This window comes from Streptomyces sp. NPDC002276 (assembly GCF_053891435.1).
In genome coordinates, this window is sequence record NZ_JBSFCQ010000007.1 from 1 (window position 1) to 57,671 (window position 57,671).

Annotated in this window: 45 protein-coding genes and 1 pseudogene (1 of these 46 running past the window's edge); 15 read left to right on the forward strand and 31 right to left on the reverse strand. The window is 70.0% G+C overall.

Translation table 11 applies throughout. The features are described 5' to 3' along the window. Positions 1 to 140: 140 nt before the first annotated feature. Entirely contained in the window at positions 141 to 1,652 is a 1,512-nt protein-coding gene (eccD, locus tag ACWIHT_RS19105) for a type VII secretion integral membrane protein EccD (RefSeq protein ID WP_456169288.1), read from the reverse strand. Between the two features lie 352 nt (positions 1,653 to 2,004). On the opposite strand from eccD, the gene eccCa reads away from it, so the two are divergent. After that, positions 2,005 to 5,979, forward strand: coding sequence for a type VII secretion protein EccCa (gene eccCa, locus ACWIHT_RS19110; RefSeq protein WP_456169289.1), 3,975 nt, complete (start codon positions 2,005 to 2,007; stop codon positions 5,977 to 5,979). A gap of 11 nt (positions 5,980 to 5,990) precedes the next feature. On the opposite strand, the gene ACWIHT_RS19115 is transcribed toward eccCa, so the two are convergent. From ACWIHT_RS19115 to ACWIHT_RS19155, 9 genes are all read right to left on the reverse strand, one after another. Beyond that, on the reverse strand, positions 5,991 to 8,120 hold the full coding sequence (locus tag ACWIHT_RS19115) for a protein kinase domain-containing protein (protein WP_456169290.1): 2,130 nt from the start codon (positions 8,118 to 8,120) through the stop codon (positions 5,991 to 5,993). A gap of 33 nt (positions 8,121 to 8,153) precedes the next feature. Then, positions 8,154 to 10,331 carry a protein kinase domain-containing protein gene (locus ACWIHT_RS19120; RefSeq protein ID WP_456169291.1) on the reverse strand — a complete coding sequence of 726 codons (2,178 nt, stop codon included), beginning with the start codon at positions 10,329 to 10,331 and terminating at the stop codon, positions 8,154 to 8,156. A gap of 80 nt (positions 10,332 to 10,411) precedes the next feature. After that, a complete protein-coding gene (locus tag ACWIHT_RS19125) occupies positions 10,412 to 11,290 on the reverse strand; it encodes a serine/threonine protein kinase (protein ID WP_456169292.1) in 879 nt (292 codons plus the stop codon). Between the two features lie 159 nt (positions 11,291 to 11,449). Next, positions 11,450 to 11,749 (reverse strand): WXG100 family type VII secretion target, encoded by a 300-nt coding sequence (locus tag ACWIHT_RS19130; RefSeq protein ID WP_043683472.1) that lies wholly within the window; start codon positions 11,747 to 11,749, stop codon positions 11,450 to 11,452. Positions 11,750 to 11,795: 46 nt separating this feature from the next. Further along, positions 11,796 to 12,143 carry a WXG100 family type VII secretion target gene (locus tag ACWIHT_RS19135; RefSeq protein WP_200683897.1) on the reverse strand — a complete coding sequence of 116 codons (348 nt, stop codon included), beginning with the start codon at positions 12,141 to 12,143 and terminating at the stop codon, positions 11,796 to 11,798. Between the two features lie 54 nt (positions 12,144 to 12,197). Continuing rightward, positions 12,198 to 13,448, reverse strand: a complete 1,251-nt coding sequence (locus tag ACWIHT_RS19140; RefSeq protein WP_456169643.1) for a S8 family serine peptidase — start codon at positions 13,446 to 13,448, stop codon at positions 12,198 to 12,200. A gap of 89 nt (positions 13,449 to 13,537) precedes the next feature. Continuing rightward, positions 13,538 to 14,716, reverse strand: coding sequence for a S8 family serine peptidase (locus tag ACWIHT_RS19145; RefSeq protein WP_456169644.1), 1,179 nt, complete (start codon positions 14,714 to 14,716; stop codon positions 13,538 to 13,540). A gap of 135 nt (positions 14,717 to 14,851) precedes the next feature. After that, positions 14,852 to 16,627: a hypothetical protein gene (locus ACWIHT_RS19150; RefSeq protein WP_456169293.1), complete on the reverse strand. Its 1,776-nt coding sequence runs from the start codon at positions 16,625 to 16,627 to the stop codon at positions 14,852 to 14,854. Between the two features lie 2 nt (positions 16,628 to 16,629). After that, positions 16,630 to 17,079 (reverse strand): hypothetical protein, encoded by a 450-nt coding sequence (locus tag ACWIHT_RS19155; RefSeq protein ID WP_456169294.1) that lies wholly within the window; start codon positions 17,077 to 17,079, stop codon positions 16,630 to 16,632. A gap of 636 nt (positions 17,080 to 17,715) precedes the next feature. Here ACWIHT_RS19155 and ACWIHT_RS19160 point away from each other — a divergent pair. From ACWIHT_RS19160 to ACWIHT_RS19185, 6 genes and pseudogenes are all read left to right on the forward strand, one after another. Continuing rightward, positions 17,716 to 18,178, forward strand: a pseudogene (locus ACWIHT_RS19160) (hypothetical protein). Further along, complete coding sequence (locus ACWIHT_RS19165; RefSeq protein WP_456169295.1) at positions 18,178 to 18,726, forward strand: hypothetical protein; 549 nt, start codon at positions 18,178 to 18,180, stop codon at positions 18,724 to 18,726. Before ACWIHT_RS19160 ends, ACWIHT_RS19165 begins: the two are co-directional and overlap by 1 nt. A gap of 237 nt (positions 18,727 to 18,963) precedes the next feature. Then, entirely contained in the window at positions 18,964 to 19,485 is a 522-nt protein-coding gene (locus ACWIHT_RS19170) for a hypothetical protein (protein ID WP_456169296.1), read from the forward strand. 98 nt (positions 19,486 to 19,583) lie between these two features. Then, positions 19,584 to 21,899: a hypothetical protein gene (locus ACWIHT_RS19175; RefSeq protein WP_456169297.1), complete on the forward strand. Its 2,316-nt coding sequence runs from the start codon at positions 19,584 to 19,586 to the stop codon at positions 21,897 to 21,899. A gap of 4 nt (positions 21,900 to 21,903) precedes the next feature. Continuing rightward, positions 21,904 to 22,533, forward strand: a complete 630-nt coding sequence (locus ACWIHT_RS19180; protein WP_456169298.1) for a hypothetical protein — start codon at positions 21,904 to 21,906, stop codon at positions 22,531 to 22,533. Between the two features lie 345 nt (positions 22,534 to 22,878). Further along, a complete protein-coding gene (locus tag ACWIHT_RS19185) occupies positions 22,879 to 23,430 on the forward strand; it encodes a hypothetical protein (protein WP_456169299.1) in 552 nt (183 codons plus the stop codon). Positions 23,431 to 23,475: 45 nt separating this feature from the next. Here the strand turns inward: ACWIHT_RS19185 and mycP are convergent, their stop codons facing one another. Together mycP and eccB are read right to left on the reverse strand one after the other, a co-directional pair. Next, positions 23,476 to 24,738, reverse strand: a complete 1,263-nt coding sequence (gene mycP / locus ACWIHT_RS19190; RefSeq protein ID WP_456169301.1) for a type VII secretion-associated serine protease mycosin — start codon at positions 24,736 to 24,738, stop codon at positions 23,476 to 23,478. A 25-nt stretch (positions 24,739 to 24,763) separates the two neighbouring features. Continuing rightward, positions 24,764 to 26,296, reverse strand: coding sequence for a type VII secretion protein EccB (gene eccB, locus ACWIHT_RS19195; protein ID WP_456169302.1), 1,533 nt, complete (start codon positions 26,294 to 26,296; stop codon positions 24,764 to 24,766). Between the two features lie 205 nt (positions 26,297 to 26,501). Here eccB and eccE point away from each other — a divergent pair, with 205 nt between their 5' ends. The 3 genes from eccE to ACWIHT_RS19210 all read left to right on the forward strand — a co-directional run bounded on the left by eccE (position 26,502) and on the right by ACWIHT_RS19210 (position 31,969). Further along, positions 26,502 to 27,827, forward strand: coding sequence for a type VII secretion protein EccE (eccE, locus tag ACWIHT_RS19200; protein ID WP_456169303.1), 1,326 nt, complete (start codon positions 26,502 to 26,504; stop codon positions 27,825 to 27,827). After that, positions 27,827 to 28,594 (forward strand): hypothetical protein, encoded by a 768-nt coding sequence (locus ACWIHT_RS19205; RefSeq protein ID WP_456169305.1) that lies wholly within the window; start codon positions 27,827 to 27,829, stop codon positions 28,592 to 28,594. The genes eccE and ACWIHT_RS19205 overlap by 1 nt, the downstream gene beginning before the upstream one ends. Before the next feature lie 354 nt (positions 28,595 to 28,948). Then, positions 28,949 to 31,969, forward strand: a complete 3,021-nt coding sequence (locus tag ACWIHT_RS19210) for an SCO5717 family growth-regulating ATPase (RefSeq protein WP_456169306.1) — start codon at positions 28,949 to 28,951, stop codon at positions 31,967 to 31,969. Between the two features lie 80 nt (positions 31,970 to 32,049). On the opposite strand, the gene ACWIHT_RS19215 is transcribed toward ACWIHT_RS19210, so the two are convergent. From ACWIHT_RS19215 to rimP, 9 genes are all read right to left on the reverse strand, one after another. Then, positions 32,050 to 33,000, reverse strand: a complete 951-nt coding sequence (locus ACWIHT_RS19215) for a bifunctional riboflavin kinase/FAD synthetase (protein WP_200714800.1) — start codon at positions 32,998 to 33,000, stop codon at positions 32,050 to 32,052. A 181-nt stretch (positions 33,001 to 33,181) separates the two neighbouring features. Continuing rightward, positions 33,182 to 36,553 carry a trypsin-like peptidase domain-containing protein gene (locus tag ACWIHT_RS19220; RefSeq protein WP_456169307.1) on the reverse strand — a complete coding sequence of 1,124 codons (3,372 nt, stop codon included), beginning with the start codon at positions 36,551 to 36,553 and terminating at the stop codon, positions 33,182 to 33,184. Between the two features lie 404 nt (positions 36,554 to 36,957). Continuing rightward, a complete protein-coding gene (truB, locus tag ACWIHT_RS19225) occupies positions 36,958 to 37,863 on the reverse strand; it encodes a tRNA pseudouridine(55) synthase TruB (protein ID WP_456169308.1) in 906 nt (301 codons plus the stop codon). Continuing rightward, entirely contained in the window at positions 37,860 to 38,309 is a 450-nt protein-coding gene (gene rbfA, locus ACWIHT_RS19230) for a 30S ribosome-binding factor RbfA (protein WP_456169309.1), read from the reverse strand. Before rbfA ends, truB begins: the two co-directional genes overlap by 4 nt. A gap of 38 nt (positions 38,310 to 38,347) precedes the next feature. Next, positions 38,348 to 38,641, reverse strand: coding sequence for a DUF503 domain-containing protein (locus ACWIHT_RS19235; protein ID WP_428951946.1), 294 nt, complete (start codon positions 38,639 to 38,641; stop codon positions 38,348 to 38,350). A gap of 137 nt (positions 38,642 to 38,778) precedes the next feature. Next, positions 38,779 to 41,994 carry a translation initiation factor IF-2 gene (gene infB, locus ACWIHT_RS19240; RefSeq protein ID WP_456169310.1) on the reverse strand — a complete coding sequence of 1,072 codons (3,216 nt, stop codon included), beginning with the start codon at positions 41,992 to 41,994 and terminating at the stop codon, positions 38,779 to 38,781. Between the two features lie 146 nt (positions 41,995 to 42,140). Further along, positions 42,141 to 42,419, reverse strand: coding sequence for a YlxR family protein (locus tag ACWIHT_RS19245; RefSeq protein WP_200714795.1), 279 nt, complete (start codon positions 42,417 to 42,419; stop codon positions 42,141 to 42,143). Positions 42,420 to 42,509: 90 nt separating this feature from the next. Then, on the reverse strand, positions 42,510 to 43,508 hold the full coding sequence (gene nusA / locus ACWIHT_RS19250) for a transcription termination factor NusA (RefSeq protein ID WP_456169311.1): 999 nt from the start codon (positions 43,506 to 43,508) through the stop codon (positions 42,510 to 42,512). Positions 43,509 to 43,510: 2 nt separating this feature from the next. Then, a complete protein-coding gene (gene rimP / locus ACWIHT_RS19255) occupies positions 43,511 to 44,047 on the reverse strand; it encodes a ribosome maturation factor RimP (RefSeq protein ID WP_456169313.1) in 537 nt (178 codons plus the stop codon). A 206-nt stretch (positions 44,048 to 44,253) separates the two neighbouring features. Between rimP and ACWIHT_RS19260 the strand changes: the two genes are divergently transcribed. The 3 genes from ACWIHT_RS19260 to ACWIHT_RS19270 are packed head-to-tail and all read left to right on the forward strand — an operon-like array spanning position 44,254 to position 46,180. Beyond that, complete coding sequence (locus tag ACWIHT_RS19260; protein WP_456169314.1) at positions 44,254 to 44,784, forward strand: hypothetical protein; 531 nt, start codon at positions 44,254 to 44,256, stop codon at positions 44,782 to 44,784. Next, positions 44,781 to 45,245, forward strand: a complete 465-nt coding sequence (locus ACWIHT_RS19265; RefSeq protein ID WP_456169315.1) for a ferritin-like domain-containing protein — start codon at positions 44,781 to 44,783, stop codon at positions 45,243 to 45,245. Before ACWIHT_RS19260 ends, ACWIHT_RS19265 begins: the two co-directional genes overlap by 4 nt. A gap of 44 nt (positions 45,246 to 45,289) precedes the next feature. Continuing rightward, positions 45,290 to 46,180, forward strand: coding sequence for an aminoglycoside phosphotransferase family protein (locus tag ACWIHT_RS19270; RefSeq protein ID WP_456169316.1), 891 nt, complete (start codon positions 45,290 to 45,292; stop codon positions 46,178 to 46,180). Between the two features lie 8 nt (positions 46,181 to 46,188). Here the strand turns inward: ACWIHT_RS19270 and ACWIHT_RS19275 are convergent, their stop codons facing one another. Genes ACWIHT_RS19275 through ACWIHT_RS19290 form a run of 4 tightly spaced genes read right to left on the reverse strand, consistent with a single transcriptional unit; the run spans position 46,189 to position 49,197 of the window. Then, on the reverse strand, positions 46,189 to 46,440 hold the full coding sequence (locus ACWIHT_RS19275; protein WP_456169317.1) for a ferredoxin: 252 nt from the start codon (positions 46,438 to 46,440) through the stop codon (positions 46,189 to 46,191). Between the two features lie 2 nt (positions 46,441 to 46,442). Continuing rightward, complete coding sequence (locus ACWIHT_RS19280) at positions 46,443 to 47,663, reverse strand: NADH-ubiquinone oxidoreductase-F iron-sulfur binding region domain-containing protein (RefSeq protein ID WP_456169318.1); 1,221 nt, start codon at positions 47,661 to 47,663, stop codon at positions 46,443 to 46,445. Continuing rightward, positions 47,660 to 48,241 (reverse strand): ferric reductase-like transmembrane domain-containing protein, encoded by a 582-nt coding sequence (locus ACWIHT_RS19285; protein WP_456169319.1) that lies wholly within the window; start codon positions 48,239 to 48,241, stop codon positions 47,660 to 47,662. Before ACWIHT_RS19285 ends, ACWIHT_RS19280 begins: the two co-directional genes overlap by 4 nt. Further along, positions 48,238 to 49,197 carry an FAD:protein FMN transferase gene (locus ACWIHT_RS19290; protein WP_456169320.1) on the reverse strand — a complete coding sequence of 320 codons (960 nt, stop codon included), beginning with the start codon at positions 49,195 to 49,197 and terminating at the stop codon, positions 48,238 to 48,240. Before ACWIHT_RS19290 ends, ACWIHT_RS19285 begins: the two co-directional genes overlap by 4 nt. Positions 49,198 to 49,221: 24 nt before the next feature. Between ACWIHT_RS19290 and ACWIHT_RS19295 the strand changes: the two genes are divergently transcribed. Next, positions 49,222 to 49,608: a hypothetical protein gene (locus tag ACWIHT_RS19295; protein ID WP_456169321.1), complete on the forward strand. Its 387-nt coding sequence runs from the start codon at positions 49,222 to 49,224 to the stop codon at positions 49,606 to 49,608. A gap of 39 nt (positions 49,609 to 49,647) precedes the next feature. Here ACWIHT_RS19295 and ACWIHT_RS19300 read toward each other — a convergent pair whose 3' ends face one another. From ACWIHT_RS19300 to dxr, 6 genes are all read right to left on the reverse strand, one after another. Further along, on the reverse strand, positions 49,648 to 51,363 hold the full coding sequence (locus ACWIHT_RS19300; protein ID WP_456169322.1) for a proline--tRNA ligase: 1,716 nt from the start codon (positions 51,361 to 51,363) through the stop codon (positions 49,648 to 49,650). A 73-nt stretch (positions 51,364 to 51,436) separates the two neighbouring features. Then, a complete protein-coding gene (locus tag ACWIHT_RS19305; RefSeq protein ID WP_456169323.1) occupies positions 51,437 to 52,000 on the reverse strand; it encodes a GNAT family N-acetyltransferase in 564 nt (187 codons plus the stop codon). A 114-nt stretch (positions 52,001 to 52,114) separates the two neighbouring features. Continuing rightward, on the reverse strand, positions 52,115 to 52,963 hold the full coding sequence (locus ACWIHT_RS19310) for a GNAT family N-acetyltransferase (RefSeq protein ID WP_456169324.1): 849 nt from the start codon (positions 52,961 to 52,963) through the stop codon (positions 52,115 to 52,117). 264 nt (positions 52,964 to 53,227) lie between these two features. Next, a complete protein-coding gene (gene ispG, locus ACWIHT_RS19315; RefSeq protein WP_019074797.1) occupies positions 53,228 to 54,385 on the reverse strand; it encodes a flavodoxin-dependent (E)-4-hydroxy-3-methylbut-2-enyl-diphosphate synthase in 1,158 nt (385 codons plus the stop codon). Between the two features lie 168 nt (positions 54,386 to 54,553). After that, positions 54,554 to 55,846 carry a M50 family metallopeptidase gene (locus ACWIHT_RS19320; protein WP_456169645.1) on the reverse strand — a complete coding sequence of 431 codons (1,293 nt, stop codon included), beginning with the start codon at positions 55,844 to 55,846 and terminating at the stop codon, positions 54,554 to 54,556. An 8-nt stretch (positions 55,847 to 55,854) separates the two neighbouring features. Next, a complete protein-coding gene (dxr, locus tag ACWIHT_RS19325; protein WP_456169325.1) occupies positions 55,855 to 57,123 on the reverse strand; it encodes a 1-deoxy-D-xylulose-5-phosphate reductoisomerase in 1,269 nt (422 codons plus the stop codon). 188 nt (positions 57,124 to 57,311) lie between these two features. On the opposite strand from dxr, the gene ACWIHT_RS19330 reads away from it, so the two are divergent. After that, positions 57,312 to 57,671: the 5' portion of a lamin tail domain-containing protein gene (locus ACWIHT_RS19330; protein ID WP_456169326.1), read on the forward strand. It continues 90 nt past the right edge of the window; the window shows 360 of its 450 coding nt (coding positions 1–360); its start codon is at positions 57,312 to 57,314; its stop codon lies off the right edge, out of view.

The following is a 57,671-nucleotide window of genomic DNA, read 5'->3' on the forward strand; positions in this document are numbered from 1 at the left end:
GCCGTCCGCCTTGCGGTTGGCGATGTAACCGCCCGTGGGGTCGGCGGCGATGTTGAAGTTGTTCTGCCACCACTGGGCGCGCTTGGCGAAGTCGGTGCGGGCACGCGTGTGTGCCGCCCCCTTTCGCATGCCTACGACTCTTAGCTGGTCATCGCCCGTGCCTGCGCGTACACGTCGAAGACGGCCAGGGACAGCGGGATCAGGGTGAGCAGGACGAAGCTCTCGGCGATCTCCAGGAAACGGCCCCAGAAGGGGGTGACTCCACGCTTCGGGGTGATCAGGCCGACGGCGGTGACCAGGGCGGTCGATGCGGCTACGGCCGCGGCGAGCCAGACGCTGCGGATGTCGAGGGAGTTCGGGTCGCCGAGGAACGCGTCCCGCACGTACGCGTGCGGCGGGTTCAGCGCGAGGCCGAGGCCCAGAAAGACGAGGGCGGCCAGGCCCGCGGCGAGGGTGGCGCCGACCTGGGCGGTGTAGCGGAACAGGTGGGCGCGCATCAGCATCGCGATGCCGGTGGCGAGGGCGAGGAGCTGGGCCCATACGTCGCTGGAGAAGCCGAGGACGATCGAGGCACCCACGGAGACGAGGGCGCAGCCGCCGACCAGGCCGACGAGGAGTTCGTGGCCGCGGCGGGCGCGGGCGGCGATGCGTTCGGCGTCGACGGGCTCCTGGGCGACGGGTTCGCCGTCGCCGTAGCCGCGGTTGGGGTTGGGCGGTTCGAAGCCGATGGGGAGGCGGGCGAAGCGCATGGACAGGCCCGGCAGGAAGGCGAGCGCGCACACGGAGAGCGGGGCGCAGATCGCGGCCGTCTCGATGGGCTTCAGGTGGGCGAGCATCGCGGTGAACGTCGTCAACAGGCCGATGGCGGAGGCGAAGACGAAGGCCACGAAGGGGCCGTCGCCGCCGGGTGACACCAGGGTGAGGACGACGGCCGCGACGAGGACGGCGGCGCAGGCCAGCAGGAACTGGAGCCGCCCGATGCCTTCTCCTTCGGAGAAGGGGAGCAGTCCGGAGCCCGCCACGGCGATGTTCGGGAGCGCGCCAAGGCCCAGGGCGACCGCCGAGCCCCGGTCGTCGTACACGCGTGCGCGTACGCAGGCGATGGTGACCAGGAGGATGCCGGCGAGGCCGGCGACGATGCCCTGGAGGCCGTTCATGTCGTGGTGGATCTGGGAGCTCCAGGCCACGAACGCGAGCAGTGCGGGCAGGACGCCGCCCGCGACGAGACCGGCGGCGCGCGTCAACTCGCCGTTCCACAGGGCGCGGTCACGGGTGACGGCGGCGGCGACCGCCTCGGAGACGTCGTCGTAGACGGCGGGCGGCAGCGAGTCGGCGAAGGGGCGCAGGGTGAGGAGTTCGCCGTCGAGGATGCGCTGGGCGGCGAAGGAGCGGGCGCCGTCGAGGACGGCGCCGTCGCGGCGGACGAGGTGGTAGCCGACGGGGGCGCCCTCGGTGAGGCTCTGCTGGGAGAGCCTCAGGATCTCGGGGTAGAGGTCGGCGACGGGTACGTCGTCGGGCAGGGCCACGTCGATCCGGCTGTCGGGCGCCACGATGGTGACCCGGCAGAAGCCGAGGCCCGTGCCCGCCCCGGATGGGGCTCCGCTGCCCGTTCCGCCGGTCGCGCCCGCCGGCGCGGAGGCCGTGATGCTCACCTGCTGTTCCCCCTTGTCAGTGACGGACGGTCCGCGAAAGGTGCCGCGCGCGTCCGTCGTGAAGTTCCGCCGTAAAGATCCTGTGCAGGTCGCGCCGTACCGTCCGTCCCGCCGGTCGGCCGCGCCGTAGCGCCCCGCGCTCAACGGGATCCGGCGGGATTCGCCCGCCGCGAACACTGCGGTTTTGCCCGGTTTTCCCGGAACGATTCGCAACTGCTCACACGTCTCACGGGCACCCTACCGCCCGTCGTTGTCAGTGGTTGTCAGTAGGATCGCGCAGTGCGGATCGGCGTCCGCCCGACACGGGGCGGCGGACGTAAACAACTCGGTCCGGCAAGGGAATTGGTGCTTAGTGAGCCAGATCGTCGTCAAGCGCCCGCCGAGGTCGCTGCCGAAGGAAGTGCCCACGGACGAGGTCATGCTTCAGGCTCCGCCGGAGCTGCCGCGCGGCCAGCAGGAGGGCGCCCTGATGCAGCTCCTGCCCATGCTCGGCATGGGCGGGTCCGTGGTGTTCTTCTTCAACCCCAGCGCCCAGCCCTTCATGAAGATCATGGGCATGGTGATGATCGCGTCCACGGTAGCGATGGGCATCTCGATGCTGGTCCGCTACCGCCGGGGCAACCAGGGGCAGATGGCCGACATGCGCCGTGACTATCTGCGCTATCTGTCCCAGACCCGGCGTACGGCCCTGGAGACCGCGCGGGCCCAGCGCGACGCCCAGTACTACCTGCACCCTTCGCCGGAGCAACTGTGGGCGCTGGTCGCCGAGGGCAGCCGCGTGTGGGAACGCCGCACCAGTGACGAGGACTTCGGGCAGGTGCGGGTCGGCCTCGGCCCGCAGGGTCTCGCCACTCCCCTGGTGCCGCCGGAGACCGCCCCGGTCGACGAGCTGGAGCCCCTGACCGCGGGCGCGATGCAGCGTTTCCTGGCCACGCACGGCACCCTTGAGGACCTGCCGATGGCGGTCTCGCTGCGCGCCTTCTACCACGTGACGGTCAGCGGCGAACCGGCCACCGTGCGCGGCACCGCGCGCGCCCTCGCCGCCTCCCTCGCCTCGCTGCACTCCCCCGAGGACCTCGTCATCGCCGTCGCCACCGGGCGCGAGTCGGTGCCCGAGTGGGAGTGGGCCAAGTGGCTCCCCCACGCGCAGGCGCCGGGTCTCGCGGACGGCGCGGGCAGCATGCGCCTGATCGCCACCGACCCGATGGTGCTGGAGGAGATGCTCACGGAGCGGCTCCAGGGCCGGCCGCGTTTCCACCCGGCCGGAGCGCCGGTGCCCGAACAGCCGCACCTGGTGGTCGTGTTGGACGGCGTCTCCCTGCCGCCCACCTCCTTCCTGGCCAGCCCCGAGGGCCTCCAGGGCGTGACGATCGTCGAGGTCGTGCCCGGCGACCTGAACAGCGGGCGCGGTGACCTCTCGGTGGTCGTGCACCCGAAGGAACTCCGCCTGGAGTCGGGCCACGGCATGGTCTACGAGGGCACGCCGGACGTCCTGTCGTACGAGGCCGCCGAGGCGCTGGCGCGTCAACTGGCGCCGCTGCGCATGGTGTCGGGCGGTGACGACGACGAACCGCTGCTCGCCAACCTGGAGTTCACGGATCTGCTGAACCTGGGCGACGCGGCCTCCGTCGACCCGAAGCGGACCTGGCGCCCGCGCTCCACGGCGGAGCGGCTGCGGGTGCCGATCGGGCTCGGTGAGGACGGCCGGCCCGTGATGCTCGACCTCAAGGAGGCGGCCCAGGAGGGTATGGGCCCGCACGGCCTGTGTGTCGGCGCGACCGGTTCCGGCAAGTCGGAGCTGCTGCGCACCCTGGTCCTCGGCCTCGCGGTGACGCACTCCTCGGAGACGCTGAACTTCGTCCTCGCGGACTTCAAGGGCGGTGCGACCTTCGCCGGTATGGCGCAGATGCCGCACGTGGCGGCCGTGATCACCAACCTGGCCGACGACCTGACGCTTGTCGACCGCATGGGTGACTCGATCCGCGGTGAGCTGAACCGCCGCCAGGAGATGCTGCGCGACGCGGGCAACTATGCGAACATCCACGACTACGAGAAGGCGCGCGCCGCGGGTGCCCCCTTGCAGCCCGTGCCGTCGCTCGTCCTGGTGATCGACGAGTTCAGCGAACTCCTCACCGCCAAGCCGGACTTCATCGAGATGTTCGTGCAGATCGGCCGCATCGGCCGTTCGCTGGGCGTGCATCTGCTGCTGGCCTCGCAGCGCCTGGAGGAGGGCCGACTGCGCGGCCTGGAGACCTACCTCTCGTACCGGATCGGTCTGCGCACGTTCTCGGCGGCCGAGTCGCGGGCCGCGCTCGGGGTGCCGGACGCGTACGAGCTGCCGAACGTGCCGGGTTCCGGCTTCCTGAAGTACGGCACCGACGAGATGGTCCGCTTCAAGGCGGCGTACGTCTCCGGGGTGTACCGCACCGGTTCGCAGCAGGCCGCCGCGCTCGGCGGGCCGCTCCCGGTGGACCGCAGGCCGGTGCTGTTCACGGCGGCGCGGGTGCCCGTGCAGTACGCGCCCGTGCCGCGTCAACGCCAGGCGGAGACGCCGGACGAGAAGGACGACGCGCTCGCCGACACCGTGCTCGACGTGATCGTGCGGCGGCTTGAGGCGCAGGGTCCGGCCGCCCACCAGGTGTGGCTGCCCCCGCTGGACAGCCCGCCGTCGCTCGACTCCCTGCTGCCCGGACTCGCGGCCGTACCCGGCCGGGGCATGACACAGCCCGGCTACGAGGGCGCGGGCCGGCTCGTCGTCCCGGTCGGCCTGGTCGACAAGCCGTACGAGCAGCGGCGCGACCCGCTGTGGACCGACTTCGGCGGCGCCGCCGGTCATATGCAGATCCTCGGCGGTCCGCAGTCCGGCAAGTCGACGCTGCTGCGCTCGCTCATCGCGTCGTTCGCGCTCACCCACACCCCGCGCGAAGTTCAGTTCTACGCACTGGACTTCGGCGGTGGCGGCCTGTCGGCGGTGGCCGGTCTGCCGCATGTGGGCGGGGTCGCCTCCCGCCTCGACCCCGAGAAGGTCCGGCGTACGGCGGCCGAGGTGTACGGCGTGATGACCCGCCGCGAGGAGTACTTCCGTACGGCTGGGATCTCCTCGATCGCCGAGTTCCGCGCCCGCCGCGCGCGGGGCGACATCTCCGTGACGGATCAGCCCTGGGGCGACGTCTTCCTCATCATCGACGGCTGGGGCAACTTCCGTACGGACTATGAGGCGTTGGAACCGGTCGTGCTGGACATCGCGGCCCGCGGCCTCGGATACGGCATCCATGTGATCCTCACCGCTTCGCGCTCCATGGAGGTCCGCGCGAACATGAAGGACCACCTGATGAACCGGCTGGAGCTGCGGCTCGGCGACCCGATGGACTCGGAGTTCGACCGCAAGGTCGCCGCCAACGTGCCCACGGGCGTGCCCGGTCGGGGCCAGACCCCGCAGAAGCAGCACTTCATGGCGGCGGTCCCGCGGATCGACGGCCTCTCCTCGGACACGGACCTCGCGGAGGCGACGACGGCCCTCACGGCCGAGGTCGCCCGGCACTGGCAGGAGCCCGGCGCGCCCGAAGTCCGCCTGCTGCCACGGGAGTTCGCGGCGGTCCGGCTGCCGTCCGGCGACCGGTTCCCGAACCGGGGCGTCTCCTTCGCCCTCGACGAGGACAACCTGGAGCCGGTGTTCGTCGACTTCGACCAGGACCCGTTCTTCCTGGTCTTCGGCGAGAGCGAGTCCGGCAAGTCGAACCTGCTCAAGCTGCTGATCAAGCGCCTCGGCGAGCGCTACGACGGCAACGCGTGCAAGCTGTTCGTGGTCGACAACCGGCGTTCCCTGCTGGGCGTTACCCCGCCCTCGCACCTGGCCGAGTACATCCCGATGTCGAACCAGATGCAGCACCACATGGACGCGCTGGCCGACCTGATGCAGCGCCGGACGCCGACGTCGGACGTCACTCCGCAGCAGCTCCGGGACCGGAGTTGGTGGCGGGGGCCGCAGGTCTTCGTGATCATCGACGACTACGACCTGGTGGCCACGTCCAGCGGCAACCCGCTGTCGGGCCTGACCGAACTCCTGCCGTTCGCACGGGACGTGGGCGTGCGCTTCATCATCGCCCGCTCCACGGCGGGTGCGGGGCGCGCCGGTTACGAGTCGTTCATGCAGCGCATGAAGGAACTCGGCGCCCAGGGCGTCGTGTTGGCGGGCGACCCGGCCGAGGGCGACCTGCTGGGCGGGGTCAGGCCGCGGCCGATGCCCGCCGGGCGGGGTGTGTTCGTGTCCCGGAAGCGGGGCAAGCCGCTGGTCCAGATCGGCCGGGTGGCGGACAGCGACGAGTAGGGCCCGGTTCCTCAGAACGTGGTGAGGGCGACGACTTTGCTGTCGTGCATGAGGAAGACGCGGTTTCCGTCGGCGGCGAGGCGGGTGTAGTCGGTACGGGGGAACTCGTACCGCCACAGCCTCCCCCCGTCGACCGCCTTCGCGGCGTCGAGTTCCATGGGTTCGGTCTGCACCACGCTCTTGTCGATCGACCAGACCGCGTGCCCCTGCGGCAGCACACGGCCCGCGTAGAGAGCGGTGCCCGCGGATTCGGAGTAGCCGGACCACAACTGGCCGCCGTCACGCGGGTCCAGGCGTCTGGGATAGATGCCCTCCGTGGCGTAGAGCCTGTTCCCGGAGACCGTCACGGGGCCCCATCGCTCCCGGTAGGGGTCCCCGTGGGGCTTGACGCTCCAGATCCGCTCCCCGTCGGCGATCCGTACCGCCTCCAGGGTGAAGCCGCCGAGGTAGGCGGTGGTGCCCCGGACGGCCGGCCGGAGCCCGATGGGGACATGGTCGAGGCGATTCCACGCCATACGGCCGTTGCTCGTGTCGACCGCCAGGAAGTTGCCGTCGGTCGTCCCCATGACCAGTCGGCCCGGGCCGACGGCGGCCGGGGCGAACACCTTCTTGCGGAAGTCGGCCGGGACCGTCGCCGTCCATCCGACCTTCGCGTCCGCGCGGCGCACGCTGCGCAGCCGGTCGTCCTTCGTGATGACGTACACCGACTCCGCGTCGGCGCCGAGGAGTTGGGCCGCCTCGGCCGCCGGGCAGGTCCACTTGGCCTCACCGGTGGAGGGGACGTACGTACGCAGCGCGCCCTGGCTGTCCGTGCCCACGACAAGCCGGTCGGAGAGCGACAGATAGCCGCTCTTCGTCACGACGCGGGGCGCGCTCCAGCGGCGCCTGCCGTCCTTGACGCCGTAGGCCACGATCCCACCGCTCGCGGCACCGAAGACGAGGACGTCCCGCACCGGCAGCAGATACGGCGAGTAGACGTCGGCGGCGTTCTCCAGTGTCCAGAGGCCGGTGGGCCGACCCAGGGAGCCGGAGGCGCGGTCGGCGATGACGGCCATCCTCGCCGTGGGGGTGGGCACCGCCGGCGGAACGGTGAAGGGGCTGTTCGCCAGGCGGACGCTTGTACCCCCGTCCGACGAACCGAGCAGCCAGGCCGTCGTACCGCCCCCGGCGGCGAGCACGACCCCCGTGGTGGACAGTCCGGTGACCAGCCGCCGCCGCGTCAACAATCGTCTCTCGCGCGGGAGTTGGGCGGTCGTGTCGGTGGTCATGCGCCGGGCGCCGGTCTCCCGCTCCTTGATGGAGTCGGCGAGCCGTCCCCGCTTCCAGGCCCGGCCGGCGCGCTTGGGGACGTCCATCGCCCGTACGATCTCGGCGGGTTGGGGACGCGCCGCCGGGTCCTTGGCAAGGCAGGGTCCGACGAGCGCCCTCAACTGCGGCTCCACGCCGTCGAGTCGGGGCTCCCCGTGGACGACCGCGTACTGCACGACGGCCACATGGGAGCCCTCGAAGGCACGCTGTCCGGTGAGCGCGTAGGCGAGCACCGCGCCGAGCGAGAACACGTCCGCGGCGGGGGTCACGCGCTGGCCGAGGACCTGCTCGGGGGCGCCGTAGCCCGGGGTGACGGGGGCCTGGCCGGTGGTGGTGAGGGTCAGTCCGTGTTCGGGGCGGGCGATGCCGAAGTCGATGACGCGTGGCCCGTCCGAGGTGAGCACGATGTTCGGCGGCTTGAGATCGCGGTGGATGAAGCCCGCCGCGTGGATGTCGGCGAGGGTGTCCGCGAGGGAGGCGCCCAGGGCGCGCAACGCGGGCTCGGCGAGCGGGCCGTGCGCCTCGACCGCCTCGGCCAGGGTGAGTCCGGCGAGGAACTCGCTGGCGATCCACGGCCGCGCCCCCTCGGTCCGGGCCTCCAGTACGGCGGCAACTCCCTTGCCCCGTACGGCCTGTGCGGCCTGCGCCTCGCGCACGAAGCGCCGGGCGAGCTCGGTGTCGTGGGCGAGTTCGGGGCGCAGCACCTTCACGGCGGCGAGGGTGCCGGGGCCGTCCTGGCCGAGGTAGACCTTGCCCATGCCGCCTTCGCCGATGACGCCGAGCAGACGGTAGGGACCGAGGCGGATCGGGTCACCGGTGCCGAGAGGGTTCATCGTGGGTGTCCTTCTGCGGGTGGGGCGCGGCGGTCACCTGAGCGGGTAGGCGGACAGCCGGTCGTCGTCCACGGCGAGGACCAACCGGGCCTCCGGGAACGCGTGGAAGTGTTTTCCCGCCGTCCGATACGTAAGTACGGTTCTGTGCCCCGTGAGGTTCACCGCCCTCAGTTGCAGCCCGTTGCGGTAGTACGCGTAGCGGGTGCCGACGACGGGCTGCCAGAGGGTGTAGGCCTCCGCCGCCTCCGAAGTCGCCTCGGTCCACAGGACCTTGCCGGTCGCGGCGTCGATCGCCGTGAGCCCGATGCCTGAACCGACGGTGTACACCACCCCGTTCGCGAGCGTCGGCGGGCCGTAGATCTGCCCGGCCGCGGTGGCCCACCCCAGCGCGCCGTCGCTGAGCCGCAGCGCCCGCAACTGGGTGCCACCGAGGTAGAGATACGTCTCGTCCACGGCCAACTCGCCGCGGATCGCGTCGGGTTCGCTGACGTTGTACGGCAAGTCCCACAGCACCGCACCGCTGTTGACATCCCGTACGACGACGTGTGTCTGTGTCTCCGCCGTCGCCTGAAGGGTCACCAGGCGCTCCCCGACGACCTTCGCCGCGACGAAGTGCAGCCGCCGACTCCCGCTCGACCGCCGCGGCAGGGGCTGCGTCCAGCGCGTCCGGCCGGTCCCGAGGTCGGCGGCGCGCAGCGTCCAACTCTGCGCGGGCAGGAAGCCCTTGTCCGCCGGGACCTGCCCCTGACCCACCGCCACATAGGCGATGTCGCCCACGACGCACAGGAGTTGGTTCGGTACGAGGGTGGGTGTGGCGTCCGTGAGGGCGACCGGGGTCGGTCGCGTGGCGTCCTCGTTGCCGTTCCAGATATCGACGTACACCGACTCCGCCACCTTGGCGGGGTCGTGGCCGAGCAGGTACAACTGCCCTTCCTGTACGGCCGTTTGCCACCAGTTGGCGGTGACGCGCGCCTCGCCCCGCGACCGCCCGGTGGTCGGTGCGAGGCGTTCGGCGGTCGCGTTCAGCGGCAGCCAGATCGACCCGTCGGCCTGATACGGCACGACCAGGCCCCAGCCCAGCACATCGAGGTCCTTGCCGCCGTACTGCCACAGCGGGTCGAGGTTGCGCGTCTGCGGCGGCGCCTTCGTGGCGGGGGTGGCGGTATGTCCACGTCCCCGGTACCACCAGACGCCACCCGCGGCGGCGGTCGCGGCGAGCGCCCCGCTCACGGCGAGGAGCCCGCGGCGCGAGGGACCGGAGACGGATGTGACCTCGACGGCCCCGTCGACGGCCACCTCGTCGGCCACCGGTGCGGGCAGCCGCGGCGGCACGGTCTGCCATACGTCGGCGGCCCGCCGCCCGATCTCCGCGAGCACGGCATCGGGCAGCTGCTCGGCGAACTCGCCGCTGCCGTCATGCAGTTGGGCCGCGAGGTAGGCCAAGTAGGGGCGTTTCTCCGGCTCCTTGGCCAGACACCGGTCCAACAACGGTACGAGCGGCGCCGGTACGCCACGAAGGTCCGCCTCCGCGTACCGCACCCGGTACATCAGATCCGCGGGCTGCCCGCCGCCGAACGGGGCCCGCCCGGTGGCCGCGAACACGAGCACACCGGCCAGCGCGAAGACGTCACCGGCCGCGTCGTGCTCCTGCCCGGCCGCCTGCTCCGGGGACATGAACGCGGGGGTGCCGACCGAGGCACCGGTACGGGTCAGCCGGTCGTCGCCGATGGCCCGCGCGATCCCGAAGTCGATGATCTTCGGGCCGTAGGCGGTGAGGAGGATGTTCGACGGCTTCAGGTCGCGGTGCACGACGTCGGACCGGTGGAGCTGGTCCAGCGCGGCACAGAGTGCGGCGCCCAGCACCCGCACCGACCTCTCCGGCAGCGGCCCCGCGCTCAGCACGGCCTCGTCGAGGGCGGGCCCGAGCACGAACTCCGTTGCCAGCCAAGGGGTTTCGGCGAACGGATCGGCGTCCACGACCCGGGCCCCGAACCGGTCACCGATGACCCGGGCCGCGTCCACTTCGAGCCGGAACCGGCTACGGATGCCCGGGTCGGTCGCGATCCGGGCGTGCATGGTCTTGAGCGCGACCGTACGACCGCCGATGCCCCGCGCCATGTACACCGTGCCCATGCCACCGCTGCCGAGCCGGGCAACGAGCCGGTACGGACCGAGAGTTACGGGGTCGTCGTGGGCGAGGGGGGTCGGCATGGGGCTTCTGACCCTTGTCGTCAGGGGCTGTGGTGGGTACTGCGTACCGCGGCCGATACGACGCTCACTCCCGGCCGCGACTACGGGGACAACTGCACCTCGGCAGCCAGCACGGAGGCCGACTGATGAGCGACGGCCGCGACGATCCGGGCGGGCAACCAGCCGACGCCGAGCCAACCACCCCCTGCGGGAACGGCAGTTCGGGAGTCGGGCGCCAGCTCCCCGATAATGTCAGAGAGTTGAGGCCGATGGGCCGGATCACGCGCCAAACACCGCGCCACCAGCGAGCGCAGCACGGCCGGCAACTCCCCCCGCTCCGGCGCCGTATGACCCGTGGCGGCGTACGCGAGCGTCGCACCCAGCGCATATACGTCACCCAGCGGACGCGGCTGCCCACCGGCCGCCTGCTCGGGCGGAAGACTCCCGGCGTCCAGCCCCGGCGCTCCCCACCGCGGCGCGCCGTCCGGCCCGGCGGCCCGCACCGCCCCGAAACAACCGAGCCGAGGCCCGTCGGCGGCGAGCAGCACGGCCGCAGGACACACCCCCGCGTGCGTCAACTCCTGCCCGTGCAGCACCGCGAGGGACTCCGCCAGCGCTACGGCGAGCGCGAGCACGGTCCGCTCGGGCAGCGGACCGCCGTTCACCGCGAGGGCTCTGGGGAGGGGCAGCGCGGGCACATAGGGCCGGGCGTGCCACGCCTCGCCACCCGGGGCGGCGAGTTCGACGGCCGGCAGCACCCAGGGCCCGAGCAGATACCGCGAGATGTCGGCCTCCGCCATGAACCGCCCCGGGTCGGCCTTCGGCAGGGGCGCACTCAGGAGGACGGTGCGGTCACCGTCCGGGCTGCGGGCGATGAACCGGCGTTCGGGGGTGGGGGGTTGGGCGGGGGCGTGCGTGGAGGTGCTGCTGTCGAACCGGGTGACGACCGTGTAGGGGCCGATCCGCCGCGTCGTAGCCATGGACATGGACAGTTCGCTACCCTCCCTCCGGCATGGGCGCGTGCCCAACCCTCTCGTGCAGGGGCTCGGTACGGCAACAGGGTGGGCGCCTCCCGCGCGCACCCACCCTGTGTTGCTTTTGCTGCTGTTGTTGTTACTGCTGTTGCTGCGTGCCTCGTCCTACTGGAAGTAGCTGGCGGCCTTCTTGTCGCCCTCCATGTAGGTACCGCCCGACGTGTACACGACGTGGCCGATGCCGGTCAGCGCGGTGTGGATGTCGTTGGCTTCCTTGTCCCACCGGTGCAGCTTCTCGTTGAAGGTGTTCTGCGCGTCACCTTCCCAGTACTGCAAGCTCTTCACGACCAGCGCGCGAAGCTCCTGAAGGTCCTGCTCCAGCTGCTTCGCCTCGTTGCCGATCTTGGTGGCCGCGAAGTCCAGCCCGTCATAAGTGACGGAAAGGCCGTCGGAGTTACGGCTCATGCGTGTGTACCTCGTCTCGTTCGTATGGGGCTGTGGGCGGCGTGGCTCAGTAGGAGCTCAGCGAGGACGTGGGCACGGTCGGTGCGCCGTCCTGGAGGTCGATCTTGTTGACCGCCGCGCGGACCTCGTCTTCCTTGCTGTCCTTGATGTTGCGCGTCGCGGTCATCGCTTCGATGACGTCACCGAGGATGGTGCCGATCTTCTGCAACGACTCGTTGATCTCGTACTGCTTCTTGTCGAACGCGGCACGCCCGATACCGTGCCACTGGCCCTCAAGCCCGTCGATCACACCCTGAAGCCCGTGTACACGCTTGGCGATGCCGTCGTACTTGTCGAGCATCTGCTTCTGAATATCGACTACTGCGGCATCTTCGAGCTTCTGCTTGTTGGACATGGTCAGCTCACCCTTCTTGTGTTGACTGATTCGCGGTCTGGCTGGAAATCCCGGTCACCTGGCCCGCCGCGCACGCGCTACGGCCACGCCCACGCCGCCGATGACGAGCACGGCGGCGGCACCGCCGAGCGCGATCCAGAGCGTGTTGCTGTCGCTGGACGACTGTGCGCTTGACCCTGCGGCTGAGGTGCCGCCGGTTGAGGTTTTTTGCTGGGGTTGGGAGGTGGCAGATGCGGACGGGGAGGGTGACGACGTCGTTGCCGACTTTGCCAGCAGGTCCCCGCCGTTGTCTTTCGCAAGGGGATCGACGTTCGCCGGGCCGGCATCGTAGTTGGCGTTCTCAAGGACTATCCGAGGCCTGATGAATCCATAGCCCGCGTACTTGCTCGGGTCGCCCTTCGCCCAAGTACGGCCCGCGGTGTCGATCAGGGAGCGGGTGACCTGGTTCACCGTCCAATTGGGGTGTGCGGACCAGATCAAGGCCGCTGCGGCCGAGGTGAGAGCTGCCGCCGCACTCGTACCGTTCTTGTCGTCGCAGTACGAGCGGAAGTTCGCATCACACCAACCAGGGAACCCATCACCGGGCGCAGCAAGATCAACGTAGTTCCCGCTTGAGGAAAACTTCGCCACCGTCAACGACTTGTTCGCCGCCGACACACCGAGCACGTACGGAAACGCGGCGGGATAGCCAATGCGACCCTCGGTCTGGCCCTCGTTGCCAACCGCAGCGACCAGCAACTTCCCCTTCGAAGCGGCGTATTTGATCGCTGCCTCTTCAGTGGAACTCGGCCCCTCCGACCCGAAGGACATGTTGATGATCTTCGCATCGGTGTCAGCTGCGGCCCTGATCGCCTCCGCAGGCTCGGGTGTCTCCTTCTTCTCGTCCGTCCCGCCCGTCAGATCGTCGAACTTGACCCGGTAAGGAACGATCTTGGCGCCGGGCGCGAGGCCCTGCAACCCGTCCTCTGCTCCAGTGCCCGCGATCAGCTCAGCCATGGTCGTGCCGTGGCCGTTGTAATCGTCCGTGGCTCGATAGGCCACGGACTTGGGCACCTCGTCCGTCAGGACCTGCCCCTTCAACGAGGGCGTGTTGGCGTTCACCCCGCTGTCGATGACCGCGACCTTGACTCCCTCGCCCGTGCTGACCTTCCACATCTGATCGGCCTGCATCGGGTCCAGATACCACTGTTTCGACTGAGCGTCGTAGGCTGCGGCGCTCGGGGCAAAGCCGACACTCACCGCAGCCAAGGCGCCGACAACCGCACCCACGGCGCGCGCTCGTCCGACATGACGCGTCAACGCCATTGACCGCCCTCGCTCGCGCCCAGTTGGCAACGGACGGCGCATCACGTCGCGACGTGGTGGGCAGATGCGCTTCGTTGTCATTCCCCGGGTCACCTCGCCCGTCGCGCACGCATGACGGCTACGCCCGCGCCGCCGATGACAAGCACGGCGGCGGCACCGCCGAGCGCGATCCAGAGCGTGTTGCTGTCGCTGGACGACTGTGCGCTTGATCCTGCGGCCGAGGTGCCGCCGGTTGAAGTCTTTTGCTGGGGTTGCGATGCGGTTGGGGTGGACGGGGACGACGAAGAGGACTTGGAACTGGACTTGGCCAGCAGATCCCCACCGTTTTCCTTGGCGAGCGGGTCTACATTCGCGGAGCCCGGGTCATAGCCCGAGTCCGCGAGAACCACTCGGGGGCGAACGGCACCGTAGCCGAGATACTTACTCGGATCGTTCTTCGGCCAGTCACGACCAGCCGTATCGATCAGAGCCCGAGTGACCTGGTTGACCGTCCAGTCTGGGTGAGCGGACCAGATCAGGGCAGCGGACGCCGAGGCGATGGCCGCCGCCGAACTCGTTCCGTTCACATCGTCGCAGTACGAGCGGAAGTTCGCATCACACCAGCCCGGGAAGTCCTGCCCGGGTGCCGTGAGGTCCACATAGCCGCCGTACGAGGAGAACTTGGACACCGTGCCGGACTCATCGGTCGACGACACCCCCACCACATAGGGAAAGGCCGCCGGATAGCCGATCGTGCCTGCGGTTTGGCCACTGTTGCCCACCGCGGCGATGAGCAGTTTGCCCTTCGCCGCGGCGTACTCGACAGCTGCCTCCTCCTTTGAACTCGGTCCCTCCGAACCGAACGACATATTGATGATCTTTACGTCGGTGTCAGCGGCAGCCCTGATCGCCTCTGTGTCATCGGGCGTCTTCCGCTTCTCTTCCGCACCCTTCAGACCTTCCAAATCAATACGAAAGGGCACGATCTTCGCCCCCGGCGCCAGCCCCTGAAGGCCGCCTCCCGCTCCGGTGCCTGCGATCAACTCCGCCATGGTTGTTCCGTGACCGGTGTAGTCGTCCGTAGCGTGATACGACACCGACTTGGGCACCTCGTCGACCAGAACCTGCCCCTTCAGGGAGGCGGTGTCAGCATTCACTCCACTGTCGATGACAGCGACTTTCACACCCTTCCCCGTACTGACCTTCCACATCTGCTCAGCCTGCATCGGGCCCAAGTACCACTGCTTCGACTGTGCATCGTACGCAGCAGCACTTGGAGCGAAGCCCATGCTCACGGCGGCCAGGGCGCCGACGGCAGCGCCTACAGCCCGCGCTCGCCTTCCGTAGCGCTCCCTGAGGAGCACAGCCTGCTCGGCTCGTCGGCTGGTCCCTGACTTCATGGCGTTGTCTGTCCTCGCTCGCGCTCAGTTGATGACCGGCGGCACATCGCGCCGTGGGTCGGTCGGCAGGTGGGTCTCTTCGTCCTCGGTCAAGCAGTCGGGGCGTGGATCCCTTTGCGCACTCCGGTCTTCACTGGGCTTTCCGTGACCGCCAGGTCCGCGCACGAGGCCGGCGCCTCCGCGCGTCATGCCATTGCGCTCGGCTCGGGCCGCGGTGTTGCGTTCGGCAGGCATGCCGGTGACAGCCTCAGGGTTGCTTGTACCGCTACGAGGCGAGCCCTTGGTCGAACCGGTCCGACCGGCCGGCTCCGGCGCTCCGAAAACACCGCGTTGCCCAGGCCGGCTCGTCGCCGACCGGGAGTTGGCCGCTTCCTCTGCGCCGATGATGGTGCCGCGCGGCATCTTCGCCCCGCCCTGCGCCGACTTGCCTGCAGCGTTCGAGGGCCGTCCTCCGACCACGCCGTTGTTGCGACCCGCCCCGGTGGCCGAACCCCCAGTGGTCCGTGACGACGACGCACCACCAGCCCGCGGGGTACCGCCGCTGATACCACGGCCCATCGGGGACGACTTCGCTCCAGTGGCACCACCCCTGCCGGCGGGCTGCCCGGGGGCCGCAGCACGGCCCATCTGGTTCGTCGCCCCTCGCCCCACAGAACGCCCAGAGGTATTGGAGCCGGACGTGCCCACGCGGCCTTGTGCAGACGCGGGGGTACGAACGCCTGCGCCCATGTTCCGACTTGAGGTGCCGTTGGGCATCGACGCCCCGAAGCCGCTGTCGAACCCACTGACCGGGCCCGCGCCGGTGGCAGGGGTTCCGGTGACCGGCGGAGTATGGCCGTTCACCGGCGTAGGCGAGGCTGGCGGCAGCGTGCCGACACTGTCGATGTTCGTGCCTACTGGGACATCGGGGTGCGTAAGGCGGTCAGGGACGTGTTTGACGGGCGTTGGAGTGTCGCTTGTTCCGTGTCCGGTGACATCGCCCGATGTCACAACCGTCGCGTGATGGCTCGTGGGAGACGCCGGTCCGGTTACTCCATCCGAACGCGTGCTGGACACCGGCTCAACACGATATTCCGCCGTAGGTTTAGGGACGCCCACGTCAGGCATGGAGCTGAACTCAGGTTGCTTGACCGGCAGCGACGCCATGCCTTCCTCGGACACCGAGTAGTACGACGCCAACCGATTCATCTGGTTGATCGCCTCTTGCCGGTCCTTCTCCACCTTTACGGCAGCGGTGTACTCCGCTTTGTTTGCCACCTTCTCGGCTTCCGTGAACGCGTGGGGGCGCTTCCGGTCCGCTGCTATGTCACGGGACGGCATGGCGCCACGTACAGACGCGAGCCCCACAGCGGCAGCCGTGATCTGATCGCCCGCAGCTCCGGCGTAGTCGCTCAGGTGCTGCGTGTTGGTGACAAGGTTGCTGCCCCAGACACGGAACGCTTCGCCCGACTCTCCGATCCACTCGACCCTGTTGATGTGGCCGTCAAGCTCTGTCGCCGCCGCTTTGATCGCGTCGCGCGCATCCCACAAGGCCTTCCCGGAGGATTCGAGGTCTGCCGGGTCCGTCTGCTCGATCAAGTCGAGCAGCTGGTTGAGACCCAGATCGGTACTGTCGAAGTCGGTGCTGTCGTGCACCGCCTTCGCATAGGGGCTCTTCTCGGCGGCAGCACGCAAGGTGCCGTTCACCATCCGGGCGAAGAACCCACCGCCCTGAGGTAGTTCCTCAGCGGTCCGAGTGAAGTCCGTATAGGTGTTACGTGTGGAAATTCGATCCAGGTCGGCTTCGTGCTTGTCCGTCATCGTCAGAGCCCCGCACCGGTCTTCGAGTCATTGGCGTGCACCTTTTCGCGCTTCGCGTCCTGGTCGCCCCTGATCTGCGCCTGGATCGACCAGAAGCGCCGACGCTGCTCCTCTTCGAGATTGTCGAAGCCTCGGTGCGCACCCTGAACCGCGATGCCGATCGCCTCGATCTGAAGATGCAGAGTCCTGGACAGGGAAGTCAGCTCGGTATGCACTCTGTTGTATTGCAGATAGAGCCCACGAGCCTCAGGAAAGAGAGCGTGCGCCCCACTGCTCAGGGAGGTCGGCTTGATCTCCTGAGCACCCACCTTCGTCGGGTTGCCGGCCGACCCTTCAAGATCCCGCAGGACTGCATCCACCCGCTTCATGAAGGTGGTCAGCGCCTCATTGCTGGCCTCCAGGTTCGCCGCCCTGGTAGCCGACACGTCCCCCACCATGTCTGCCGGAAGCACGACGCTCCTCCCCGTTTCCCCGTTCGTCCTTTGGTCGCGGCCCGACCGAGGACGATCGCCCACTCACCGTACGATCGCAAAGTGAGCCGCGCCTGACAACGCGTTTACCACTGTAGTCAACCGGCCCATTGGGTCCAACCGGCCTGCGTGTTAACTCAGTTACGGCACCGAACCAGGCGTCACATTTTGCCCTTTTTGCCGCTGCGCCGCTCCCGGATCACGCACCTTCAGTGCCGTTACCCCACCAGAGGGCAGCCAAGCATGACCATGCCAGACATCGTCGGACCCGGCACGCTTCCCGATCTCCATCAAATTTCCACACGCGACGGAACGGGTCGCGCTACCAACACCCCCGACCCGACTACCCAGTTGCACGATCAGCGGACTGGCATGACCACAGAGCAGGGTCAGACATCCCACCACCCGCCGAGCAACACCCCAAGCTCACCGCCCCTCGACGGCGGCCGCCCGATCCACCGCAATGAGATCGCAAAGTCTTGGCGGCTACGAAACCTGAGCCTGACAAACCGATTGCTAGGTTGACGCCGGCTTTGCCCTGCTACAGACACACACATTGGGCAAAGCGCAAACTACGGGGCACAACGGAATACAGCGGCAACGGGGAGGCATCCACTCATGGCGTGGGACGAGTGGAAGCAGCTCAAGGCCCAGGCGGCGGAGCGGCACTCGACGAAGATGGAGTTGAACCAGCTTCCGCCGGACCCAGGCGGGAGCGGTGGCGGGGACAACCCGCAGGGCGATCTGCGCGTCAGCCAACAAGGACTTGGCCGCGGTGGGCGATGCCGCCTACCAACTCCACCAGGACTTCACCCAATACAACGCCTATGCCCGCTCCGCCTCCGTCACCGCGGCCGACAGACTCAAGAAGCAGGGCTTCGCTCTCGGCGCCGCCCTCGACCACGTGGCCGAACGCTGGGCGGACCAGACCCGGTCCCGGCTCGACACAACCGCCCACATCTCGAACCACCTCGACTACGCCAAAGGCGCATACGCCGGTGACGAGGTCTACATCGCCGACACCATCAGCAGCATCTCCACTCTCGACGACGGCTTCGACCACCGGAGCGGGCACAGCTGATGGCTCTGGACACGCTCCGCTACGGCAACTTCCAGCAACTCGGCGAGGCCATCACCGGCTGGCAGCAGATAACCAGAAGGCTCGCCGATCCGAAGAAGGACGCCGAGGACAACCTCAAGGCCAAGGCCGGCAAGGCCGATTGGGCCGGCCTCAACGCCACCGTCACCCGCGAGTTGGTGGACAAGACCGCCACCGAGTTCGGCGACGCGCACACCCAGACCGACTCGATCACCAAGATCCTCAGCGACACTCACGGTGAACTCGTGGATTACCGCACACAGTTGAACGACGCCATCGGCCACTGCGGCAAGAAACACCTGCCCGTGGTGGATACCGGCGACGGCACCTTCGTCGTCACATTTTCGACCTCGTGGGCGACGGCGTCAGAGACGCGAGCGCGCCGTACGCGAGCGCCGCGTCCGACACCTCGCACCTCGACTTCCGCTGTCCCGTCGGTCCCGGACGTACGAAGAACACCGCGCTCTCCGTGGCCATCGGAACGTACAGACTCAACCAGAATCACGACGCCCAGGCCCCTGAAGACCTGACCCGCATCGGCTACGGCGCGCCGCCGTGAAACTCACCCGGCAGATGAACTGCCGCCAAGAGAGCAAACTCCCGGCATCCTTGGGCGACTTGAAAAACTCACCTGAGCCGGCGGCGTCTTCCTCGAAGCTTCACGTATCGATAATCACCACATTTCGGACCTGGCCAGGACTTTACCCGGAGCGGGTTGCTAGTTTGACCGGAGATCGGAGTCGAGCGCACGGGGGAAGGGTCTGTCCATGGCATGGGAAGAGTGGGAGCAGCTCAAGGCTCAGGCCGCCGACCGGCAGTCGCCTGCCATGCAGTTGAACCACGTCGACGGTGGCGGCGGTACGTACGGACCCTATGTCTTGCCGAAGGAGTACGGCGATCTCCGGGTCGGGCAAAAAGACCTGGCGAAAATCGGCAGCGCCGCGAACTCCCTCTACAACCAACTCTGGGACAAGGCCCGCGTCGCCGTACCCAGCAGCGACTCCGCAGCCGACGACCTCTCGAAGCAGGGGTTCGCACTCGGCGCCGGGCTCCAGCACGTTTCTACCCGCTGGGAGGAGCAACTCAAGTCCCTGATGGACGCGTGCGCCCAGATCTCCAACCACATGCACACCACGACAAAGTTGCACGCCGGCGACGAGGGCTATATCCAGCGGCAGATGAGCAGCATCGACACACTGGACGCCGGATTCGACGAACGGGTCGGCGTGCCGGGCGAGAGGAATCCGGTCCATTCCGGAGACAAGGGAAAGAAGGACGAGAAGGAGTAGCGAGCGCCGGGGCGGACAGCAGCCCTGCCGCATCGCAGGTCTCGTATTCGCTTCCCCTCCTTCATCTGTTCTCCCGCCCTCTCCAAGGACACAGTCACATGCAACTCAACGCTCTACGCGACGCGAATTTCACGCTTCTCGACGACGCAGTATCCGACTGGTCGACGCTCGTCAGGCACCTTGAGGAACTCAAGAAGGACGCCGAGGACGACCTTCACCAGGCCGCCAACAAGGCCGACTGGGCCGGCATGAACGCGAAGGTGTCCAAGGAGTTCATCGGGAAGACCGCCGGTGAATTCACCGACGCCCACACGCAGGCCAAGTCGATTCGCAACATCCTCAGCCACACCCGGGACGAACTCAAGGGCTACCACGGGCAGTTGATCGATGCGATCGAGGGCGGCCGGAAGAAGAACCTCACAGTCGTCGGCTACGACGGCGGTTTCACGGTCACCACGAATGTTCCCCCCGAGGGCCGTGTCCAGGAGAACAAGGACAACGCGACCGAGATCACCGCGCTCCGGGATCAGATCCAGGGGATTCTGAACAAGGCGACCGAGAGTGACGAGACGGCCAAAACGGTCCTCCAAGCCATCGCGGATCAGAGCGAGTTGGGCTTCACGGACGCCACCTACGCCAACCGCGACGATGCCGCGGCAGCCTTGAAGGAAGCCGACGAACTGGCCGAACTCGCGAAGAAGAATCCCGACGATCTGACGGTCGCGGACTTCGACCGGCTCAACGCCGGGCTCAAGAAGTACGGCGGCGACGAACTTTTCGCGGAGCGGTTCGCCACGCGTCTCGGGCCGCAGAAGACCCTGGAGTTCTGGACCGGGATCACGGACGCCAACAGAGGAAACTACGAGCTGGGGCGCGAGCGGCTCGATCAATTCGACGATCTGCAGCGCAACTTGGGCATGACGCTGGCCCACGCGTCGCAGAGCGATTCGGCGGCGATGGCCGACTGGAAGCGCACGATGATCGACATCGGCGACAAGCCGCTGTACGGCGACCGCGGCGGTCCCATGGGTTTCCAGGTCATGAGCAACCTGATGCGGGCCGGCGACTACGACGACCGGTTCCTCCAGGACTACGGCACCAAGCTCATGGAGACCGAACGCAAGCTCACCGGCAACGGCGCGCACCGCAACGGGTTCTGGCAGCTCATGGGTGGAGACCCGTGGCTGAACCGCATCGGCGACGACAGCGGCTCCGACCCGCTCACCGGTTACCTCAAAGGCCTGTCCAACAGCCCTGACGCGGCCACCTCGTTCTTCAACCAGGAGTACGTCTCAAAGGACAACCCGGACAATCCCTTCGAGCGCGACTCCGACGACGAGAACGACTACAAGGGCAAGGTCACGCTGTCCAACTTCCAGTACCTGTTCGAGGAACGCGACTGGCCCCAGGAGGTGGACCTCCACGGCGACGACATCCACACCGGCCAGAACAATCTTGCCCTCGCGCTGGAAGCAGCCACCACTGGGCATCCGGCGGCCGAAATGCCCACGGCGGACACTCCGGCCCACAATGTGGAGCAGGCAAAGCTGATGGAGAACATCGTCCAGTCGGTCTCCGAGGACCCGTCCCGGCTGAGCAAGAACAGCTATATGTCGGACAGCATGGGGCAGATCGCCGCGGAGTACATGCCTGACATCAATCGCCAGTTGCACGCGGGGCAGGACCATGAGACGGCACTCTTCCCCATCGCGGGAACCGCCGCCGCCCCCGACGAGCGGGATCTGACGAGGTTCCTCTACACGGTCGGCCAGAATCCCGAGGGGTACGCCGCCGTGAATCTGGGCCAGCACAGTTATACGACCCAGTTGATGCAGCACCACTTCGAGCATCCGGACGCCTACGTCCAGGATCCGTCGTTCAGCCAGAGCGAGAACCTCAAGCAAGGGATCGACGGCGCGGCGCGCACCGCGGGCCAGATCGAGGGCATTCTCGGCGCCGGACGCGCCTATGCGGGCGAGTTGGAAGGCGGTGCCAAGGACGCCGAATACAACGCCGCTCTGGAGAACGCGAGCACGTGGGGCGGAACCGCCATCGGTATCGGCGTGGGCATGGCCACGGAGCCGCTCACTGGTCCGGGGGGCGCCATCATCGGCGATCTGGCAGGGACGGCCGCCGATGAGATCATCAGTTCCATCACCGAGGGAGCCATGAAGGACAGTTCGGGAGAAGTGATCTACCGCAACGGTGCGAGCTTCCAGGACACCTCCGACTCGACATACAAGTTGGTCGAAGCGGCGGCCAGGAAGGCGGGCGAGAATACCGGTCACCGCTATCCCCTGATCGAGGCGTCCGTCGCGACCTCCGCGGAAGACGGATTCGACTCGGCAGGCCGGAAGGTCCACCAGTATCTCGACGGAGAGGGAATCCCTCGGCAACTCGACACGGAAGACTGAAAAAGTGAATCTCACTCGTTCAAAGACTCTTCTCGCCTGCGCGGCGTTCGTCTCGCTGGCTCTCCTCGCGGGCATCGCCTACGCGGTCAAGCTGCCGCCCTTCGAGAAGAAAGTGGGCGACATCCAGGCATCAGATGTGTGCGCGACCATGGGATCCACGCCCACAAGTGCCGCCGCCCTGAAGCGAGTTCTGCCCGAGAAGTCGTCGTACTCGTTCGACAACAGCCTGACGGACCTCCGCCTTGACGCCACCGACGACACGTACCAGACGGACTGCACCGTGGACGGGAACGGTGAACAACTCGCCTGGACGGGGGCCGAGTTGCTGGAGTACGACACCACGGAGGCATGGGCCGAGGAAGTACTGGGGCAGTACGACTCCGTATCGTCACTGACACCGTTCACCGCCGGGGACAAGGCGCTTGCCTCGTCAAAGGTCGCGGCGGTCTACCTTCCCTGCACATCACATGGTGCCGACCGTCACCTCAGCGTCGTCGTCAACCTGAAGAAAAAGGGCGATGCCAGCGACTCGACCCTGCGCGCCGGACTCGTCACCCTCGCCAAGAATGCTTCCAGATATGCCCACACCAAGGCGAAATGCGATACACCGAATAAAATCGGTGAAAGTACGTGAAGCACGCCAAAATAGACCGCGAAGCAAGGGACTCTCGGGCGGTGGACGACGGCGCGCCGTGATCGCCTTCGGAGCGGTGCTCCTTAGTCTCCAGCGCCGCGCCGGAACCCGTACTGCCGTCCGGGAAGAAGATCGGCACGCAGTCGACCTCCGCGGTCGGGGTGCAGCGCTACTGGCTCCAGGTGCTTCCGCGTCGGCGGACAGTCCGCTGTGGATCATGGCCCGGGCCGCCGATGCCTTGGCCGCGTCGGAGACTGACGCCCCCACCTCAGCCGTGACCGCCTTCTCGCAGGCTGCTTTCCTCGCCCGCCTGTACGGCCAATGGAATTCGGAGAGTGACGCGAAGTGAGGCACAAGACATACATCCTGCGGGGTGTCTCCGCGGTCGTCGCCGCTGTCGCCGCCGTGGCCGTGGCCGGCTGCTCGGCGGACAAGCCGCGTCGGGAGTTCACGGTGCCCAAAGCCCTGTGCGGGGTGTCCGTGCCGGTCGACGCGCTGTCCCGGCTGCTACCCGCCTCCGGCAAAACGCTCACCACTCAGGCGGAGGGGTCGACCGACGATGTACTGCTCTGCACGGTCGACGTCGACGACGTCAGGGTGCTGGCGTTGAGCAGGGAGCGCATCGTCGCCGGTGACTCGGCGCGGCACATCCTCTACACCCAACTCCGCGTCACAGAGCCGAAGTTCACGGAAGGCACCAGCATCGCGTACACCGACGACGCCGCTGTGTCCCTGCTCAAGTGCCGTGGAACCGACGTGCAGAAGGAGGACATCAGCACCCTCGTCAAGGTCCTCAAGCCCGCGCGGTCGGACGAGTCGGCCATCAAGAGCCTGATCACCGACTACACGGCGAAGGTCAAGAAGCAGGGGCCCTGCAAGAAGCGGAGCTCCTTCTGAGCGGGTGGCGGGGCTGACCGCCGGGGCCGCGCTCCTCCACCCCCGTCAACTCCCCGCCCCGCCACCGCCCTTGACCCGAGTGGCCCGGCGCCTCCGCGCATCCCGCACAGCCACCGCGGACCCTCCAAGCCCCGCCACCACCAGCAACCCGCCCACGACCACATACGTGCCGAGCCGCGTGTTCCGTTCGTCCGCCGTCTCGCCGAAGTGGAGAGGGGTCACCGTCGGGGCCTCGGCCTTGGAGACTCCGCCCTCGGGGGCGGGGGATTCGACGGGGTGTTCGGGGTCGACGTCCGTGAGGGCCTTGACCGGGTCTACGACGCCCCAGCCGACGAGGCGGTCGTGGCCGGAGATCGAGCGTTCCGCGGTCTGTTCGATCTGGGCGACGATCTGGCGGGCCGTCCAGTGCGGGTACTTGGCCTTCAACAAGGCCGCCACGCCCGCGACATAGGGTGCCGAGAAGCTCGTACCGTTGTCGGAGCAGTGGCCGCCGCCCGGCACCGTGGAGATCATGTCGACGCCGGGCGCGGCCACGCCGACGAACTCGCCGGACTGGGAGAAGGAGGCGCGTTCGTTGTTGCGGTCGGAGGCCGCGACGGCGAGGACACCGTCGTAGGAGGCCGGGTAGGTGACCTTGACGTTGCCGCCGAGGCCGTCGTTGCCGGCCGAGGCGACCACCACTACGCCCCGCGCCAGGGCGTCGTCCACGGCCTGGCGGAGGCGGTCGTCGGGGGCCACGGCGTTCGCCGTGTCCTGGGAGATGTTGATGACGTCGGCGCCCTTGGCCACCGCGTCGCGGATCGCCGTGGTCAGAGTCGCGGCCGTGCCGTCGCCCTCCGCGTCGTTCTGCTTGATCGGGATGATCGTCGCCTCGGGGGCCAGACCTACGAAGCCGGTGCCCTTGGCGGGGCGGGCCGCGATGATGCCGGCCACCCGGGTGCCGTGGCCTACCGTGTCGGTGGTGCCCTGGCTGTTGCCGCGGTCGATCGTCTCGCCCTTGGAGTTCTTGGGGGGCAATAGGTTCTCGCCCTTGGACGCGTCGACCGCCGACTTCAGTTGTTCGTTCTTTACGTCGACACCCGTGTCGATCACGGCCACCTTGACGCCCTTGCCGGTCGACTCCGCCCACAACTCGTCGAGATTGACGCGCTGTAGGGCCCAGGGGCGGCCCGTGTAGTCCTTCGACGGGAACGTGCACTGGCCGTCGTCCGCCCATGCCGGGGTGGACAGGGACAACGGCAACACCGACAGCGGTACCGCCACCATCGAGGCCGCCACCGTGACCCTCAACATCCGCGCGATCAGCATGAGTTGACCCCCTCGCCCGTCTCTCTTACGAACCCTGCGGCTGCCGTGCCGCCGCCTCCGACAGGCGAGGGCCCATCGGCAGGAACGTCGACCACTCAGCGGGGACGGGCGTCGGGGTGACCTTCTCGTAGCCGAGGCGGGTCTGCGCGATCTCGGCCTCGCTCAACTCCTGCTTGCGCTGCGCGGCCGTGGTGCCGATGCCGCTGTCGTCGGTGGCGCTGTCGCTGTTGGACTGTAGGGCGTAGCGCAGGCCCGTGTCGGTGACCAGGAAGACCGGGCCCGCCTTCGCCTCGGTGCCCTTGACCTGGCGGAAGAGCTGGCCGGAACCGGCGGTGACGTAGGCGCTGGAGGAGCCGGTGGGCAGCTGCGCCGGGTAGTCGGTGCCGACCCAGGTGGAGAGCGTGGTCCTGTTGTTCGCGCCGACCGAAAGCAGCACGTTGCAGACGGTGTTGGGGCCGGTGGTGGCACTGGTGCCGTCGTTGACCGTCTTCGGTTTGTACGTCGGCCAGTTCTTGTCGGCGTCGAAGGCGGTGCTGTCGGCGACCGCGCCGGGGCTGACCTGCTGGGCCTCGCCCGCCTGGCCGACGTCGACGAGGTCGCCGCTGTTGAGCAGGAGCGTGGCGGTGAACTCGGAGATACGGGCCACCTTGCCGGGCAGCACCACGTAGTACTGCATGACCTGGCCGGCGTAGGCCTTGATGACCTCGCCGACCTTGTCGTAGTCCCCCAGGAGGGTGGACGCGTCGGCCTTCGTGCCCGGGGTGCCGCCGGTGATCTTCGGGATGGAGATCTCGTCGCCCTTGTGGAGGGTGTCTAGCCATTCCTGGGACACGCGTTGCGGGGCGCGCCTGCGGGTGTCGAGGGCCTTGAGGAGATCGGAGTCCGAGGGATCGGCGATCTTGTAGGCGGTGCCCTGGGCGTCGACGACGTACTGCGTCTTGCCGTCCGGGGCGACGACGTACATCAGGTCGCCCCCGGAGAGCTTGCCGGTGCCCTCCGTCCTGGGCCACTCCTTCTTCGCGAGGACGAACGTCGCCTTCTGGATGGCGCGTCCGCCGGCGCTGGGGCGCTCGCACACGGCCCAGCGCTTGGCCGCCTCGGCCTCGTCGGAGGCGGGGAGGCGGTCGGGGGCGTAGGGGATGCCGATGGTGGCGCCGTGCGGGAGCTTGCCGTTGTCGAGGACGTTCTCGTCGACCGTGATGACACCGGACTTGTTCGGATCCAGGAGGAGTTTCGCGGAGGCCATGTTGAGGACCGGGTGCAGCTGCTTCTGCTTGTTCTTGCCGGTGGTCAGCACCACGTACCGGGTGGTCGACTTGCTCGCGACGATGACGTGCGACTCGACGTCGGCCCACCCCTGGGGCGCCGTCGGCTTGAACATGCCGATACCGCCGAACACCGCGAGGATCACCACGCCGACGACGACACCGGGCACCAGTGCGCCCAGCGGTTTCGGCGCGCCTTCTTCCGAGCCCGTCGGGGACGGTTGCAGGAAGGACGCGAGCGTGCGGCGCTTCGCGAAGGTGTAGGCGTTGAGTTCGTCGCGCCGTGATGCCATCTGTGTCCGCTCTCTCCCCGTGCGGAGCCGTGGAGGACCTGTGGAGATACGGCCCCTGCCCCCGATTGCCTCTGATACCTCTGGTGTCAGACCCGCCCCCTACTATGCCTGTTGCGTGGGTGTGCTTGTGTCACGGGTAGGGTGCTCTGACCCTGCGGGGAGCGGAGCACGGGGAAGTTCGGGAGAGTTCGGGGGATTTGGAGTGATGGCTGCCGCAACACGGAACCGGTCGCGATCGCAATCGACGTCAGCACCGACGTCAGCACCGACATCGGCATCAGCACCGACATCGGGATCCGGTTCCTTCACGCCGCACCTGAAGTCGCGCTCGGGGCGCGGGGGTTCGTTCACCACCCAGCGGCTGGTGCTGCTGGAGGTCGCGGCGGCGCTCGTTGTCTGCGGCTGGCTCGTCGGTCCGGTCGCGCTCGTGCCTGCGGCCGTGGTCGCCGCCCTCCTCGTGATCCTCGCTGTCGTACGACGCCGGGGGCGCTCCCTGCCGGAGTGGCTGGGCACGCTGCTGGCGCTGCGGTCCCGGGTGCGGCGGGCCGCCAACACCCCGGTGCCGCCCGGGACGGACGCCGGACTCGCGCCCGCCGTGGAGTGCGACCCGAGCCTTCGGACGTACAGCTACCACCGCGGTGACGACCGCGACCAGAGGCCGGTCGGGATGATCGGCGACGGCGACTTCCTCACGGCGGTGCTCCAAGTGGAGTCGGACGCGGGCGCGTTGCGTGCCGAGCGCGGACGCAGACCGCTGCCCGTGGGGCTGGTCCGGGACGCCCTCGAAGTCGACGGCATCCGCCTCGAATCGGCACAGATCGTTGTGCACACCCAGCCCGCGCCCGCGCTGCATCTGCCGCAGCAGTCGGTCGTGGTGAGCAACTACGCGCCGCTACAGGCCCAGACGGGCTCCCCCGCCGTCCGTATCACCTGGATCGCGCTGAAGCTCGACCCCGAGCTGTGCCCCGAGGCGGTGGCCGCGCGCGGGGGCGGACTCGTCGGGGCGCAGAAGTGCCTGGTGCGGTCGGCGGAGCATCTGTCGAGCCGGTTGTCCGGCGCCGGTCTGCGGGCCAACGTGCTCACCGAGGAGGAGTTGACGGCCGCGATCGCCACCTCCGCGTGCGCCAACCCGATGGTGACCGCGCAGGCCGGGCGGAGCGAGGCGCCGCAGCGGCGGACCGAGGAGTCCAGCCGCAGTTGGCGCTGCGACAACCGCCGCCACACCACCTACTGGGTGCGCCGCTGGCCCCAACTGGGCGAGTCCGGCACCCCGTTGGCACAGCTCGTGGCCCAACTCACGGCGGTGCCCGCGCTGGCGACGACCTTCAGTCTGACCCTGGCCCGCGGCGAGCGGCGGGACGTGGCCCTCACCGGACACCTGCGCATCACCGGCCGCAGCAACCAGGAACTGACCGACGCCCGGCGCGAGTTGGAGCACGCGGCCCGGCAGTCGCGTACCGGTCTGGCCCGTCTCGACCGCGAACAACTCCCCGGCGTCCTCGCCACGTTGCCCCTCGGAGGTGCCCGCTGATGACCGTGACGACCACGTCGACCACGCCGACCTCATTGCCCGCGGCCGCCACCGGTATCGCCTCGCGGCTGCGCACCGGGTTCGGACTCCTCGGCCCCCGCCACCCCCGGCACTCGCTGCCCGTCGACCAGGTGGAGGCGCTGTCGCTGCCCATCGGCGACGACGGCGTGGTGGTCGGCATCGACCCCGACGGACGTCCGGCCGTGCTCGGGGTCAACCGCCCGACGCCGTACGACATCCTGCTCATCAGCGGTCTGTGGACGGCCCAGGTGCTGGCGCTGCGCGCGGCGGCCACGGGCGCGCGCGTCGCCGTCGAGACGGGACGGCCGCAGGCCTGGATGCAGATGGTGCACGCGATGGGCGGCGGCCAGAACGGCCTCGCGGTCTACGACGTCGGCCGCGTCCCCCCGCAGGGCGCCTCCGCCGGGACGCCCGTGCTGGTCGTGCGGGACTGCGGTATGCGGCCCCCGCGCGGGCGGGTGACCTCGGCGCCCTGGCAGTCCGTGCTGACCCTGCTGCCGTATCTCAGCCCGGTCGCACCGCGGTTGATGCGGCAGGCGCGGCTGGTGGGTGTGCAGCGGGTGTCGCCGGACGAGGCGGCCGAGATCGGGCGGGTGATCGGTCTGCCGCGCACCGATCTGGAGTCACTGCCGACGCTGCCCGAAGGCGTCACCCTGTGGTGCACGGAGCGGGACCGGCAGTACGTGATGACCCAGCCGACGGACGCCGAGGTCGGGCTGCTGGGCGCGGCCCGCCGCATGGACTAACGGCGGACTGACAGCGGAGCGACGACGGACCGACGGACCGCTCGTGGGGTGGATCCGGCGGATTGAAGTGCCCGAGCTGTCGCGATTGGTCGATTTCCAGGGGGATTTGGTCCGCTATCGCCGGTCTCGGTCGTGTGGGTGTGCACGAAGGGGTGGGCGGGCCTGCCGAGTCCACGGTTTTGGTGATTAGGCTGGGACAGGGCACGTCACGAGTATCCGCGCGCGGGTGGTGCGTCGCCCAGGGCCAGGGGCTCAGGGGGACGACCCGGCGCATCGGACGTATCGGATGTACCGGATGCCGCGAACGGTCGCCCCAGCACGGCATGAGGGTGCTCGACCACACCAGGAGGAATTGTGAGCAGCGATCGGGACGGGATCCGCGGGGGCTGGGCCACGCCCGGCGATGACCAGCCCGATGACGAGTCCGCCATCGAGATGACGGGCGAGTTCACGATCGACTACGCCCCGCCGGCCTGGTACACCCAGAACTCGTCGGGCACGCCCGCACAGGCATCTCCGACGCCCACTCCGCCTACGGCACCTGCGCCGCCCACGGTGCCGACTCCGGCGAACGGTACGGCCACACCGCCTCCGCCGTCCCCGGCGGTCGGCCTCCCGTTCTCGACACCGTCGCTGCCGAGCAACGCCGGTTTCCCGTCCGCCTGGACAGCCGCGGCCCTGGTCTCCGACGAGGACGACGAGGACGCGGACCACGGCGACCTGGTGAGCGGCGCGACCATGCGGATCTCGGCCGCCGCGCTGAAGCGGGAGATCACGGAACTGGGCGGGGTGACCGGCCCCACGCCGGGACAGCCCGACGCGCAGGCCCCGGTCACTCCGGTTCCGGCCGAGGGTTCGGTGGGGGATGCCGGTAGTGCGGAATTGGGCTCCGGGGAAGGGGAGTTCGAGGGCGCTGAGGGCGCCGAAGGCTCCGAGGGGTCCGAAGGTGAGGCGCCCGGTGGAGCGATTCCGGCCGACGGTGAACCGACGGAGGCCCCGGAGAACGACGCCACCGCCGAGGTGAGCACTCAGGACGAGGACGGCGCGATCGCCGACTCGGAGAGCCCGGACTCGGCCGAGTCCGAGGCCCAGGCTCAGGCCCAGGACGAGAGCACCGACGACGCCGCCGCGCCCGCTGCGACCGCAGACGAACCGAGCGACACCGACACCCCGGAGTCCACACCCGAACCCGAGCCCGACGCCCCGCAGCCCGACACCGCCCCGGCCGACGGTGCCACCGGCGACGTACCGCCCCTCCCGCCCGCCTGGACCCGCCCACCGGCTCCGCAGGGCGGCGTCCCGCCCCTGCCGCCCTCCTACCAGCCCGCCGCCCCGGCCCCGGCCGACAACTGGCCCGCCCAGCCGCAACCTCAGCCCCAGGCCCAGCAGCCCCCGGCCGTGAACCCGGCGCCGCCGCAGCAGCAGCCCGCGTTCCAGCAGCCGCAGGCACCCCAGACGCCCCAGCCCCAACCCGCACCGACCGCATGGCACGCCCCCGCTCCACAGGGCCCACCGCAGAGCGGTTACGGCTTCCCCCAGCCACCCGTTCCGCCCACACCCCAGCACCAGCCGGGCACCCCGCCGAACCAACAGGGCAGTTACGGCTTCCCGCCCCCCGCGCCGCAGGACCGGCAAGGCGCCCCGCACGCCGGGCCCTCCCCCGTCCCGCAGGACCAGCAGGGCGGCTACGGCTTCCCGCCGCCGCCCGGTCAGCAGGGCGGCTACGGCTTCCCCCAGGCCCCCGCGCAGGAGGCACCCCGCCCCGCCTTCGCCCCGGAGTCCTGGTCCGACCCGGCGCAGCCCCCGCACACGCCCCACAACCCACAACCCAACCCACAGCACAGCCCACAACACAACCCCCAGCACAACCCACAATCGGCCAACGACCCGCGTCGCCCCGGCCCGCCGCCGCAGACACCCCAGCCCCCGCAGGCACCCCAACCCCCGCAGGCGCAGCCGCAACCGCTGCCGCCGCAGGCTCACCCCCAGGCTCCCGCCGCGCCCCCGATCGATCCCCGCACCGGTGCCGCCTGGCCGCAGCCCATGCAGCACGACCACCGGCAGCCGGTCAACCCCGGTGCCGCGCCGCTGGGTTACACCGCTGCCGTGGAGTTGTCGTCGGACCGGCTGCTCAGCAACAAGAAGCAGAAGGCGAAGAGCGGCCGTCCGGGTGCCGGGTCCTCGCGGTTCAAGCTGGGCGGCAAGAAGGAAGAGGCCGAGCGGCAGCGGAAGTTGGAGCTGATCCGCACGCCCGTGCTGTCCTGCTACCGGATCGCGGTCATCAGCCTCAAGGGCGGGGTCGGCAAGACCACGACCACCACCGCACTCGGCTCCACCCTCGCCACCGAGCGCCAGGACAAGATCCTCGCGATCGACGCCAACCCGGACGCGGGCACCCTCGGCCGTCGCGTGCGCCGCGAGACCGGCGCGACCATCCGCGACCTGGTCCAGGCGATCCCGTACCTCAACTCGTACATGGACATCCGCCGGTTCACGTCCCAGGCGCCCTCCGGTCTGGAGATCATCGCCAACGACGTCGACCCGGCCGTGTCGACCACGTTCAACGACGAGGACTACCGGCGCGCGATCGACGTGCTGGGCAAGCAGTACCCGATCATCCTCACCGACTCCGGTACCGGTCTGCTCTACAGCGCCATGCGCGGTGTGCTGGACCTCGCCGACCAGCTCATCATCATCTCGACGCCGTCCGTGGACGGTGCGAGCAGTGCGAGTACGACGCTGGACTGGCTGTCGGCGCACGGGTACGCGGACCTCGTCTCACGGTCGCTCACCGTCATCTCGGGGGTGCGCGAGACCGGCAAGACGATCAAGGTGGAGGACATCGTCAGCCACTTCGAGACGCGCTGCCGGGGTGTCGTGGTGGTGCCGTTCGACGAGCATCTCGCCGCCGGTGCGGAGGTCGACCTCGACATGATGCGGCCGAAGGTCCGGGAGTCGTACTTCCACCTCGCGGCCCTGGTCGCCGAGGACTTCGTCCGCCACCAGCAGATGCACGGCCTGTGGACGAGCGACGGCAACCCCCCGCCGGTGCTGGCCCCGCCGATGCCGGGCCAGCAGGGATACCCGGGAGCGCAGGGCTACCCCGGTCAGCAGGGCCACCCCGGTCACCACGGCTATCCGGCACAGCAGCAGCCGTACCCGGGCCAGCCCGCTCCGGGTCAGCAGCAGCCGTACCCCCCGCAGCAACCGCAACCCCAACAGCAACCCCAACAGCAGCCGGGCCAGCAGCCGTACGGCCAGCAGCCCTATCCCCAGCACCCGGGACAGCAGGCCCAGCCCTACCCGCAGCACCCGGGCTACGCCCAGCCGCCGGAGGGCACCCCGCCCCCGCCGTCCGCACCCCCGCAGCAGTAGCGGTAACCCCCGTCCAACGCGAAGGGCGGCCGGTGCCCACAAGCACCGGCCGCCCTTCGGCGTCGTAGAAGCGAGAGTGGTTACCCCGCGTCCGCCGAGATCAGCTCCCGGCAGCGCTTCACGTCCTGGGCGATCTGCTCCAGCAGGCCCTCCAGCGACTCGAACTTCGCCTGGCCGCGCACGAAGGCGAGGAAGTCGACGGCGACGTGCAGGCCGTAGAGGTCGAGGCCGACGCGGTCGATGGCGTATGCCTCGACCGTGCGCTCGGTGCCGTCGAACTGCGGGTTCGTGCCGACGGAGATCGCGGCCGGCATGGCCTCTCCCTCGACGTGGAGGTAACCGGCGTAGACGCCGTCCGCCGGGATCGCCGTGTGGGGCAGGGTCTCGACGTTGGCCGTCGGGAAGCCCATTTCGCGACCGCGTTGTGCGCCGCGCACCACGACACCCTCGACCCGGTGCGGGCGGCCGAGAATCTCGCGGGCGCCCTCGACGTCGCCCTCGGCGACCAGGCGCCTGGTCAGTGTGGAGGAGAAGGGCTCGCCACCGCCCGCCGCACCGCTCACGTAAAGATCCACCACCTCTACCTCGAAGTCGTATGTCCTGCCCTGCTCGATCAGGAAGGCCACATTGCCCGCGGCCTTGTGGCCGAAGCGGAAGTTGGGGCCTTCGACGACCGCTTTCGCGTGCAGCTTGTCCACCAGGACCTTGACCACGAAGTCGGCCGGGGACAGCTTGGAGAACTCTTTGGTGAACGGCAGGATCAGTGCCGCGTCGACCCCCAGCTCGGCCATCAGTTCGGCGCGGCGGTGGTGCGGGGCGAGCAGCGGGGGGTGGCTGCCGGGGCGCACGACCTCGCTGGGGTGCGGGTCGAAGGTGACGACGACGGAGGGAACGCCCAGCTCACGGGCGCGCTCCACGGCATGCCGGATGATCAGCTGGTGCCCGCGGTGGACCCCGTCATAAGAACCGATGGTGACGACACTGCGCCCCCAGTCCTCAGGGATGTCCTCCAAGCCACGCCAGCGCTGCACTGTGACCGCTCCTCATCGAACCCGTGTCCGTATGTAGACCTGTTGTCGACCTGTTGTCTTTGACAGTCCGAGTCAGTCCGAGACAGTCAAAGACCTCATGCGCAGGTCTAAGGGTGCCATGCCAGGGGCGTCGGCCCGGCATCGGCATGGAGGCTGTGACCGGGCGCACGTACGAATCCCGTTACGCGGGAACTCCCACTCCGGCCAGGTTCTCGATCATGCGCCGGGTGCTGGGTCCGACCACCGCGGCCCAGTCCTCCGGGGTGTCCGCCAGCCAGCGGGCCATCAGGGCGGCGAAGCCCGGTACCTGGCGGCCGAGGTCGACGAGCCCGCGGTCGAAACGGGTCGCTCCGGCGGGGGTGCGGACGAGCAGCCGCCCGGTCCGGTGGACGAGGTCCCGGAGTTCGTCGTCGTCGCGCCGGGCCGCCGCGTGCAGCAGCGCGTCCAGGACGGCGGGGTCGTGCTCGTGCGCGAGCAGGAACTCCAGGAGTTCGCGGCGCAGCGGCCGGGAATCGGGGCTGCCGGGCGCGGCGAGCACGCCGGCGAGGACCGTCCGCACCGGTTCCGGGCCGCCGTCGAGGAGACCGGTGACCAGCGGGCGGAGGTCGGCCCGTGCGGTGGGGCCGTGGTCGAGGCGCCGGTCGACGTAGACCCCGAGGTGGGCGGCCGTCTCCGGCCACCGTACGACGGTCTCGCGGACCAGGGCGGCGGCCCGGCGGGCGAGGGCGGGGGTCGTGACGTCGGCGAGGGTGCGGACCGCCTCGCCCGCGTCCGGTCCGTGCAGCCGGGCCCGGAAGGCTTCGAGGACGGGGTCGGAGTGGGTGGTGAGGGCGGCGGCCAGCGCGCTCGGCGGGAACTGCGGGTCGCCGGACGCGAAGTGCCGCAGCGCCTGCGGGAGATGGCGGGCGCGGGTGTGCGGATCGCGGACGAGGAGGGCGAGCGCGCCGCCGTGCAGGGAGCGGTCGGCGGGGCGGGCGAGGAGGAACTGGGCTGCGTAGCGCAGGAGTTCACGGTCGGCCTCGGTCCGTACGTGCGGTGCGGCCCGCAGTCCGTACGCCACCGCCGCGACCCGCCGCCCCGGCCGCTCGTCGTGCGCCCACCGGTCCACCGCCCGGCACACGGCCGACGGTTCCTCCTCTGCGAGTACGGCGAGGAGTTCGTCGGCCCGCCCGTGCGCGCAGCCCACCAGCACCTCGGTCAGATCGTCCAGCGCCCGCCGCCGATGCGTGTGCAGCAGGGCCTGCGCGGCCGTCGCCACGGTCGCGTGCGGGGTCGCGGGCAACGGCCGCTCGTCGTCGAACCACACGGTCAGCAACGGCTGTACGGCGGTGGGGTCGGCGGCGAGCAACTCGGCGGCGGTGTCCAGGAATCGGGGCCCGCCACCGTCCTGCGGAGCACCGTCCGCGAGCACCAGCCGCCGCAGCAACTCGAACCGCTCGGCCACCGGCAGCGCCAGCGCGGTCCAGAACTCCGGCGCGAACTCCGGCGGTACGTCGTCCTGTTGCCGCCGTCGCGCCACCAACTGGTCGGCGAGCAGCCGCAGTACCCCGCTGTACGGCATCGCGTCGGGCACTCGCGCCAGCACCTCGGCGAGCAGCCGCGCGGCCCACCAGGAGTGCGGGTCGGCGTCGAGAGCCCGCGCCAACTCCTTCAGCCGCAGCGCGAGTTGACCGGTGCCATGCTCGCGGGCGAGGAGCAGCAGGGCCTGTACGACGGGGCCGATGCGGTGGTGCGGGACGGGGAGGAGGTGCGCGGCCCGCTGGGTGCGCGGGCGGTGCACGAGAGCGTGCAGCGCTTCGTCGAGGTCGAGGTGGGTGCCCTGGATCCAGTCGGCCAACTCCTCGTGGGCGAAGCGGTATCCGCTGCCGGCCGGCACGAGCAGCCCCTCGGTGAGGACGGCCGACGCCCACCCGGTACCGCCCCCGAGCCGCGCCGGTGCGGGCCCCCACGGGAACACCGCCTCGAACGCCTCCCGCCCCAACTCCCCCTGCCCCGGCCCGAGACTGCGCCGAGCCGCCTCGTGCACCTGCCCGGACACCTTGGCGGCGAGCCGTCGTACGGCGGTGCCGCGCAGCCCGTTCTCGGCGGCGAGCCGGACGGCGATACGGAGGCACATGAGGTCGAGGTAGGCCGAGAACACGTCGTCGCGGTGGAGCCGGACCGCGCGGGCGGCAGGAGCGGCGGGCAGCGCGGCGAGCACCTCGGAGAGGAGCCGGAGGGTGAGGGGGTGCCGGGCGTCGGGGTCGCCGAGGACGTCCTCCGGGACGCCGTAGGCCGCGCGGGCTCGGCGGGCCTCGTCGTCCCACAGGTCACCGAGACGCACACAGTTCTCCGAGTTGTCCCCGCCGTACAGCAACTCCCTTGGAAATCCCGCCCCTTCCCAGTACTCCACCCTGCACCCCACCACCAACCGCGCCCCGCTCTCCCGCAGCCACTCCCCCGTCCCCCGGGTCCACGCGTCCAGCCGGTGGGCCAGTACGGGTGGCATCTCCTCGGGCCCGTCGAGCAGGAGCAGCAAGGGCCTCCCGGCGTCACCCGCGACCCGCGCCAGCCGTTCGGGGCCGACGTCGCCGAGGCCGCCGGGCAGGGCGATGGACGCGGCCAGGATGCGGGCCGCCCGCTCCACCGTCCTGCGCACCGCGTCCGCCACCGACGCGTCGCCGTCGCGCAGATCGGCGCCCCGCAGCCACAGCGTGGGCGCCGGTTCCGCTCCGCCGCCGCACCGCGCGGCGAACGCCGCGAGTTCCGTCGTACGACCGCTGCCCGGGGGCCCGACGAGGCCGAGGACGGCGGCCGGGCCCGAAGCGAAGGCGGCGAACTCCCTTGCCACCGCGGGGCGTTCGACCGGCTGCGGTACGTATGAGCCGTCGCGGTCGCGGCCGACGAAGCCCGCGAGCGTGCCCGGCGGACCGTCCGAGCCCACCGAGGTGGCCGTCAGTTCCAGCACGCCCGCCAGGTTGAGGTCGGCGCCGTAGGCGGGCACGGTCGCCGCGTTGCGGGCGAGGAGGTCGGCCAGGGGGCCGTCGGGCGCGCGCAGGGGTACCGCGAAGCCCGTGTCCCGCTGGCCGGACTGGAGCGCGGTGCCGAGGACGGCGACCACCGCGCCGGTCTCCGTGTCGAGGACCGGTCCGCCGGCCGCTCCGCCGCCCAGCCGCAGCGCGTCCCGGCCGGCCGTGCCGATCGCCATCTCCAGGGCGTCGTCGAGGAGATGGAAGCGATCGGTGGCCGTGTACGTGACGGAGGCGGCGCCCAGGACGCGGGCCTCGCGCCAGCGGCCCGCGGCGATGCGTACGTAGGTGCCGGTCTCGACCCGGTCCCGGACGGTGACGGGGAGCGGGTCGACGCCGAGTCCCTCGGTGCGGACGAGGGCCAGGTCGAGGGCGGGCAGCGGGGTCACCGCGTCGGCGGTGACCAGGCAGCTGCGGTCGCCGGCGGCGTGCAGGACGAGCCGGGGCAGTCCGTCGACGGCCTCGTGGCTGGTGATCACCGTGCCGTGGTGGTCGGCGACGAATCCGGTGCCGCGCGGGCGGCCGGCCAGATCGCGGATCCGCACGAGGCGCTCCGCCGGGGCCGCGATGTGCCGTCGTTCATCTGCGGCGCCGTCGTGGCTGGTCGCGCAGTTCCCCGCGCCCCTTTGGGGCGCTGTCGCATCGCCCCCGGTGGATCGCCGCGGGCCCCGTCCCACCATCGTCGAACCTCCCCGCTGAACCCCTGCCCTGTGTTCGACGGTAGGCGGGTCGTGATCAGCGGGACAGATCGCGTGGTGAACGCGCCCCCTTCCGCTCCCTCGGTTCACTCCGAGCGCCTGCCCGGACGGGTGAATAGAAGCGGAGGGTTGGATACACCCTAGGGGTGGGGGAACCGAGGGGGGACCGTGGAGCGGCGGGAACGTGGACCCCGTGACCGCCGCTCCACGGGCGGGAGTTGAGCCCCCGGAGAGGTCTCCGGGGGTGTCGCTCAGGCGAAGACGGCGAGGCTCTTGGCCTTGCCCTTCTGTTCCTCCACGAGCGCCAGGAAGCGGCCCTCGGGGTCGAAGACGCCGACCGCGCCGACGCCCGTGTACTCCTCGGGGATGTCCAGGCGGACGCCGTTGAGCAGCAGCTTGGCCCGCCGCTCGTCCACCGACCAGCGCGGGAACGCGGCCTCGGCGGCCTCGGCGATCGGCATCACGGTCAGCTCCTGCTGGAGCTGCTCCAGGGTCCTGGCCGAGTCCAGCTTGTACGGGCCGACGCGGGTGCGGCGCAAGGCGGTGAGGTGGCCGCCCACGCCGAGGTCCGCGCCCAGGTCGCGGGCGAGCGCCCGGATGTAGGTGCCGGACGAGCAGACCACCGAAACCACCAGGTCCAGGACGGGGGTGCCGTCCTCGGCGACGGCGTCCCGGACGTCGTAGACCGCGAAGGAGGAGATGGTGACCGGGCGGGCGGGGATCTCGAAGTCCTCGCCGTCGCGGGCCCGTTTGTAGGAGCGCACGCCGTTGATCTTGATGGCGCTGACCTTGGACGGGACCTGCATGATCTGGCCGCTGAGCTTGGCGATCCCGGCGTCGACGGCCTCCCGGGTGACCTTCGAGGCGTCGACCGACTCCGTGATCTCGCCCTCGGCGTCGTCGGTCAGGGTGTTCTGGCCCAGGCGGATCGTGCCCAGGTACTCCTTCTCCGTCAGCGCGAGATGGCCGAGGAGCTTTGTCGCCTTCTCGACACCGAGGACGAGTACGCCCGTGGCCATGGGGTCGAGGGTGCCGGCGTGCCCGACGCGGCGGGTGCGGGCGATGCCGCGCATCTTGGCGACCACGTCGTGCGAGGTGAAGCCCGACGGCTTGTCCACGATGACAAGGCCGTCGGGCGTCTGGGGCTTCTGCGTCATTCGGCGGCGTCGTCCTCGTCGTCCTCGCCCGGCTTCTTGTACGGGTCGGCGTCGCCGGCGTAGGCGGCGCCCGCCGAGACCTCGCGGACCTTCTCGTCGGACTGCCGGGCCTTGTCGAGGAGGTCCTCGATGGTCTTGGCGGTGTCCGGCAGGGCGTCCGCGACGAAGGTGAGGGTCGGCGTGAACTTCACGCCGGCCGCGGCACCCACGGCCGAGCGGAGCACGCCCTTGGCGCTCTCCAGCCCGGCAGCCGCCTCGGCCCGCGCCTCGTCGTCCCCGTACACGGTGTAGAAGACGGTCGCCTCCCGCAGGTCGCCCGTCACCCGGGTGTCCGTGATGGTGACGTGCGTGCCGAGCCGCGGATCCTTGATCCCGCGCTGGAGCTTCTTGGCCACCACCTCTCGGATGAGGTCCGCCAGCCTCTTGGCGCGCGCGTTGTCGGCCACTGGTCCGTCTCCTTAGTAACTACGTCTTGCTGCTTGCTTCAGTCTTCGTCGCTGTGGAGCCTGCGTCGAACCGAGAGCAGTTCCACCTCGGGCCGCCCGGCGACGAGTCGCTCGCAGCGGTCCAGTACGTCGGTGAGGTGTCCCGTGTCCCCGGAGACCACCGCGAGCCCGATCTCGGCCCTGCGGTGCAGGTCCTGGTTGCCCGTCTCGGCCACGCTCACCGCGTACTTGCGCTGGAGTTCGGCCACGATCGGACGGACGAGAGAGCGTTTCTCCTTCAGCGAGTGGACGTCGCCGAGGAGCAGATCGAAGGACAGAGTCCCCACATACATGTGTGTCCGGATGTCCCGCCGGTTCGGGGTATGGGCGCCGGTCTTGGACGCCGATACAGGAACCGTACACGCAACGGCCGGGGCCGATCGACGGAATTCTCTCCCCGCCGACCGGCCCCGATCGCGTGCTGTGACGATCAGCCGCGAGGCTTCTCGCGCATCTCGTACGTCGCGATGACGTCGTCGACCTTGATGTCGTTGAAGTTGCCGAGGTTGATACCGCCCTCGAACCCTTCGCGGATCTCGGTGACGTCGTCCTTGAAGCGACGCAGACCGGAGATGGTGAGGCTCTCCGCGATGACCTTGCCGTCGCGGACGAGGCGCGCCTTGGTGTTGCGCTTGACCTCTCCGGAGCGGACCAGGACACCGGCGATGTTGCCCAGCTTGGACGACTTGAAGACCTCGCGGATCTCCGCCGTACCGAGCTCGACCTCCTCGTACTCCGGCTTGAGCATGCCCTTCAGGGCCGCCTCGATCTCCTCGATGGCCTGGTAGATCACCGAGTAGTACCGGACGTCGACGCCCTCGCGCTCCGCCATCTGCGCCGCTCGGCCCGCGGCGCGGACGTTGAAGCCGATGACGATCGCGTCGGAGCCGGTCGCCAGGTCGATGTCCGACTCGGTGACCGCACCCACACCGCGGTGCAGGACGCGGATGTCGACCTCGTCGCCGACGTCGAGCTGGAGCAGCGAGGACTCAAGAGCCTCCACCGAACCGGACGCGTCGCCCTTGATGATGAGGTTGAGTTCCTGCACCAGACCGGCCTTGAGGGCCTCGTCCAGGTTCTCCAGGGAGAACCGGACTCCGCGCCGGGCGAAGTTGGCGTTGCGCTCACGCGCCGCGCGCTTCTCGGCGATCTGACGGGCCGTGCGGTCCTCGTCGACGACGAGGAAGTTGTCGCCGGCGCCCGGGACGTTGGTGAGACCCAGGACCAGGACGGGAGTCGACGGAGTCGCTTCCTCGACGTTGTTGCCGTTGTCGTCGAGCATCGCCCGGACACGGCCGTACGCGTCGCCGACCACCATCGTGTCGCCGATGCGCAGCGTGCCGCGCTGGACCAGGACCGTCGAGACGGCACCGCGGCCACGGTCGAGGTGGGACTCGATCGCGATGCCCTGCGCGTCCTGCTCCGGGTTGGCCCGCAGGTCGAGCGAGGCGTCCGCGGTGAGGACCACGGCCTCCAGCAGCTGGTCGATGTTGAGACCCTGCTTGGCGGAGATGTCGACGAACATGGTGTCGCCGCCGTACTCCTCGGCCACCAGACCGAACTCGGTGAGCTGACCGCGCACCTTGGTCGGGTCGGCGCCCTCGACGTCGATCTTGTTGACCGCGACCACGATCGGCACGTCGGCCGCCTTGGCGTGGTTCAGCGCCTCGATCGTCTGGGGCATCACACCGTCGTTGGCCGCCACCACGAGGATCGCGATGTCGGTCGACTTGGCACCGCGGGCACGCATGGCGGTGAACGCCTCGTGACCCGGGGTGTCGATGAAGGTGATCTTGCGCTCTTCGTCGTTGACCTCGGTGGTGACCTGGTACGCGCCGATGTGCTGCGTGATACCGCCGGCCTCGCCCGCGACGACGTTCGTCTTGCGGATGGTGTCCAGCAGTCGGGTCTTACCGTGGTCGACGTGACCCATGACGGTCACGACCGGCGGACGCGCGACGAGGAACTCCTCGCCACCCTCGTCCTCGCCGAACTCGATGTCGAAGGACTCCAGGAGCTCGCGGTCCTCCTCCTCCGGGCTGACGATCTCCAGGACGAAGTTCATCTCGTCCGCGAGGAGCTTCAGCGTCTCGTCGGAGACGGACTGCGTGGCAGTGACCATCTCGCCGAGGTTCATCATCACGCCGACGAGCGACGCCGGGTTGGCGTTGATCTTCTCGGCGAAGTCGGTGAGCGAGGCACCGCGCGACAGACGGACGGACTGTCCGTTGCCACGAGGCAGCATCACACCGCCGACCGACGGGGCCTGCATGGCCTCGTACTCCTGGCGCCTCTGCCGCTTCGACTTGCGACCACGACGCGCGGGACCACCGGGACGACCGAAGGCGCCCTGTGTGCCACCACGGCCACCCGGACCACCGGGACGACCACCGAAGCCGGGACGGCCACCGCCGCCACCGGCGGGAGCACCCGGACGGCCGGCGAAACCGCCGCCACCGCCACCGGGACCCGCGGGACGACCGGCGAAACCGCCACCGCCGCCACCGGGACGACCGGCGAAGCCGCCGCCGCCACCACCGGGACGACCGCCGCCGCCACCACCGGGACCGCCGGGACGACCGCCGCCGGCACCGGGACCACGGCCACCGGGGCCGCCACCGGGACGGGGGCTACCCGCAGCGGGACGCTGCGGCATCATGCCGGGGTTGGGACGGTTGCCACCGGGGCCACCGCCCGGACGCGGAGCGCCGCCCTGCGGGCGGGGCATGCCGCCCGGGGTCGGACGCGCGCCACCGGGAGCACCCGGACGGGCACCGCCCGCGGCGCCCTGGGGACGGGGACCGCCCTGACCGGCACCCTGCGGACGCGGGGCGCCACCGGGAGCACCGCCCGGGCGGTCCTGGCCGCCGTGGCCCCCGGCCGGTCGGGGTGCACCGGGACGGGGCGCGCCGGGGCGCGCCATGCCGGTGGAACCGCCGGAGGTGAACGGGTTGTTGCCCGGACGGGGACCCGCCGGACGAGCACCGGGGCGTGCGCCCGGGCCGCCGTGGCCTCCGGCCGGTCGGGGTGCGCCGGGACGGTCGCCGCCACGCTCGGGGCGGTCGCCACGACCCTGGCCGCCCTGGCCGGGACCGGCCGGACGGGCAGCGCCCGGACGGGGGGCCTGGCTCGCCGGACGCGGGGCGCCCGGACGGGGCGCGGAACCGGAGCCGCCGGTGGAGGCCGGAGCGGCGGGAGCCGCCGCCGGTGCCGCCGGAGGCGCGGTGAACTCGGGCGCGGTCGGCGCGGGCGAGACCGGGGCGGGCCGCGGCGCGGGCCGCGGGCCCGGACGGGGACCACCGGTGGAGGCCGGTGCGGCGGGCGCGGCCGGGGCTGCGGGAGCCGCGGCGGCGCTCTCGGCGACGACCGGCTTCGGGGCCGGCGGACGCGGCGCGGCGGGGCCCGGACGGGCACCCTGCGCCGGAGAGGGGGCTCCCGGACGGGCCGGGGCAGCCTTGCGCGCGGGGGCGGGCTTGCCGCCTCCGCTGCCCTGCTGGAGGGCGTCTGTCAGCTTGCGTACAACGGGCGCCTCGATCGTCGAGGACGCCGAACGGACAAATTCACCGAGTTCTTGGAGCTTGGCCATGACGACCTTGCTCTCCACCCCGAACTCCTTGGCGAGTTCGTATACCCGGACCTTAGCCACTTCGCTCCTTTTAGGTCCGGGTGCGTCCGGACCGTCGCTACTTCATGGGCGTACTCATCGCGTGCTCATCGAGTGCTCATCGCAATCTCGACCTACTTCCAACTCGCGGAATACCGGGCCGCACGGAGGTTCCGTACGACTCGCTCTTACGGTGTTGCCTGCTCGACGGAGAGACGCAACGCCTTTGTGTCGAGCGTTCCCTGGGCACGCAGCGCCCGTGGGAACGCCCGGCGGCGTACCGCCAGGTCGAGACAGACCAGGGCGGGGTGCAGATATGCGCCCCGGCCGGGCAGCGTACCGCGATGATCGGGGACGCATTCGCCCTCGACCGCCACGATCCGCAGCAGTTCCTTCTTGGCCGCTCGCTCCCGACACCCCACACAGGTGCGTTCAGGGCATGCGCGGGCTCGCGTCCGGCCAGACACGTCTAAGTCTACCTCCCCGCACCGACCTCACCCCTTCGGGGCAAGAATCGAACGGCTGTTGTCGTGATCTAAGCCACTGGCGGCCGAGAACTATTCCCCTGGCTGGTCGGACGGCTGTTCGGTGTCCGGACGGATGTCGATCCGCCAGCCGGTGAGGCGGGCCGCGAGCCGGGCATTCTGCCCTTCCTTGCCGATCGCCAGCGACAGCTGGTAGTCCGGCACCGTCACGCGCGCGGAGCGGGTCGCGAGGTCCACCACCTCGACCTTGGAGACCCGCGCCGGGGACAGCGCGTTGGCCACCATCTCGGCCGGGTCGTCCGACCAGTCGACGATGTCGATCTTCTCGCCGTGCAGCTCGGCCATCACCGCGCGCACCCGGCCGCCCATGGGGCCGATGCAGGCGCCCTTGGCGTTCAGACCGCTGCGGGTGGAGCGGACGGCGATCTTCGTCCGGTGGCCGGACTCACGCGCGATGGCGGCGATCTCCACCGACCCGTCGGCGACCTCCGGCACCTCCATGGCGAACAGCGCCTTCACCAGGTTGGGATGCGTACGGGAGAGGGTCACGGACGGACCCCGCATGCCCTTGGCCACCCGGACGACGTACGACCGCAGGCGCGTGCCGTGCGTGTACTCCTCGCCCGGCACCTGCTCCTGCACCGGCAGGATGGCCTCCAGCTTGCCGATGTCGACGAGCACGTTCTTCGGGTCGCGGCCCTGCTGGACCACACCCGTGACGACATCGCCCTCACGGCCGGCGAACTCGCCGAACGTCACCTCGTCCTCGGCGTCCCGCAGCCGCTGGAGGATGACCTGCTTGGCGGTGGTGGCGGCGATCCGGCCGAAGCCGGACGGGGTGTCGTCGAACTCGCGCGGCTCCTCCCCCTCCTCCAGGTCCTCGGGGTCCTCTTTCGCCCACACCGTCACATGGCCGTTCTCACGGTCGAGCACCACGCGCGCGTGGCGGCGGCTTCCCTCGGTGCGGTGGTAGGCGATGAGGAGGGCCGACTCGATCGCTCCGACCAGCAGGTCGAAGGAGATCTCCTTCTCCCGTACCAGGCCCCGCAGGGCACTCATGTCGATGTCCACGGCTACGCCTCCTCTGCGTTCTCTTCGTTGCTGTCTTCGTTGTCTTCGTGGTCTTCGTTCTTGCTCTTACGGTTGAACTCGACCTGCACGCGCGCCTTCACGACCTCCGCGAAGGCGAGCCGCTTGGCGGTGGGCTTGCGCCCCTTCACGCCGGGCACCTCCACATCGATGCCGTCGTCGTCCACGTCGAGGATCCGGGCGACCAGCTCACCGCTCTCGGCCAACTGGAACCTCACCAGCCGGTCGGTGGCCCGCACGTAGTGACGGTGCTCGGTGAGCTCGCGCTCGGCACCGGGCGTCCCGACTTCCAGGGTGTATTCACCCGCGCCCATCGCGTCGGTCTCGTCGAGCTTCGCGGAGAGCGCGCGGCTCACATCCGCGATCTGGTCCAGATCGGCACCCGTGTCGGAATCGACGACCACGCGCAGCACCCGCTTGCGTCCCACCGAGTCCACTTCGACCTCTTCGAGATCAAGTCCCTGGGAGCTGACGAGCGGTTCCAGCAGTACTCGCAGCCTCTCGCTCTGGGTCGTGCTCATCCGGGTGACTCCTCGGCCGCGTGTGCTGTTGTGGGTAGGGCGCGTGTCTGCTCAAAGGGTATCCGGTCCCGGGGTGTGTTGCCGTCCACCTGCGGACAGACCGGTGCCGGTGACTGGCAGCCATCCGGTGCGCGGGTACCGTGATCACGGTACCCGCGCACCCCTTCCGCCTTTTCGTTCGTACGAGCCCCCGAGGACGATCCGCCGTGCCGTTCCCCCCACCTCCGCGCACCCTCACGGGACCGCGCAGAAGGAGCCTGCTCGCCTCGGCCGCCGGAGCCGCGCTCCTGGTGGGCTGCTCCACCGACGGCGACGACACCGAGAACACCGCGGGCAGTCCCTCGGCCGCCGAACGCGCACGCGCGCGTGCCGCCACCGACAGCGAGACCCTGCTCCGGCACTACGACGCGGTACTCGCCGCCCACCCGACACTCACGGAGCGCCTGAACCCGCTCCGCGCGGAGGTCGTCCGGCACACGACGGCCTTCGGGGGCAGCGATTCCCCGCCATCTCCTACGGCCACTGCCGCGCCGTCGGCATCGACATCGGCTACGGCCGCCGCCGTGCCAGTGACCGCGAGCGACGCCCTGGCCGGGCTGGCGGCGGCCGAGCGGAGCCTCGCCGACAAGCGGGCCAAGGCCCTGCTCGACGTACCGGGCGAGCTGGCCCGGCTGCTGGCCTCGGTGGCCGCGGCCGGGGCCGGACACGCGTATCTGCTGACGGAGGATGCCAAGTGAGCGAGGAGAAGGCCGCCGAACTGACCGCACTACAGGCGGCACTGGCCGCCGAGCACGCGGCGGTCTACGGCTACGGCGTGGTCGGCGGCCGTATCCGCGAGGGCCGGCGCACCGAGGCCAAGGCGGCCTACGACGGACACCGGGCCCGGCGGGACGCGCTGGTCCGGGAGGTACGGGACCTGGGCGGCAAGCCGGTGGCCGCGTCGGCCGCGTACGCGCTGCCGTTCCCGGTACCGGACTCGGCCGCCGCGGTACGGCTCGCCGCCGAGCTGGAGGAACGGGTCGCCGGGATCTACTCCGACCTGGTGCGGGCGTCCACCGGCGCGGTGCGCGGTACGGCCGCGGAGGCCCTGCGGGAAGCGGCGGTCCGCGCGGTGCGCTGGCGCGGCGGGAGCGTACCCTTCCCTGGTCTCGCCGAGCGGGCCGCGACCCCCACGGCCTCGGCGACACCCACGGCGTAACACCGCACCGGGCCGCAGGACCAGCTGAAGGGAACGACTCGCGCATGGCTTTCGAACCGCCGCAGCGTCTGGTGAGGGCGCTCGGTGAGACGGCACCGAGCGGTGACGACTGGTTGGAGAAGCTGCCCGAGGTGGCCCAACAGGCCGTTGATCTACGCGAGTTGACCGCGGAACGAGTACAGGTGCCCGGTGGGCGCAGCAGCCTGGTCGTGCTGGTACGGCGGGCCGACGGGACCCCTGCGGTGCTGAAGCTGGCCCCGCGCCGGGCCCGGCCGGAGAGCGAGCGGGCCGCGCTCGCGCACTGGGGCGGGCGGGGGGCCGTCCAACTGGTCGAGGCGGCGGCCGGTGAGGGTGTGCTGGTGCTGGAGCGGTTGCATCCCGATGTGTCGGTGCGGTCGTTGCCGGAGGCGAAGGCGTTGCTGGAGGCGGCGGGGACGTTGCGGCGGCTGTGGGTGGAGCCGCCTGAGGATCATGTCTTCGAGACCGTGAGCGAGCGGACCGGTCGGCAGGCGGCGGCGATGCGGGGAGCGTCTACGGAGGTGGCACCCCTGGTGAACTCGGCTCTCGAAGCGCGTGAGGAGCTACTGGCCGCGCCGCCTGAGGTGCGGTTGCTGCACGGGACGTTTCGGCAGAGCAAGGTGCTGGCCGGGGATCGGGTGCCGTGGTTGGCCGTGGGGCCGGATCCGGTGGTGGGTGAGTGCGCCTTCGATCTGGCTCGGTTGGTGCGGGATCGGGTGGAGGATCTGATCGCCACGCCATCCGGGGCGTCTACAACTCGGCGACGGGTCAAGCGACTTGCCGAGTCGCTTGATGTGGATCAGGAGCGGTTGCGGGGGTGGACGTTGTTCCGGGCCGTGGAGTCGGGAGTGCGGGCACTGCGCGTGGGGCGGCCTCGGGATGCTGAGTTGTTGCTGGAATTCGCTGGGTGGCTTTAGGTCGCGTTTCATCTGCGGGTGCGTTGTGGCTGGTCGCGCAGTTCCCCGCGCCCCTGGATAGCTGGCGTTAGTTTCAAGGCCAGCACCGGGCAGTCGGACGCTGCTCTGCGAGCCCGTTTCACGGTGCGGGGTGGGATCGGGGACCCGTCCACCAGCGGGTAGCCCCACTCATCCAGAGTGATGTGGTCGGGTAGCAACTCCGCGCACAATCCGTGGCCCTGGCACGCCGTCCAGTCGATGTCGATCTGTTGTTGGTCCATGGTCAGTGGGCCTCGTTCGGGATCGGGAGCAGGGGTGTGGGGTCCGTCGCCGTGCACAAACCCCTTGCGTGGGCGTCGAGTTCGGCCGCGAACGTGGTCAACGCGCTGCGGACCAGGCGGACCGTGCCGTCGGGGTGGTGGCAGGCGCCTCGGCCCTCGATCAGGCCGGACCAACGGGCCACGTCCTGGCGGGTGTTGGACTGGGGGCCGGGCGTGGCCAGGGTGCGGAACGCGGACGCGATGCGCGGAAGGCCGTTGAGGCAGGGGCCGCACTGGCCGGCCGACTGGAGCGCCAAGTAGCGCAGGACGCGGGCGGTTTCGGCCACTCCACAGCGCGTGGTGGGGAGTGCGGCCAGCACACCCGCCCCCAAGTTCCCCGCGTCCAGCGTGCGTTGGGCTGCTTCGGTGGCCGGCATCCACGTGCCGTGGTAGCCGCCGACGAGGACCGCCGACATGCCTTGGAGCGGGAGCAGGCGGTCCAGCGGGAGTCCGAACGGGGCTTCCACGACCCGGACTTCACGGCCCGGAAGATGCAGGGTGCAGAGCGTGCTGCCGGGCTGGGCGGGGGTGCCCGCGCTGCGGAACCACTCGGCGCCGTAGCGGGCGACCAGGGCGAGGTGGGCCAGGGTTTCGACGTTCTGGACGAGCGTCGGCGCCTTGCGCACCCCGCGTTCGCGGACCGGCGGTTGCTGGTGGCGGGGCAGCGGGGCGTTCCCGGAGACGTACTGCGCGAGGGCCGAGGCCTGGCCGGAGAGGAAGCGTTTGGGGAGGCGGATCACCTTCACGTTCAGCGGGTCGTTTCGCTGGGACAGGGCCGACTCCAGATAGGACGCGCCGTCCTCCACCGCCAGGTGGGCCTCCCCCGCGCCGACCGCCCTGGCCGCCAACTGCAGCCCGTCCAGGACGAGATGGGGGGACAGGCGGAGCAGGGTCTTGTCTTTGCGGCTGGCCGGTTCGCCTTCCGCTCCGTTCGCCACGACCACGGGTGCGCGGCCCGTACGGCGGCTCGCGTCGGCCACCGCGACGAGCTTGCGGTACGTCGGGAACGCGGCGCCTCCGCGTCCGGTGAGGCCGGATTCGGCGACTGTTCTCAGGACGGCGTCCGGATCGCCGTAGGACAGTGGGCCGTAGCGCTGTTCGTGGGTGGCGAGGTCGGCCGCGGTGCCGCCGGGGGCGAGGAGGCGGGGGGACATGTAGACGTCGGTGAAGGTGGTCGTGGTCATGAGCGGGCTCCTTCGGGGGTGCGGAGCAGGGCTGCGGGGGTGCGGCGGGCCGCGCGGGCGGAGTGGGCCAGGCGGATGCCGAAGGCGGCGGTCACCGCGGCCACGCAGGAGATCGTCAGCCAGGTCATCCAGTCGGTGCCGGTGTCCGTGCCGATGCCGATGCCGTGGATCAGGGCGATCGGCCAGGAGGCGTACGCCAGCCAGTGGACGGCCCGCCAGGTGCGGTGGCCGATGCGTTCGCGCAGGAGACTGGTGATCAGGACCGCGAGCAGCAGGTCCAAGGCGACCGTGCCGAGGCCGAGCCAGAGCGGCTGGTAGTCGGAGACGAAGGGGACGACCGCGTCCAGGACGGTGATGTTCACGTAGCCGTCGATCACCGCCACCGCGATGTGCAGGGCCAGGAACGCGGTCGCGGAGAGGGAGAGGGTGCGGTGGAGGTTCACCGTGCCGAAGCGGGGCAGGCCGGGGAGCCGGGTGCGCAGGCGGACCGCGATGCCGAGCAGGACCACGACTGTGAACAGGACCAGGCAGACGGCTCCGGTGGCGCGGTTGGCGTACCAGAGGGTTTCGGAGCTCATGCGGCGGCCGCCTGGGAGGTGGGCCAGCCCGGGGTCGTGACGACCGTGCCGTCCTGGGCGACCAGGCGGGCCGGGAGGCCGAGGCGGGTCAGCCAGCGTTCGGCGCCCGCGCCCTTGACCAGGGACGCCGTGCTCGCCGCGTTGGCGTCGGCGCAGGTGGCGGCGGCCACCGAGACCGTGCGCCAGGGGCTGCGGACCGGGAGGCCGGTGCGCGGGTCGACGATGTGGTGCAGTTCGTGGCCGCTGCGGCGCCAGTTGCGGGCGGAGGTGCCCGAGGTGGCGAGGCCGCCGGAGCGCAGGCCGATCGTGGCGTACGTGCCGTGCGCGGGCGTCTCGTCGACGGAACCGGTGACGTCCTGGACGCGGATGTTCCAGCCGCCGGCCGGGGGCTCCCCCGCGACGGCCGTGTCGCCGCCGAGGCTCACCAGGACTCCGCAGCCCGCCACTTGGGCCAGCATCGCGGCGGCCTTGTCGGCGGCCCAGGCCTTCGCGGTGGCGCCGAGGTCGAGGCGGACGCCGGCCGGGACGGTGACCGTGCCCGTCGTACGGTCGAGGTCGATCATGCGCCAGCCCGGGGCGCGCCTCACGGTGAGCCGGACCGGGCGGTCGTCCTCGCGGACGAGGGTGAAGTCGCGGTCGTAGCCGATGGCGTTCATCGCGGAGCCGACGGTCGGGTCGACCGCGCCGTCCGTAGCCTCGGCGGCGCGCAGGGCGACGGCAAGGGCCTCGGCGAGCAGTGGGCTCACGGTGACCGGGCGGCCCAACGAGGCGTCCAGGGCGGCCAGTTCGGAGTCGGTACGGAACCGGCTGCACGCCGCGTCGACCTCGGCGAGGTGCCGGGCGAGGAGCAGGTTGCAGGAGTCCAGCAGGGCCGGGTCGGTGACGACCAGCCGGACTCCGGTGCCGAGGGCACGCCAGTCGGCGGCGGCCGTCGTACGCAGGGTCGTTGTCGTCATCACGAGGCTCCCGACGTGGAGTCGGTGGAGCCGCCGGAGGAGGACGTCACACCGGACGACGACGACTGGAGGTCCGACGAGGAGGAGGATGAGGAAGACGAAGAGGACGAGCTGTCCGACGTAGAGGAACTGGAAGAAGAGGCCGACGGCGAGGGCGACGACGAACTGGTCGTCGTACCGGTGTTGCTCGCCGTCGTGTCCGCTTCCGCGTCCGACTGCATCGTGCCGACCAGGGCGAACACCCCGGCCGCCGCCGCCAGCGTGACCGCTGCCGTGGCGGCCGCGATGCGCCGCCTGCCTCTGCGGACCGCCGTAGCGGCCCCACGCTCCTTGACTGTCATGACCGTTCCCCTCCGCAGTGACGCTCTGTCACGTACTACGGTCGGGGACCAGCCTGAGAGAAGTCTGTGAGGCGCCCATACGCCTGCGCAGAACTCCCTGAGAGATCTCTTACAGAGCGGGCCGCGCGGTCAGGCGGGCGATCGCCTCGTCGACGGTCAGCTCCTCGCGCTCGCCGGTCCTGCGGTCCTTGAGCTCCAGGACGCCCTCGGCGGAGCGGCGGCCCGCGACCAGGATCTTCGGTACGCCGATCAGCTCGGAGTCGGTGAACTTCACGCCCGGGGAGACCCCGGCGCGGTCGTCGACCAGGACGCGCAGGCCGGCCTCGCGCAGCTTCTCCGAGACGTCCAGGGCGAGTTCGGTCTGGAGGGCCTTGCCGGCGGCGACCACGTGGACGTCGGCCGGGGCGACCTCGGCGGGCCAGCACAGGCCCTTGTCGTCGGCGGTCTGCTCGGCGAGGGCGGCCACCGCGCGGGAGACGCCGATGCCGTAGGAGCCCATGGTGACGCGGACCGGCTTGCCGTGCTGGCCGAGGACATCGAGCTTGAGGGCGTCGGCGTACTTGCGGCCGAGCTGGAAGATGTGGCCGATCTCGATGGCGCGGTCGAGCTTGAGGCCGGTGCCGCACTTGGGGCAGGGGTCGCCCTCGTTGACGACCACGACGTCGACGTACGTGTCGACCTCGAAGTCACGGCCGGCGACGACGTTCTTGGCGTGCGTGCCCGGCTTGTTGGCGCCGGTGATCCAGGAGGTGCCGGGGGCCACGCGCGGGTCGGCGATGTACGTGACCTTGTCACCCAGGCCCTGCGGGCCGACGTAGCCACGCACCAGGTCGGGGCGGCCGGTGAAGTCCTCCGCCGTCACCAACTCCACTGCGGCGGGGGCGAAATGGGCCTCGACCTTGCCCAGGTCGACCTCGCGGTCGCCGGGCACTCCTACGGCCACGATCTCGCCGTCGACCTTCACGAGGAGGTTCTTCAGGGTGGCGGAGGCCTCTACGCCGAGGTGGGCGGCGAGGGTCTCGATGGTGGGGGTGTCGGGGGTGGGGATCTCTTCGAGCGTGGGCACGTCGGTCGCGTCCACGGACGTCAACTCATACGTGATCGCTTCGGTGTTGGCGGCGAAGTCGCAGTTCGGGCAGTCCGCGAAGGTGTCCTCGCCGGCCTCGGCCGGGGCGAGGAACTCCTCCGACTTGGAGCCGCCCATCGCGCCCGCGGTGGCGGCGCAGATGCGGTAGTCGAGGCCCAGGCGTGCGAACACCTTCTGGTACGCCTGGCGGTGCAGGGCGTAGGAGTGGGCCAGGCCCTCGTCCTCGGTGTCGAAGGAGTACGAGTCCTTCATCAGGAACTCACGGCCGCGCAGGATGCCGGCGCGGGGGCGGGCCTCGTCGCGGTACTTGTGCTGGATCTGGTAGAGGATGACCGGCAGGTCCTTGTAGGAGGACGCCTGGTCCTTCACGATCAGCGTGAAGATCTCCTCGTGGGTGGGGCCGAGGAGGTAGTCGCCGCCCTTGCGGTCCTTGAGGCGGAACAGCTCGGGGCCGTACTCGTCCCAGCGGCCGGTCGCCTCGTACGGCTCCCGGGGCAGGATCGCGGGAAGCAGTACCTCCTGGGCGCCGATCGCGTCCATCTCCTCACGGACGATCCGCTCGACGTTGGACAGCACCTTCTTGCCCAGGGGCAGCCAGGACCAGATGCCGGCGGCGGTACGGCGGACGTACCCGGCCCGCACGAGCAGCTTGTGACTGAGGACCTCGGCGTCCGCCGGGTCGTCGCGCAGCGTCTTCGCCATCAACTGGGACATGCGCTGGACCGGTGCGTTCGCCATGGTTCCTGTACTCCTGCCGGGAAAGGGTGATGGCTAGGAGGTTAGCCGGGCGTGCTGTGCCGGTGGAAATCGGTTAGCGACGGCGGAGGGGCAGTGGGGCGCCCATGACGGCGTACGGCTTCGGGGCGCTGGGGAACAGGACCTGGCGGGCCAGGTCCTCGTAGCCGAGGGAGTGGTACAGGCCCCGGGCCGGGCTGTCCGTGTCGATCGCGGAGAGGATCGAGCGGGGTTCGGCGGCGGCGTCCGTGATGGTGGTGATCAGGGAACGGCCGAGGCCACGGTTCTGGAAGTGCGGGTGGACGTGCAGCTCGGTGATCACGAAGGAGTCGTCGAGCCAGGTGTCGTGGCCGCCGGAGCGGAGGTACGGCTCTACGACCGTGGACCACCAGTGGGTGCGGTTGTTGGGCATGCCGTAGACGAAGCCGACGAGGCGCTCCGCCGAGGTGGCGCCGAGGGCTCTCGCACCGGGGTAGGTCATATGGCGCAGGACGATTTGGCGACGTACCGCCACTTCGTCTGCACCGAGGCCGAAGGCGATGGCTTGGACTGCGAGGGCCTCGTCCACACGGGCCGAAAGGTCCAAGGGGCCGATCACGACGTCTTCGGGGTGGCGGTGGCCGTGACCGGGAAATCGCATGTGGGGAGAGTACAGGGGGGTAGCGGTTGTCGTTCGGGTGCGGGCCTTGTGTGGCTGGTCGCGCCCACGCGGCGGAGCCGCATATCGATACAGCCCCGCGCCCCCAAAGGCCCTTTAGAACAGGACGCTCATGAAGGCGCCGACCTCCTGGAAGCCCACCCTCAAGTACGCCCTTCTCGCTGGGGTGTTGAAGTCGTTGACGTAGAGGCTGACGACCGGGGCCACGTCCGCGAGGGCGTAGCGCAGTACCGATGCCATCGCCGGAGCCGCCACGCCCATCCCCCGGTACTCGGGGGCCACCCACACGCCCTGGATCTGGCAGGCCTGGGTCGTCGCGGCGCCGATCTCTGCCTTGAAGACGACCTTGCCGTAGTCGTCGAGGCGGGCGAACGAGCGGCCGGAGCCCACGAGTTCGGCCACTCGGGCCTGGTACAGGAGGCCGCCGTCGCCTGCCAGCGGGGAGACTCCGACCTCCTCGGTGAACATCGCCACGCACGCCGGCATGATCGTCTCCATCTCGTCCTTGCGGATGCGACGGACGTAGGGGTCGGGAGCGATGTCGGTGGGCATGCGGTCGGCGACCATGAGCGGTTGCTGGGCGCGGACCTCTCGGGCCGGGCCCCAGCTCGGTTCCAGCAGGCGCCACAACTGAGCGGTGGCCTCTGCGGGGCCGACGATCGAGGAGCAGCGGCGGCCCGCCCGGCGGGCGCGGTCCGCGAACGCGCGGATCGCCCGGGGGGTGGCGCAGATCGGGACGAGGTTGGCGCCCGCGTAGCAGAGGGACGTCAGCATGCCGTCCTCGTACCAGCCCCACATTTCGCCGCCGAGGCGCCACGGGTCCAGGCCCGCGACCTGTACCCGCGAGGTCACGAAGGCGTTCGTGACCGGCTCGCGGTCCAGCACGGCGAGCGCGGCTTCCAGGTCGCTCGGTTCGAGCACCCGAGAGGTGGTCTGGGTCAACACGTACGGGACCTCACCCTGAGGGTCTGCTGATCTCCGCACTGTACCTGCGGAAGCTGAGCGGTGCCGCCCCGTACCGCTTGCTTTTCAGTGGGGGTGGGGTAGGTGGGCGTCTGGGGGCTGCCGCCCCCAGGCCCCCGCTGTCGGCCTGGACGGCCTCGTCCTCAATCGCCGGACGGGCTGATGATGCCGACCGGCGCTGACAAGCGAAGCCCGAGAGCTGAGGCGTAGAGCCCAAGAACCCTCGGGCGAAGCCCAGAAGCCTTTTCAGCCCGCCACCGCGACCGTCGGCTCCCCCGAAGCCACCCCGTCCGCCTCCATCTGCTCGGCGATCTTCATCGCTTCCTCGATGAGGGTCTCGACGATCTTCGACTCGGGGACGGTCTTGATGACCTCGCCCTTGACGAAGATCTGGCCCTTGCCGTTGCCGGAGGCGACGCCGAGGTCGGCCTCGCGGGCCTCGCCCGGACCGTTCACCACGCAGCCCATGACGGCCACGCGCAGCGGGACCTCCATGCCCTCCAGGCCCGCCGTGACCTCCTCGGCCAGCTTGTAGACGTCGACCTGGGCGCGACCGCAGGAGGGGCAGGAGACGATCTCCAGGCGGCGGGGCTTGAGGTTCAGGGACTCCAGGATCTGGAGGCCGACCTTGATCTCCTCCACCGGCGGGGCCGACAGGGAGACGCGGATCGTGTCGCCGATGCCCTGGCTGAGCAGCGCACCGAAGGCCACCGCCGACTTGATCGTGCCCTGGAACGCCGGGCCCGCCTCCGTCACGCCGAGGTGGAGCGGGTAGTCGCACTGGGCGGCGAGCTGGCGGTACGCCTCGACCATCACGACCGGGTCGTTGTGCTTCACCGAGATCTTGATGTCCTGGAAGCCGTGCTCCTCGAAGAGGGACGCTTCCCAGAGGGCGGACTCGGCCAGCGCCTCGGGAGTCGCCTTGCCGTACTTCTTCAGCAGTCGCGCGTCCAGCGAGCCCGCGTTCACGCCGATACGGATCGGCGTGCCGTGGTCCTTCGCGGCGCGCGCGATCTCCTTGACCTTGTCATCGAACTGCTTGATGTTGCCGGGGTTCACGCGGACCGCCGCGCAGCCCGCCTCGATCGCGGCGAACACGTACTTCGGCTGGAAGTGGATGTCCGCGATGACCGGGATCTGCGACTTGCGGGCGATGGTGGCCAGCGCGTCGGCGTCGTCCTGCGTGGGGCAGGCCACGCGCACGATCTGGCAGCCGGACGCGGTCAGCTCGGCGATCTGCTGGAGCGTGGCGCCGATGTCCGACGTACGGGTGGTCGTCATGGACTGCACGGACACCGGCGCGTCGCCGCCGACCGCCACGGATCCGACCTGGATCTGCCGGCTCTTGCGGCGCTCGGCGAGCCTGGTCGGAACGGACGGAATGCCGAGAGAAATCGCAGTCATCTGCTGTGCAACCCCAAGTCGTGGATCAAGGCCCCGGTCCCGGAACAGCGGGCTCCAGGCTTCGAGATTACGTCAACCGTGCGGGCCCGAGCACATCCCGGCCGTAAACCCACTCAATGGAGGGCGGCCCCACATCAAGGATGTGAGGCCGCCACGAACTACGAATGACTAGGAGATTTTCACCGGGTTAACCACGTCCGCCACGAGGACGAGCAACGTGAAGCAGACGAAGATCCCCGCCACCACATACGCGACCGGCATCAGCTTCGCCACGTCGAACGGGCCCGGGTCCGGGCGCTTGAGCACCTTCGCCAGATTGCGGCGCAGGGCCTCCCACAGCGCGCCCGCGACATGGCCGCCGTCGAGCGGGAGCAGCGGGAGCATGTTGAAGAGGAAGAGGGAGAGGTTGAAGCCTGCCACCAGCATCAGGGCCATCGCCAGCTGCTGGGTGGGCGGGATGTCGAGGGTGAAGATCTCGCCGCCCACGCGGGCCGCGCCGACCACGCCCATCGGGGAGTCGGCCTGGCGGGGGGCGCCGTCGAAGGCCGCGTTCCACAGGGCCGGGATCTTGCCGGGGAGGGCCGCGATGGAGTCGACGGCCTCGCCCATGCGGTCTCCCATCCAGGTGACCGAGTCGCCGAAGTCCTGGCGGACGATGCCGGTGGCCGCGCTGAAGCCGAGGAAGCCCGCGGTGACGTACTGGCCCTGGACGATCTGGCCGCTGGAGTCCTTCTTGGCGACCTGGTTGCTCGCGATCTTCGCGTGCAGGGTGACGTCCTGGCCCTTGCGCTCGACGACGATCGGAACCGTCTTGCCGGGAGCGGCTCGGATCAGGTCGGAGAGCTTGTTCCAGTCGGTCGTCTTGACGCCGTTGAAGCTGAGGATCTTGTCGCCCGCCTTGAGGCCCGCCGCGGCGGCCGGGGAGGCGGCGTCGGTCGACTTGCAGGTGTCGCGGTTCTGGCTCTGCGCGATCACGCACTGGGAGACCGAGCTGACCGTGTTGGTCTGCTGCGAGATCCCGAAGCCCATCAGGACGGTGAGGAAGAGCGCCACCGCCAGGATGAGGTTCATGAACGGGCCCGCGAACATCACGATGACCCGTTTCCAGGGTTTGCGGGTGTAGAAGAGGCGGGTCTCGTCGCCGGGCTGGAGTTCCTCGAAGGCCGCCGAGCGGGCGTCCTCGATCATGCTGCGCCAGGGCGAGGTGGAGCGGGCCGAGATCCGGCCGTCGTCGCCGGGCGGGAACATGCCGATCATGCGGATATAGCCGCCGAACGGGATGGCCTTGAACCCGTACTCGGTGTCGCCCTTCTTCCGGGACCAGATGGTCGGGCCGAAGCCGACCATGTACTGGGGCACCCGGATGCCGAAGAGCTTCGCCGTCGAGAGATGCCCCAGCTCGTGCCAGGCGATCGAGACCAGCAGGCCGACCGCGAAGACGACTATGCCGAGGATCATCATCAGGGCTGTCATGCACGCGCCTCCGCGTTCGCCGTGGTCGTCTGCGCTGTCAGTTCGCGGGCCCGGGCACGCGCCCAGGTCTCCGCTTCGAGGACGTCCGGCACGGTGAGCGAGGTTCCCGTGGCCGGTGTCCCGTGTTCCTCGACCACCCGTGTCACCGTCTCCATGATTCCGTTGAACGGCAGCGCGCCCGCGCGGAACGCCTCCACGCACTCCTCGTTCGCCGCATTGAACACCGCCGGGGCCGTGCCCGCGAGCTGTCCCACCTGCCGGGCGAGGCCGACGGAGGGGAACGCCTCGGTGTCGAGCGGGAAGAACTCCCACGTCGAGGCCTTGCTCCAGTCGAACGCGGGCGCCGCGTCGGGGACCCGCTCGGGCCAGCCGAGCCCGATGGCGATCGGCCCGCGCATGTCGGGGGGCGTCGCCTGGGCGATCGTCGATCCGTCGTTGAATTCCACCATCGAGTGGACATACGACTGCGGGTGCACGACCACCTCAATGCGATCGAAGGGAATGTCGTACAGCAGGTGTGCCTCGATCACTTCGAGCCCCTTGTTCACCAGGGTCGCGGAGTTGATCGTGATCACCGGGCCCATCGCCCACGTGGGGTGCGCGAGGGCGTCCTCGACCGTCACGTTCGCCAATTCCGCCTTCGTACGACCCCGGAAGGGGCCGCCGGACGCGGTGACGACGAGCTTGCGGACGTCGGCGCGGGTGCCTGCCGCGAGGGCCTGGAAGAGGGCCGCGTGCTCGGAGTCGACCGGGATGATCTGGCCGGGCTTCGCGAGGGCCTTCACCAGCGGGCCGCCGACGATGAGCGACTCCTTGTTGGCGAGCGCGAGGACGCGGCCCGCCTCCAGGGCGGCGAGGGTGGGCGCGAGGCCGATGGAGCCGGTGATGCCGTTCAGCACGGTGTGGCAGTCGGAGGCGGCGACCTGCGTGGCCGCGTCCGGTCCGGCCAGGATCTCGGGGAGCGGCTCCCCGGTGCCGTACTGCGCCGCGAGCGCTTCGCGCAGTGCCGGTACGGCGTCCTCGCGGGCGACCGCGACCGTCCGCACCCTGAGCCGGTACGCCTGCTCGGCGAGGAGTCCGACCCGGCCGCCGTTGGCGGAGAGTGCGGTGACCCGGAAACGGTCCGGGTTGCGCAGCACCAGGTCGATGGCCTGGGTGCCGATGGACCCGGTGGAGCCGAGGATCACCAGGGCCTTGGGACCGTCGCCCACGACGGGGTCGTAGACGAGATGTGGGTCGGCGAGGGGTGCTGGACTGTCGCTCATCCCTCCATTGTTGCCGCAACGGGTGGCCAGGTGGACAGCGGTTCCCTCGGGCGGGTGGCTTATCGGCTCTCGTCGGTGATTGAAGGGAAATCCCCCTTTGTGAATACGGCGTGAAGGTCTTGTGATAACACTTCAGTCCTGCGCCGGTGGCCGACCGGCGCGTGGACGACATCCTGGGGGGATTCTCCATGCGGATACGCACTGCCCTGCCCGCGCTCGCGGGCGCCGCGATACTCACCGGCACACTGCTGAGCACCCCGGCCGAGGCCGCCGGCGGGGTCACGATCTACCACGTCTGGTTCGACAGCCCGGGCTCGGACCACGGCTCCAACACGAGCCTCAACGCCGAGTGGGTGCAGATCAAGAACACCAGCCGGTCGGCGATCTCGCTCAAGGGGTGGGTCCTCAAGGACGTCTCGAACCACCGCTATGTCTTCAAGAACATCAAGATCGGCGCCGGCAAGTACATCAAGGTGCACACCGGCAAGGGCTCGGACACCGCGTCGAACACGTACCAGAACCGCGGCTGGTACGTCTGGAACAACACC

Bases quoted from the DNA above. Each gene is read 5' to 3' on its own strand.
- ACWIHT_RS19115 (WP_456169290.1), bottom strand. From the start codon at position 8,120: ATGAACCCTCTCGGCACCGGTGACCCGATCCGCCTCGGTCCCTACCGT.
- ACWIHT_RS19120 (WP_456169291.1), bottom strand. From the start codon at position 10,331: ATGCCGACCCCCCTCGCCCACGACGACCCCGTAACTCTCGGTCCGTAC.
- ACWIHT_RS19125 (WP_456169292.1), bottom strand. From the start codon at position 11,290: ATGGCTACGACGCGGCGGATCGGCCCCTACACGGTCGTCACCCGGTTC.
- ACWIHT_RS19130 (WP_043683472.1), bottom strand. From the start codon at position 11,749: ATGAGCCGTAACTCCGACGGCCTTTCCGTCACTTATGACGGGCTGGAC.
- ACWIHT_RS19135 (WP_200683897.1), bottom strand. From the start codon at position 12,143: ATGTCCAACAAGCAGAAGCTCGAAGATGCCGCAGTAGTCGATATTCAG.
- ACWIHT_RS19140 (WP_456169643.1), bottom strand. From the start codon at position 13,448: ATGGCGTTGACGCGTCATGTCGGACGAGCGCGCGCCGTGGGTGCGGTT.
- ACWIHT_RS19145 (WP_456169644.1), bottom strand. From the start codon at position 14,716: ATGGGCTTCGCTCCAAGTGCTGCTGCGTACGATGCACAGTCGAAGCAG.
- ACWIHT_RS19150 (WP_456169293.1), bottom strand. From the start codon at position 16,627: ATGACGGACAAGCACGAAGCCGACCTGGATCGAATTTCCACACGTAAC.
- ACWIHT_RS19165 (WP_456169295.1), top strand. From the start codon at position 18,178: ATGGCTCTGGACACGCTCCGCTACGGCAACTTCCAGCAACTCGGCGAG.
- ACWIHT_RS19170 (WP_456169296.1), top strand. From the start codon at position 18,964: ATGGCATGGGAAGAGTGGGAGCAGCTCAAGGCTCAGGCCGCCGACCGG.
- ACWIHT_RS19175 (WP_456169297.1), top strand. From the start codon at position 19,584: ATGCAACTCAACGCTCTACGCGACGCGAATTTCACGCTTCTCGACGAC.
- mycP (WP_456169301.1), bottom strand. From the start codon at position 24,738: ATGCTGATCGCGCGGATGTTGAGGGTCACGGTGGCGGCCTCGATGGTG.
- eccB (WP_456169302.1), bottom strand. From the start codon at position 26,296: ATGGCATCACGGCGCGACGAACTCAACGCCTACACCTTCGCGAAGCGC.
- eccE (WP_456169303.1), top strand. From the start codon at position 26,502: ATGGCTGCCGCAACACGGAACCGGTCGCGATCGCAATCGACGTCAGCA.
- ACWIHT_RS19205 (WP_456169305.1), top strand. From the start codon at position 27,827: ATGACCGTGACGACCACGTCGACCACGCCGACCTCATTGCCCGCGGCC.
- truB (WP_456169308.1), bottom strand. From the start codon at position 37,863: ATGACGCAGAAGCCCCAGACGCCCGACGGCCTTGTCATCGTGGACAAG.
- ACWIHT_RS19235 (WP_428951946.1), bottom strand. From the start codon at position 38,641: ATGTATGTGGGGACTCTGTCCTTCGATCTGCTCCTCGGCGACGTCCAC.
- rimP (WP_456169313.1), bottom strand. From the start codon at position 44,047: ATGAGCACGACCCAGAGCGAGAGGCTGCGAGTACTGCTGGAACCGCTC.
- ACWIHT_RS19270 (WP_456169316.1), top strand. From the start codon at position 45,290: ATGGCTTTCGAACCGCCGCAGCGTCTGGTGAGGGCGCTCGGTGAGACG.
- ACWIHT_RS19275 (WP_456169317.1), bottom strand. From the start codon at position 46,440: ATGGACCAACAACAGATCGACATCGACTGGACGGCGTGCCAGGGCCAC.
- ACWIHT_RS19280 (WP_456169318.1), bottom strand. From the start codon at position 47,663: ATGACCACGACCACCTTCACCGACGTCTACATGTCCCCCCGCCTCCTC.
- ACWIHT_RS19285 (WP_456169319.1), bottom strand. From the start codon at position 48,241: ATGAGCTCCGAAACCCTCTGGTACGCCAACCGCGCCACCGGAGCCGTC.
- ACWIHT_RS19290 (WP_456169320.1), bottom strand. From the start codon at position 49,197: ATGACGACAACGACCCTGCGTACGACGGCCGCCGCCGACTGGCGTGCC.
- ACWIHT_RS19300 (WP_456169322.1), bottom strand. From the start codon at position 51,363: ATGGCGAACGCACCGGTCCAGCGCATGTCCCAGTTGATGGCGAAGACG.
- ACWIHT_RS19305 (WP_456169323.1), bottom strand. From the start codon at position 52,000: ATGCGATTTCCCGGTCACGGCCACCGCCACCCCGAAGACGTCGTGATC.
- ispG (WP_019074797.1), bottom strand. From the start codon at position 54,385: ATGACTGCGATTTCTCTCGGCATTCCGTCCGTTCCGACCAGGCTCGCC.
- ACWIHT_RS19320 (WP_456169645.1), bottom strand. From the start codon at position 55,846: ATGATGATCCTCGGCATAGTCGTCTTCGCGGTCGGCCTGCTGGTCTCG.
- dxr (WP_456169325.1), bottom strand. From the start codon at position 57,123: ATGAGCGACAGTCCAGCACCCCTCGCCGACCCACATCTCGTCTACGAC.